The sequence below is a fragment of the Aeromonas dhakensis genome, assembly GCF_000820305.1.
Classification (GTDB): domain Bacteria; phylum Pseudomonadota; class Gammaproteobacteria; order Enterobacterales; family Aeromonadaceae; genus Aeromonas; species Aeromonas dhakensis.
Genome location: NZ_CDBH01000044.1, coordinates 57672 through 115342, shown reverse-complemented (window position 1 = coordinate 115342; position 57671 = coordinate 57672). Strand labels below are relative to the sequence as shown.

Annotated in this window: 49 protein-coding genes and 1 tRNA gene (2 of these 50 cut by a window edge); 27 read left to right on the top strand and 23 right to left on the bottom strand. The window is 60.6% G+C overall.

The genetic code is table 11. The features are described from left to right. A protein-coding gene (locus tag BN1143_RS10825) for an alpha/beta hydrolase family protein (protein ID WP_042050627.1) crosses the window boundary here: on the top strand, nucleotides 1-603 show its 3' portion. 249 nt of this gene lie to the left of the window's left edge; 603 of the gene's 852 nt are visible here — the last part of the coding sequence; the start codon falls outside the window, past its left edge; it ends in the stop codon at nucleotides 601-603. Nucleotides 604-735: 132 nt separating this feature from the next. Here BN1143_RS10825 and alr read toward each other — a convergent pair whose 3' ends face one another. Beyond that, complete coding sequence (alr, locus tag BN1143_RS10820) at nucleotides 736-1848, bottom strand: alanine racemase (RefSeq protein ID WP_197069864.1); 1113 nt, start codon at nucleotides 1846-1848, stop codon at nucleotides 736-738. A gap of 1017 nt (nucleotides 1849-2865) precedes the next feature. On the opposite strand from alr, the gene hybO reads away from it, so the two are divergent. The 11 genes from hybO to BN1143_RS10765 all read left to right on the top strand — a co-directional run bounded on the left by hybO (nucleotide 2866) and on the right by BN1143_RS10765 (nucleotide 13949). After that, nucleotides 2866-3999, top strand: coding sequence for a hydrogenase 2 small subunit (gene hybO / locus BN1143_RS10815; protein ID WP_042050626.1), 1134 nt, complete (start codon nucleotides 2866-2868; stop codon nucleotides 3997-3999). Nucleotides 4000-4001: 2 nt separating this feature from the next. Further along, the gene (hybA, locus tag BN1143_RS10810; RefSeq protein ID WP_042050625.1) at nucleotides 4002-5048 is read left to right on the top strand and encodes a hydrogenase 2 operon protein HybA; all 1047 of its coding nucleotides are present in this window, start codon (nucleotides 4002-4004) and stop codon (nucleotides 5046-5048) included. Continuing rightward, nucleotides 5041-6228, top strand: coding sequence for a Ni/Fe-hydrogenase cytochrome b subunit (hybB, locus tag BN1143_RS10805; protein WP_042050624.1), 1188 nt, complete (start codon nucleotides 5041-5043; stop codon nucleotides 6226-6228). The genes hybA and hybB overlap by 8 nt, the downstream gene beginning before the upstream one ends. Then, on the top strand, nucleotides 6225-7928 hold the full coding sequence (gene hybC / locus BN1143_RS10800) for a hydrogenase 2 large subunit (protein WP_042050623.1): 1704 nt from the start codon (nucleotides 6225-6227) through the stop codon (nucleotides 7926-7928). The genes hybB and hybC overlap by 4 nt, the downstream gene beginning before the upstream one ends. Further along, nucleotides 7928-8458: a HyaD/HybD family hydrogenase maturation endopeptidase gene (locus BN1143_RS10795; RefSeq protein WP_042050622.1), complete on the top strand. Its 531-nt coding sequence runs from the start codon at nucleotides 7928-7930 to the stop codon at nucleotides 8456-8458. The genes hybC and BN1143_RS10795 overlap by 1 nt, the downstream gene beginning before the upstream one ends. Then, nucleotides 8440-8994 (top strand): hydrogenase-2 assembly chaperone, encoded by a 555-nt coding sequence (gene hybE / locus BN1143_RS10790; protein WP_042050621.1) that lies wholly within the window; start codon nucleotides 8440-8442, stop codon nucleotides 8992-8994. Before BN1143_RS10795 ends, hybE begins: the two co-directional genes overlap by 19 nt. Nucleotides 8995-9100: 106 nt before the next feature. Beyond that, the gene (locus tag BN1143_RS10785) at nucleotides 9101-10732 is read left to right on the top strand and encodes an ABC transporter substrate-binding protein (RefSeq protein WP_042050620.1); all 1632 of its coding nucleotides are present in this window, start codon (nucleotides 9101-9103) and stop codon (nucleotides 10730-10732) included. Then, the gene (locus BN1143_RS10780) at nucleotides 10717-11721 is read left to right on the top strand and encodes an ABC transporter permease (protein ID WP_082038517.1); all 1005 of its coding nucleotides are present in this window, start codon (nucleotides 10717-10719) and stop codon (nucleotides 11719-11721) included. Before BN1143_RS10785 ends, BN1143_RS10780 begins: the two co-directional genes overlap by 16 nt. After that, the gene (locus tag BN1143_RS10775; protein WP_042050619.1) at nucleotides 11711-12526 is read left to right on the top strand and encodes an ABC transporter permease; all 816 of its coding nucleotides are present in this window, start codon (nucleotides 11711-11713) and stop codon (nucleotides 12524-12526) included. The genes BN1143_RS10780 and BN1143_RS10775 overlap by 11 nt, the downstream gene beginning before the upstream one ends. Beyond that, the gene (locus BN1143_RS10770) at nucleotides 12520-13308 is read left to right on the top strand and encodes an ATP-binding cassette domain-containing protein (RefSeq protein ID WP_042050618.1); all 789 of its coding nucleotides are present in this window, start codon (nucleotides 12520-12522) and stop codon (nucleotides 13306-13308) included. Before BN1143_RS10775 ends, BN1143_RS10770 begins: the two co-directional genes overlap by 7 nt. Further along, nucleotides 13308-13949 carry an ATP-binding cassette domain-containing protein gene (locus tag BN1143_RS10765; protein ID WP_042050701.1) on the top strand — a complete coding sequence of 214 codons (642 nt, stop codon included), beginning with the start codon at nucleotides 13308-13310 and terminating at the stop codon, nucleotides 13947-13949. Before BN1143_RS10770 ends, BN1143_RS10765 begins: the two co-directional genes overlap by 1 nt. Nucleotides 13950-14289: 340 nt before the next feature. Here BN1143_RS10765 and hypB read toward each other — a convergent pair whose 3' ends face one another. Next, nucleotides 14290-15138, bottom strand: a complete 849-nt coding sequence (gene hypB / locus BN1143_RS10760; RefSeq protein ID WP_197069866.1) for a hydrogenase nickel incorporation protein HypB — start codon at nucleotides 15136-15138, stop codon at nucleotides 14290-14292. On the opposite strand from hypB, the gene BN1143_RS22765 reads away from it, so the two are divergent. After that, complete coding sequence (locus BN1143_RS22765) at nucleotides 15019-15393, top strand: hypothetical protein (protein WP_231570583.1); 375 nt, start codon at nucleotides 15019-15021, stop codon at nucleotides 15391-15393. The two genes, hypB and BN1143_RS22765, sit on opposite strands and share 120 nt — an antisense overlap. Here the strand turns inward: BN1143_RS22765 and hypA are convergent. From hypA to BN1143_RS21970, 19 genes are all read right to left on the bottom strand, one after another. Then, complete coding sequence (gene hypA, locus BN1143_RS10755; protein ID WP_042008198.1) at nucleotides 15371-15712, bottom strand: hydrogenase maturation nickel metallochaperone HypA; 342 nt, start codon at nucleotides 15710-15712, stop codon at nucleotides 15371-15373. The two genes, BN1143_RS22765 and hypA, sit on opposite strands and share 23 nt — an antisense overlap. Before the next feature lie 69 nt (nucleotides 15713-15781). Further along, nucleotides 15782-16786, bottom strand: a complete 1005-nt coding sequence (gene hypE, locus BN1143_RS10750; protein ID WP_042050615.1) for a hydrogenase expression/formation protein HypE — start codon at nucleotides 16784-16786, stop codon at nucleotides 15782-15784. Between the two features lie 85 nt (nucleotides 16787-16871). After that, complete coding sequence (gene hypD, locus BN1143_RS10745) at nucleotides 16872-17984, bottom strand: hydrogenase formation protein HypD (RefSeq protein WP_042050613.1); 1113 nt, start codon at nucleotides 17982-17984, stop codon at nucleotides 16872-16874. Continuing rightward, nucleotides 17978-18229 carry a HypC/HybG/HupF family hydrogenase formation chaperone gene (locus tag BN1143_RS10740; RefSeq protein ID WP_040065728.1) on the bottom strand — a complete coding sequence of 84 codons (252 nt, stop codon included), beginning with the start codon at nucleotides 18227-18229 and terminating at the stop codon, nucleotides 17978-17980. Before BN1143_RS10740 ends, hypD begins: the two co-directional genes overlap by 7 nt. Nucleotides 18230-18234: 5 nt before the next feature. Continuing rightward, the gene (hypF, locus tag BN1143_RS10735) at nucleotides 18235-20673 is read right to left on the bottom strand and encodes a carbamoyltransferase HypF (protein WP_042050612.1); all 2439 of its coding nucleotides are present in this window, start codon (nucleotides 20671-20673) and stop codon (nucleotides 18235-18237) included. Continuing rightward, nucleotides 20670-22553, bottom strand: a complete 1884-nt coding sequence (selB, locus tag BN1143_RS10730) for a selenocysteine-specific translation elongation factor (RefSeq protein ID WP_042050611.1) — start codon at nucleotides 22551-22553, stop codon at nucleotides 20670-20672. The genes hypF and selB overlap by 4 nt, the downstream gene beginning before the upstream one ends. 4 nt (nucleotides 22554-22557) lie before the next feature. Beyond that, nucleotides 22558-23985: an L-seryl-tRNA(Sec) selenium transferase gene (gene selA, locus BN1143_RS10725; protein WP_042050609.1), complete on the bottom strand. Its 1428-nt coding sequence runs from the start codon at nucleotides 23983-23985 to the stop codon at nucleotides 22558-22560. Nucleotides 23986-24254: 269 nt separating this feature from the next. Further along, nucleotides 24255-24346: transfer RNA gene (locus BN1143_RS22390), tRNA-Sec, on the bottom strand. Nucleotides 24347-24539: 193 nt separating this feature from the next. After that, nucleotides 24540-25049 (bottom strand): hydrogenase maturation peptidase HycI, encoded by a 510-nt coding sequence (gene hycI, locus BN1143_RS10720; protein WP_042050607.1) that lies wholly within the window; start codon nucleotides 25047-25049, stop codon nucleotides 24540-24542. Beyond that, a complete protein-coding gene (locus BN1143_RS10715; protein WP_017786833.1) occupies nucleotides 25049-25462 on the bottom strand; it encodes a formate hydrogenlyase maturation HycH family protein in 414 nt (137 codons plus the stop codon). The genes hycI and BN1143_RS10715 overlap by 1 nt, the downstream gene beginning before the upstream one ends. Then, complete coding sequence (locus BN1143_RS10710) at nucleotides 25455-26270, bottom strand: NADH-quinone oxidoreductase subunit B family protein (RefSeq protein WP_005301886.1); 816 nt, start codon at nucleotides 26268-26270, stop codon at nucleotides 25455-25457. Before BN1143_RS10710 ends, BN1143_RS10715 begins: the two co-directional genes overlap by 8 nt. Then, on the bottom strand, nucleotides 26270-26827 hold the full coding sequence (locus tag BN1143_RS10705) for a formate hydrogenlyase complex iron-sulfur subunit (protein WP_042050605.1): 558 nt from the start codon (nucleotides 26825-26827) through the stop codon (nucleotides 26270-26272). The genes BN1143_RS10710 and BN1143_RS10705 overlap by 1 nt, the downstream gene beginning before the upstream one ends. Before the next feature lie 9 nt (nucleotides 26828-26836). Continuing rightward, nucleotides 26837-28555 (bottom strand): hydrogenase large subunit, encoded by a 1719-nt coding sequence (locus tag BN1143_RS10700; RefSeq protein WP_042050603.1) that lies wholly within the window; start codon nucleotides 28553-28555, stop codon nucleotides 26837-26839. Between the two features lie 80 nt (nucleotides 28556-28635). Continuing rightward, complete coding sequence (locus tag BN1143_RS10695) at nucleotides 28636-29589, bottom strand: respiratory chain complex I subunit 1 family protein (protein WP_042050602.1); 954 nt, start codon at nucleotides 29587-29589, stop codon at nucleotides 28636-28638. 1 nt (nucleotide 29590) lies between these two features. Then, entirely contained in the window at nucleotides 29591-31477 is a 1887-nt protein-coding gene (hyfB, locus tag BN1143_RS10690; protein ID WP_042050601.1) for a hydrogenase 4 subunit B, read from the bottom strand. Further along, nucleotides 31477-32142: a 4Fe-4S dicluster domain-containing protein gene (locus tag BN1143_RS10685; protein WP_005351526.1), complete on the bottom strand. Its 666-nt coding sequence runs from the start codon at nucleotides 32140-32142 to the stop codon at nucleotides 31477-31479. The genes hyfB and BN1143_RS10685 overlap by 1 nt, the downstream gene beginning before the upstream one ends. Before the next feature lie 585 nt (nucleotides 32143-32727). Next, complete coding sequence (kup, locus tag BN1143_RS10680; protein ID WP_042050600.1) at nucleotides 32728-34596, bottom strand: low affinity potassium transporter Kup; 1869 nt, start codon at nucleotides 34594-34596, stop codon at nucleotides 32728-32730. Nucleotides 34597-35108: 512 nt separating this feature from the next. Then, a complete protein-coding gene (locus BN1143_RS21975) occupies nucleotides 35109-36020 on the bottom strand; it encodes an HNH endonuclease (protein WP_082038516.1) in 912 nt (303 codons plus the stop codon). After that, the gene (locus BN1143_RS21970; protein ID WP_082038515.1) at nucleotides 36010-37692 is read right to left on the bottom strand and encodes an AAA family ATPase; all 1683 of its coding nucleotides are present in this window, start codon (nucleotides 37690-37692) and stop codon (nucleotides 36010-36012) included. The genes BN1143_RS21975 and BN1143_RS21970 overlap by 11 nt, the downstream gene beginning before the upstream one ends. Nucleotides 37693-38456: 764 nt before the next feature. Between BN1143_RS21970 and BN1143_RS10665 the strand changes: the two genes are divergently transcribed. From BN1143_RS10665 to BN1143_RS10600, 13 genes are all read left to right on the top strand, one after another. Further along, nucleotides 38457-39056 carry a 4Fe-4S binding protein gene (locus tag BN1143_RS10665; RefSeq protein ID WP_042050597.1) on the top strand — a complete coding sequence of 200 codons (600 nt, stop codon included), beginning with the start codon at nucleotides 38457-38459 and terminating at the stop codon, nucleotides 39054-39056. Nucleotides 39057-39102: 46 nt separating this feature from the next. Then, nucleotides 39103-41247, top strand: coding sequence for a formate dehydrogenase subunit alpha (fdhF, locus tag BN1143_RS10655; RefSeq protein ID WP_082038514.1), 2145 nt, complete (start codon nucleotides 39103-39105; stop codon nucleotides 41245-41247). Nucleotides 41248-41328: 81 nt separating this feature from the next. After that, nucleotides 41329-41727, top strand: a complete 399-nt coding sequence (locus tag BN1143_RS10650; RefSeq protein ID WP_042050595.1) for a hypothetical protein — start codon at nucleotides 41329-41331, stop codon at nucleotides 41725-41727. A gap of 354 nt (nucleotides 41728-42081) precedes the next feature. Next, nucleotides 42082-44211 (top strand): sigma 54-interacting transcriptional regulator, encoded by a 2130-nt coding sequence (locus tag BN1143_RS10645; RefSeq protein WP_042050592.1) that lies wholly within the window; start codon nucleotides 42082-42084, stop codon nucleotides 44209-44211. Between the two features lie 11 nt (nucleotides 44212-44222). After that, entirely contained in the window at nucleotides 44223-45080 is an 858-nt protein-coding gene (fdhD, locus tag BN1143_RS10640; protein WP_017784686.1) for a formate dehydrogenase accessory sulfurtransferase FdhD, read from the top strand. A 125-nt stretch (nucleotides 45081-45205) separates the two neighbouring features. Then, nucleotides 45206-45808, top strand: coding sequence for a recombination mediator RecR (recR, locus tag BN1143_RS10635; RefSeq protein ID WP_010633741.1), 603 nt, complete (start codon nucleotides 45206-45208; stop codon nucleotides 45806-45808). A gap of 268 nt (nucleotides 45809-46076) precedes the next feature. Beyond that, a complete protein-coding gene (gene htpG / locus BN1143_RS10630) occupies nucleotides 46077-47990 on the top strand; it encodes a molecular chaperone HtpG (protein WP_017778913.1) in 1914 nt (637 codons plus the stop codon). 254 nt (nucleotides 47991-48244) lie between these two features. Next, entirely contained in the window at nucleotides 48245-48889 is a 645-nt protein-coding gene (gene adk, locus BN1143_RS10625) for an adenylate kinase (protein WP_005301834.1), read from the top strand. A gap of 114 nt (nucleotides 48890-49003) precedes the next feature. Beyond that, nucleotides 49004-49978: a ferrochelatase gene (gene hemH, locus BN1143_RS10620; protein WP_024941937.1), complete on the top strand. Its 975-nt coding sequence runs from the start codon at nucleotides 49004-49006 to the stop codon at nucleotides 49976-49978. A 73-nt stretch (nucleotides 49979-50051) separates the two neighbouring features. Further along, nucleotides 50052-50444, top strand: a complete 393-nt coding sequence (locus BN1143_RS10615; RefSeq protein WP_005301828.1) for an MAPEG family protein — start codon at nucleotides 50052-50054, stop codon at nucleotides 50442-50444. Between the two features lie 179 nt (nucleotides 50445-50623). Continuing rightward, on the top strand, nucleotides 50624-51928 hold the full coding sequence (locus BN1143_RS10610) for an inosine/guanosine kinase (RefSeq protein WP_005301825.1): 1305 nt from the start codon (nucleotides 50624-50626) through the stop codon (nucleotides 51926-51928). 188 nt (nucleotides 51929-52116) lie between these two features. Continuing rightward, complete coding sequence (locus tag BN1143_RS10605; protein ID WP_005301823.1) at nucleotides 52117-52479, top strand: DUF2750 domain-containing protein; 363 nt, start codon at nucleotides 52117-52119, stop codon at nucleotides 52477-52479. A gap of 168 nt (nucleotides 52480-52647) precedes the next feature. Continuing rightward, the gene (locus BN1143_RS10600; RefSeq protein ID WP_042050591.1) at nucleotides 52648-53142 is read left to right on the top strand and encodes a hypothetical protein; all 495 of its coding nucleotides are present in this window, start codon (nucleotides 52648-52650) and stop codon (nucleotides 53140-53142) included. Here the strand turns inward: BN1143_RS10600 and BN1143_RS10595 are convergent. After that, nucleotides 53105-54745, bottom strand: a complete 1641-nt coding sequence (locus tag BN1143_RS10595; protein ID WP_017765834.1) for an EAL domain-containing protein — start codon at nucleotides 54743-54745, stop codon at nucleotides 53105-53107. The genes BN1143_RS10600 and BN1143_RS10595 overlap by 38 nt on opposite strands. A 188-nt stretch (nucleotides 54746-54933) precedes the next feature. Between BN1143_RS10595 and glgC the strand changes: the two genes are divergently transcribed. Continuing rightward, a complete protein-coding gene (glgC, locus tag BN1143_RS10590; protein WP_005301813.1) occupies nucleotides 54934-56208 on the top strand; it encodes a glucose-1-phosphate adenylyltransferase in 1275 nt (424 codons plus the stop codon). A 77-nt stretch (nucleotides 56209-56285) separates the two neighbouring features. Here the strand turns inward: glgC and BN1143_RS10585 are convergent, their stop codons facing one another. After that, nucleotides 56286-57671: the 3' portion of a hypothetical protein gene (locus BN1143_RS10585; RefSeq protein ID WP_042050589.1), read on the bottom strand. It continues 615 nt past the right edge of the window; only the last 1386 of its 2001 coding nucleotides appear in the window; the start codon falls outside the window, past its right edge; its stop codon occupies nucleotides 56286-56288.

Here is a 57671-nt window from a genome sequence, read left to right as displayed (position 1 = left end):
AGGCGCGATCTGGCCGCCGCAGTGGAAACCATGAGCGGGAACGATCTCCCCCTGTTCGTCATCGGCCACTCCTATGGTGGGCACGCCTTCGGCCTGCTCCCCAATCATCGGAAAGTATCCGGGCTCTATGTCTTCGGCACCGGGGCCGGGTGGCACGGCTATATGCCCTTCAGCGAGCAGCTCAAGGTGCTCACCATGTGGAACACAGTGCTGCCGCTGCTGACCTGGTGGAAAGGCTATTGCGCGTGGAGCCTGCTGGGCATGGGAGAAGACTTGCCAAAAGGCGCCTTTGTACAATGGCGATACTGGTGCCGTTTTCGTCACTATTTCTTTGACGACCCGGCGATGCGTGGCATCGAGCGTGCTTATCAAAGCGTCCAGACTCCCATTGTGGCGGCCAATGCGCTGGACGATCGCTGGGCGATGCCCGCATCACGCGACGCCTTCATGAAGCACTACAGTAATGCTCCCGTGACTCGTGTTGATCTCTCTCCTCATACTTTGGATGGAGCAATCGGCCATATGGGCTACTTTCGCAAGTCTGCCACGCCTCTGTGGCAGGCCAGCCTCGCCTGGTTCAAGTCATTGGAGGGGATTCGCTGAGTCCATGCGGATAAGGTCGTGGCACCTTGCTCCTGAATTCCCCATCAGGCAAAGGCCCCGTCGCAAGACGGGGCCTTTTGCTTATCGGGGGCCGGTTTGTCACCTCGCGGTGGCCGCCCTCAGCTTGATTGTTCAGGCCAGCTTCAACATCGGCATCTGTTCGCGGCTGTCGCAATGCGCGAGATGCACCCGGCTGGTCAGGCGGGTGAGCAGCTCGTAGGGGATGGTGCCTATCTTCTCGGCCACCTGCTCCACCGGCAGCCCTTCTCCCCACAGGGTGACCGCATCCCCCACCTTGTCGCTGGCCGCCGGGCCCAGATCGACGGTGATCATGTCCATGGAGACCCGACCCACGATGGGCACCCGACGGCCATTGATCAGCATGGGGGTCCCTTCGGGAGCCATGCGCGGGTAGCCATCGCCATATCCCGCCGCCACCACGCCGAGGGTGGTGTCCCGATTCGCCACCCAGTGACCCCCATAGCCGACTGCCTCGCCCTGCAGGCAGGCGCGGGTGGCGATGAGCTGGCTCTTGAGGGTCATGACCGGACGCAGGCCGTGGTCGGCGGCGAGCTGGCCGGTAAAGGGGGAGGCGCCGTAGAGCATGAGGCCGGGCCGGATCCAGTCACTGCGCGAGGCCGGCCAGGCGAGGATGCCGGCGGAGTTGGCCATGGCCCGCTCGCCCGGCAGATGGGCAGAGAGGCGGTTGAACTCCTCGATCTGCAGCAGAGTGGCCTGGGTATCCTGCTCATCGGACTGGCTGAAGTGGGTCATCAGCTGGAACGGCTGCACTACGTTGTGGCAATGACTCAGCCGCTCGATAAAGGCGGGCAACTCCTCGGCGCGCAGCCCGAGCCGGTTCATCCCGGTATCGAGCTTGAGCCACACCTTGATGGGGGCGGGCAGAGTGGTCTGCTCGAGCAGCGCCAGCTGCTCCCAGGTATGCAGGGTGGTCTGCAGATCGTGTTTGGCCAGCAGCGGCAGCGCCTCGGCACTGAAGAAGCCCCCCAGCACCAGAATGGGCTTGGTGATGGCGTTGGCACGCAGCACCAGCGCCTCCTCGACCCTTGCCACGGCATAGGCATCGGCCTGGGCGAGGGCATGGGCCACCGGCAGCAGCCCGTGACCATAGGCATTGGCCTTGAGTACCGCGATGATCTTGCTGTGGGGGGCGTGGCGGCGTGCCACGGCGAAATTGTGCTGGAGTGCATCCAGATCGATGCTGGCCGTAACTGTGTTCATCATGGGGTCGGGTGTCTGCTCGATGAGAAGTTGGCTGCTGGTCTCAATCCTGATCCTGTGATCCCGGTGGCTGCGACGAGCAAACGGGGGGTCACCGAACCATGTTGTTTTATATGCTTTAAATTGTGAAAAGATGTTATCAGTTGTTTTTTGGTTGGTAAATTATGTGGCGAATGGGAATGTGAAAATGGGCAAAATACGGGATATTACTCTGTATAAATTCGCCTGCCGACGCTTTCTCTGGCTCCCTATCGGGCAATATTTATCACTGGTTTTGCCCCTTCAAACGGGAGGGAGATCGCGCCTTTTTCGCACATTGCTGGCGGTTTTTTGCACCGGCTGCGCGCAGGGGGGGGGTTGCCGACCCTTGGCCAAGGTGCGGGGAGGGGCAGGCGCATGGTAGAGGAGAAAGCAGGCTGCCAGATCCATGGAGGGTGAAGGTGGCACTGCTGGATGCTCGTCGAGCTGGCGGGTGGCGCACGCGGCCGGGGGAGGCAGATCATCCGTGGCCAGGATGGTGAGGCATGGATGTGGGCCGGTTAATTAATCAAGCGGCGAAGATCAGCCTTGAACAGCAGGGCGAGTTATTTTTTAAAGCTGATAATAAATATCGTTAGCGCGTCCATTCCACTTGTTTACATATAAGAATACAAATATAAAGGTATATATTATCAACCACTTTTGGCGAGGTAAAATAGCCTATGGCTGGTAACATAAAGACCCTGTCAAATAGTGTGACAACGCTTTCATTCTGATTATTTAACATCACGAATTAACGGGTAATTTAAATGGTGTTAATTCTTTAAACTGCTAAAATACCCCCTATTGGGTATTTTTATCTCCTCGAGATGGTTTTGTAAGTATATGCTGCATATGAAGTTTTTAAATTAATTGTGATGAGTTTCTATTTGAGTAATGTCCCGTCACTTGATGGAGATCAACACAATGCCGGGGGGGAGTACTTAGCATTTCCGCTATTAAGCATTTATCAAACAAGTGCTCACTACGGGAATAAAAAGAATGGTCGAGGATACTTTTTTATCGGCTCATGGAATTAATCGCCGTGACTTTATGAAATTGTGCGCCGGGATGGCCGCAACCCTTGGATTAAGCCAGCATGCCGTGGCCAAGATGGCCACCGCGCTCACCAGCCCCGAGCGGCCACCGGTGATCTGGATAGGGGCGCAGGAGTGTACCGGTTGCACCGAATCGCTGCTGCGCGCCACCCACCCCACCATCGAGAACCTGATCCTCAACACCATTTCGCTGGAGTACCACGAGGTGCTCTCGGCGGCCTTCGGTCATCAGGCCGAAGAGAACAAGCACAATGCCATCGAACGCTACAAGGGCAAGTATGTGCTGGTGGTGGATGGTTCCATCCCGCTCAAGGATGGCGGCATCTACTGCATGGTGGCCGGTGAACCCATCGTCGACCATATTCGCCGCGCGGCTGCCGATGCGGCAGCCGTCATCGCCATCGGCTCTTGCGCCGCCTGGGGCGGGGTGCCTGCCAGTGGTGGCAACCCGACCGGCGCCGTCAGCCTGGAAGAGGCCCTCGGCAACCTCGGCACGCCGATTATCAATATCCCGGGCTGCCCGCCCAACCCCCACAACTTCCTCACCACTGTCGCCTACTACATCACCTACGGCAAGCTGCCGGCGCTCGATGCCAAGAAGCGGCCGCTGTTTGCCTATGAGCGGCTCATCCATGAAAACTGCGAGCGTCGCCCGCACTTCGACGCCGGCCGCTTTGCCAAGGAGTTTGGCGACGAGGGCCACCGTCAGGGCTGGTGTCTCTATCACCTGGGCTGCAAGGGGCCGGAGACCTACGGCAACTGCTCGACCCTGGAGTTCTGCGACGTGGGCGGCGGCATCTGGCCGGTGGGCATAGGCCATCCCTGCTACGGCTGCAACGAGCAGGGAGTGGGGTTCAGCAAGGGGATCTTCCAGCTCGCCAAAGTAGAGAACCCGACTCCGAGGGTGGATAAACCAGATGTGAAGATCCAGGAGGGGGGCTATACCTCGCCCACCGCGACTGGCCTGATCGGTGGCGCCCTCGGGGTGTTGGTGGGGGTGAGTCTGATGACGGTGCGTGAACTCGGTCGCCAGCAGAAACGCCACGAAGCCGGGCAGTCCCCATCACGGGAGGAGTAACCGTGAACAGACGCAACTTCCTCAAATTCGCCTCCGTCGGTGCGCTGGCGGCTGGCACCACCGTCTCCGGCACTGCCCTGGCGGCGGCACAGAACAAGCCACCCATTCCCGGCGCGCTCGGCATGCTCTACGACTCCACCCTCTGCGTCGGCTGTCAGGCCTGTGTGGCGGAGTGTCAGCGCCTCAACGGCAACCCGGCCAATCCAGCCGGGGCGCAAACCTGGTCCAACAACGACAAGCTGACCCCCTACACCAACAACATCATTCAGGTGTGGAAGAGCGGCACTGGCGAGCACAAGGATCAACTGGTGGATGGCTACGCCTACATCAAGAAGCAGTGCATGCACTGTGTCGATCCCAACTGCGTCTCCGTCTGCCCGGTGCAGGCGCTGACCAAGGATCCCAAGACCGGCATCGTCCATTACGACCCGGACGTCTGCACCGGCTGCCGCTACTGCATGGTGGGCTGCCCGTTCGACGTGCCCAAATATGACTACGACAACCCGTTCGGGGCGATCCACAAGTGCGAGCTCTGCAACCAGAAAGGGCTTGAGCGCATCGATCAGGGCAAGTTGCCCGGCTGCGTCGAGGTGTGTCCCACCGGCGCCGTCATCTTCGGTACCCGCGAGGCGCTGATGGCCGAGGCCAAGCGCCGGCTGCTGGCCACCCCGGGCAGCGAATATGCCTACCCGCGCCAGACTTTCAGCGCCAACGATCCCTACCTGCATGAAGTGCCCAACTACCAGCCTTACGTCTATGGCGAGAAGGAGGGGGGCGGCACCCAGGTGCTGGTGCTGGCCGGGGTGCCCTACAGCAAGCTCGACATGCCTGATTTGCCGGAGCTCTCCTCCGGGGCGCGCTCCGAGCACATCCAGCACACCCTCTACAAGGGGATGGTGCTGCCGCTGGTGGTGCTGACCGGGCTCTCGGTGCTTATCCGTCGCAACACCAAGAATGGTCACAATCACCATCATGATGATGGCCATGATCAGGGGAGTGCGCAGATCAAGGGTCAGGGCACCACAAAGGGAGGCAAGGATCATGAGTAATCACAAGGCGTATCCCCTCGGCGGCAAGCTGGTCAGCTGGCCGGTCATGGTGCTGGCGCCGTTCGTCATCCTGTGCGGCATGCTGATCCTCAAACGCCTCATCTTCGGGCTGGGTTCGGTCACCGATCTCAACGGGGGTTATCCCTGGGGGCTCTGGATCTCGTTCGATCTGCTGATCGGCACCGGTTTCGCCTGTGGCGGCTGGGCGCTGGCCTGGGCGGTCTATGTGTTCAACCGGGGCGAGTATCACCCCCTGGTGCGACCGGCCCTGCTGGCGAGCCTGTTCGGCTATTCCCTGGGCGGCCTCTCCATCACCATCGACGTCGGCCGTTACTGGAACCTGCCCTACTTTTACATTCCGGGTTTCTTCAACACCTCCTCGGTGCTGTTCGAGACGGCGGTCTGCATGACCATCTACATCGGGGTGATGGCGCTGGAGTTTGCCCCCGTGCTCTTGGAGAAGTTCGGCTGGAAGGCCTCCATGGCACGGCTCAACAAGATCATGTTCTTCATCCTGGCGCTGGGGGCCCTGCTGCCCACCATGCACCAATCCTCCATGGGCTCCTTGATGATAGTGGCGGGGCAGAAGATCCATCCGCTCTGGCAAAGCTACGAGCTGCTGCCGGTCTTCTCGCTTCTGACCGCCTTCATCATGGGCTTCTCCATCGTGGTGTTTGAAGGCTCCCTGGTGCAGGCGGGACTGGCGGGGCGCGGCCCCAACGAGAAGTCGCTCTTCTACAAGCTGACCCAGGTGATCGACATCTTCCTGATCCTGTTCGTGGCGCTGCGCTTTGCCGAGATCGTCATCAACGACAAGTCGGCCTATCTCTCCGAATTCAACCGTTACTCCATCATGTTCTGGAGCGAGATCGCGCTGATGATCTTCCCGCTGCTGGTGTTCCACTGGGACAAGAGCCGCCGCGATTCGCGCATGTTGTTCCTGGGGGCCCTCAGCATGCTGCTGGGCGCCGCCCTCTGGCGACTGGACTACTCCCTGCTCGCCTTCAACCCCGGCAATGGCTACCACTACTTCCCCTCCGCGGCGGAAGTGCTGATCTCCCTGGGCTTCGTCGCCATCGAGGTGTGTGCCTATTTGCTGCTGATCCGGCTGCTGCCGGTACTGCCATCACTTGAACGTGTTCACCAAGATTATCAGGCCCGAGGGAAAGCCAACGTATGAGCCAACGTATCACCATAGACCCCATCACCCGCATCGAGGGTCACCTGCGTATCGACTGTGAAATCGAAGGCGGCGTCGTCACCAAGGCCTGGTCGTCCGGCACCATGTGGCGCGGGATGGAGGAGATCGTCAAGGGCAACGACCCGCGCGATGCCTGGATGATAGTGCAGCGCATCTGCGGGGTGTGCACCTCCATTCACGCCATCGCCTCGGTGCGGGCGGTGGAGAACGCCATCGGCGCCAAGGTGCCGGTCAACGCCCAGTACATCCGCAACCTGATCATTGCGGCCCACAACATCCACGATCACATCGTCCACTTCTATCAGCTCTCCGCACTGGACTGGGTGGACATCACCGCGGCCCTCGAGGCCAATCCGCAAAAAGCGGCGGACATGCTCAAGGGGGTATCGACCTGGTCCCTCAACAGCGCCGACGAGCTGACCAAGGTACAGGAGAAGATCCGCGCCCTGGTGGCGAGCGGTCAGCTCGGCATCTTTGCCAACGGCTACTGGGGCCACAAGGCGATGAAACTGAGCCCGGAGGTGAACCTCATCGCCGTGGCCCACTACCTGCAGGCGCTGGAGTGCCAGCGCGATGCCAACCGCATCGTCGCCATCCTCGGCGGCAAGACCCCCCACATCCAGAACCTGGCGGTGGGCGGGGTGGCCAACCCCATCAACCTGGATGCGCCGAGCGTGCTCAACCTCGAGCGACTCATGTATGTGAAGAGCTTTATCGACCGGCTCGGCGAGTTCATCGAGCAGGTCTACAAGGTGGATACCGCCATCATAGCCGCCCACTACCCCGAGTGGCTGAACCTGGGGCAGGGGGCCAAGCACTACCTGAGCGTGCCCGAGCTGCCCACCGACGGTGACGGCGGCAGCTTCCTGATGCCGGGCGGCTACATCGAAAACGGCGATCTGGCCGGCTATCGTCCCATCGAGAGCCATCAGGATGCCTGGCTGATGGATGGCATCGCCGAGAGCAACAAGCACGCCTGGTACAAGGATGACGCCCCCCTCAAACCTTGGGAGGGCAAGACCGAGCCCAACTACACCGGCTGGCAGGATGACGGCAAGTACTCCTGGGTCAAATCCCCCACCTTCTACGGCAAGGTGGTGGAGGTGGGGCCGCTCGCAGACCTCCTGGTGAAGCTGGCGGCCAAGCACCCGGAGACGGTGGCGCATTTCGATCAGCTGAACGGCCTCTACAACACGCTAACCGGTTCAGCCATCAAGACTGAACAGCTGCACTCCACCCTGGGCCGCATCATCGGCCGGGCGGTGCGCTGCTGTGTGCTCAAAGACACCTTGTCCCATCAGTGGAAGGCGCTGGTGGACAACATCGGCAAGGGGGATGTCAGCGCCTATATCAAGACCGAGATCCCGGCGGACAAAGAGTTTCGCGGGGTGGGCTTTGAAGAGGCGCCGCGCGGCATGCTCTCCCACTGGGTAGTCATCAAGGGCGGCAAGATCGCCAACTATCAGGCGGTGGTGCCGTCGACCTGGAACTCGGGGCCGCGCAACTTCAACGATGAACCCGGCCCCTACGAGCAATCCCTGGTAGGCACCCCGGTGGCCGATCCCGCCAAGCCGCTGGAAGTGGTGCGCACCATCCACTCGTTCGACCCCTGCATGTCCTGCGCGGTGCACGTGGTGGATACCCAGAGCGGCGACGTGACTCAGGTGAAGGTGCTGTGATGAACACCCTGATCCTGGGCGTGGGCAACCTGCTGTTGAGCGATGAGGCCGTCGGCGTGCGGATCGTCGAGGCGTTGGAGCGCGACTACCGCTTCGCCCCCGGCATCGAGCTGCTTGACGGCGGCACCGCCGGCATGGAGCTGCTCGAAGCGATGGCCAGTCGCGACCACATCATACTGGCGGACGCGGTGCGCAGCGGCAATCCACCGGGTACCGTGGTGACCCTGAAAGATGAGGAGATCCCAACCCTGTTCGGTCGCAAGATCTCCCCCCATCAGCTGGGGCTGGCGGATGTGCTCTCGGCGCTGCACATGACGGGGGAATCCCCCAGGCGGCTCACCCTGATCGGGGTCGAGCCCGAATCCCTCGAACCCCGCATCGGCCTCACCCCCGTGGTGGCGGCGGCGCTGGGGGAGGCGACGGACCGGATATTGACCCTGCTGGCCAGTCTGGGGGCTCCGGCCATCCCGCTCTCTGAGCAGGAGAAGGCCGAGCGAGCGCGGGAGGGCCTATGGCGCAGTCCCATTTAAGCGAGGCTGAGAGAGTGCTGGAGATAGTACCGGAGACGGCGCAGGAGTTTGCCGGTTTTGCCACCAATCCCGCGTCGCTGCTGGTAGCCCAGTACGAGCGGATCGCTCGCGAAGAGATGCAGGCGTTGCCCTTCTATCACCCGGCCATGCCCATAGTCGCCGAGTGCACCCTGTTTGAAGGGCAGTGGCTTGGCTGCGTGCTCACTCCCTGGATGCTGAGCGTGGTGGTGCTGCCGGGGCCGGATCAGCTCTGGCCGGTGCGTGGTAGCCGCGATCGGCTCGCTCTGCAGCTACCCTGCGGCAACCTGACCTTTATGGTGGGGGCATTGCCCGAGACGGGGCAGTTGCTGGCCTGCTCGCTCATGTCCCCCATCGACCCGCATCTGGGGGCCGACGAGGGGCGGGCGCTGGTGAGCAGTACCCTCAAGATGCTGCTTTCGCTTCCGGTGCGGCAGGGGGAGGGCGGCGTGAACTTGAGCCGGCGCCGCCTGTTCAGCGGCCGGCGCGGCGACGCTCTGGGCGACACCCAGCGCTAGGTCTCATCTGCAATCAGGTTTAGAATAGGGGCCGTTTTGGCCCCTCACTCGCTTCTGTCGTGCCCCTGTTTTTCGATAGTGAGTGGTAAAACGAACAAGGGATCTTATGACCATTCAATGCTTTGGCTGCCACTCAGGCAGCAACGCAGGCCGCCGTAAAGGCCTCTCTGTCACGGCGGCCGCCTTGCTGGCCCTGCTCTCGGGCGGTTTCTCTTCCATGGCGCTGGCTGCCCAGCCCGTCCCCGCCGAACTCAAGCTCGCCATTGGCAGTGAGCCCACCGAAGGGTTCGACCCGCTGCTTGGCTGGAGCCACGGCAGCTACCTGCTGCTGCACAGCCCGCTGCTCAAGCAAAACGCCGATCTCAGCTGGCAGAATGTGCTCACCCAGGCGGTGACCCCGAACCAGGATGGCAAGGGGTGGCTTATCCGCCTCAAGCCGGATCTGACATTCTCCAACGGCGCGCCGCTCACCGCCGAAGACGTGGCCTTTACCTACAACAGCGCAGCCCAGGGCGGCGGCAAGATCGACATGGGCAACTTTGTCTCGGCCAAGGTGCTCTCACCTACCGAAGTGGCCATCAGTTTGAGCGCCCCCCAGAGCACCTTCGTCAACGTGCTGGGATCGCTCGGCATCGTGTCGAAGCGGGATTACGACGCAAAAGCTTACGCCCGCCATCCCGTCGGCGCCGGCCCCTACCGGTTGGTGAGCTTCCTGCCCGGCCAGCAGCTGGTGGTGGAGGCAAACCCCCATTACGCCGGCGGCAGCAATGACTTCAAGCGGCTGGTGTTTGTCTTTATCGATGAAGAGAGCGCCTATGCTGCCGCCCAGAGCCGCCAGCTCGACCTAGTGCGCATTGCCCCGTCACTGGCGCCCACCGTGCCTGCCTCCCTCAAGCTGTGGGTGCGGCCGAGCGTGGAGAACCGCGGCATCGTCTTCCCCATTCCTCCGGCGGGTGGCAAGGATGCCAAGGGTTATCCCATCGGCAACGACGTGACCTCTGACGTGGCTGTGCGCCGCGCCATCAACTACGCCATCGACCGCAAGCTGCTGGCCGACCAGCTGCTGGAAGGGCATGCCATCCCCGCCTACAGCGCGGTAGAAGGCCTGCCCTGGCTGAATAAAGCCACCGCTTTCAAGGATGGGGATGCCGCCCATGCCAACGCCCTGCTCGATGAGGCAGGCTGGAAGATGGGCAGCGACGGCGTTCGCCACAAAGGCAATCTGCGCGCCGCCTTTACCCTCTGGTACACCAGCGGTGACAGCACCCGCCGGGATCTGGCGGAAGCGGTGCGGGCCATGCTCAAACCCATCGGCCTCGAGGTGAGCCTCAAGTCCGGCAGCTGGGAGCAGGTGGAGCGCGAGATGCACGCCAATCCGGTGCTGATGGGGTGGGGGAGTCTGGATCCCATGGAGCTCTATCACCACTACCAGAGCGGCTCCGGTGGCGTGGAGTTCTACAACCCGGGTTATTACAGCAATCCGGTGGTGGATGGCCACCTCAAGCAGGCGCTGGATGCCCCCAACTGGCAGGCTGCCGTGCCGTTCTGGCAGCAGGTGGAGTGGGATGGCAAGCGTGGCGCCGGGGTGCAGGGGGATGCCGCCTGGGCCTGGCTGCTCAATGTGCAGCACACTTATCTCGCCAACCGCTGCATCGACCTTGGCAAGGGGGCGCCGGAAATCCACGGTAGCTGGTCACTCCTCAACAACCTGCAGGATTGGCGGTGGACGTGCCGCTAAGTTCGTCCACCATGATGACTGCCACTCTGAAAGCCCTGCTGCGACTGGCAGGGCTCTTGTGTCTGGTCTCTGTTGCCACCTTTGTGCTGCTGAGCTACTCCCCCATCGATCCCATCAAGGCCTATATCGGGAGCGATCTGCTCCATGTGCCGCCCGAGCAGTACGCCCGCATCGCCGCCCGCTGGGGGCTGGATCAGCCGCTCTGGCTGCGCTACTGGCACTGGTTTACCCAGGTGCTGCGGGGGGATCTCGGTTACTCCATGCTCTACAACGCACCGGTGGGTGAAGTCATAGGCCAGCGCTTTGCCGCCTCCTTCCTGCTGCTGGCGGGCGCCTGGCTGCTATCCGGTTTTTTCGGGATTTTGCTGGGCCTCTGCGCCGGTCGCTATCTCAATCGTTGGCCCGATCGCCTGATTTGCCGTTTTGCCTACCTGCTCGCCTCCCTGCCCACCTTCTGGGTCGGCCTGTTGCTGCTCGCCCTGTTTGCGGTGCACTGGCCGCTGTTGCCGGTCTGCTGCGCCTGGACGCCGGGGCTCTCTGCCGATGAAGCGGACTGGTTGATGCGATTGCGCCATCTGTTGCTGCCGGTGACTACCCTGGCGCTGCTCGGGGTGGGCAATATCGCCCTGCATACCCGGGGGCGGGTGGCCGAGGTGCTGGAGAGCGACTTTATCCGCTACGCTCGTGCTCAGGGGGATGGCGGCTGGCCCATGCTGCGTTTTCATGTGCTGCGCCACGCTCTGACCCCGGCGCTCTGCCTGCAGTTTGCCTCCCTTGGGGAGCTGATTGGCGGATCGCTGTTGGCCGAAAAGGTCTTCTCTTACCCGGGGCTCGGCCAGGCCACCGTGGATGCGGGGCTGAGAGGGGATATCCCCCTGCTGATGGGAATCGTGCTCTTCTGCACCCTGCTGGTCTTTATTGGCAACACGGTGGCCAGTTTGCTGCTGGCCCGCATCAATCGGGGCTGGGAGGGCGAGCATGCTGTTTAATCCGCTTCCCTCCATACTGCGGCTGGTTTTTGCCCTGCTCGGATTGGCGCTGCTGGCCACTTACGGCTGGAGCCTCTCTCATCAGGATGTGCCGATGGATCTGCTGGCGCGCCAGCAACCTCCCTCGCTGACCCACTGGTTCGGCACCGATCAGATGGGGCGGGATCTCTGGTTGCGGGCTTTTCAGGGCACCCTCACCAGTCTGGAGCTTGGCATCAGCACTGCGCTCTGTAGCGGGTTGCTGGCCATGGTGGCGGCCAGCGTGTCGCTCATTCATCCCAGATGTGATGCGGCGGTGCGGCTGGTGATCGACGCCATGCTGGCGCTGCCCCATATGCTGCTCTTGATCCTGATCTGCTTTACCGTGGGGGGCGGCATGCGCGGGGTGATCCTGGCGGTGGCGCTCACCCACTGGCCCAAGATGGCACTCATTCTCTGCGCCGAGGCGCGGCGGATCGCCTGCAGCGACTATGTGGTGCTGGCCCGCTGTCAGGGGATGGGGGCGCTACGTCGCTGGCGCATCCACCTGCTACCGGGGCTGTTGCCCCAGTGGTTTATCGGCACCTTGCTGATGTTTCCCCATGCGGTGCTGCACAGCGCGGCCTTGAGCTTTCTCGGCTTTGGTCTGGCGGCCCACGAGGCCTCGTTGGGCCTGCTGCTGGCCGATGCCCTGCGTTATCTGGCCGGTGGCGGTTGGTGGCTGGCCCTCTTCCCGGGACTGATGTTGCTGCTGCTGGTACTGCTGTTTGATCAGGCCACTCGCGCCTTGCAACAGCTGCTGTGGCACAGGAGTGAACCATGCTGAGCTTTGATCAGGTGACCATAGAGGCGGCCCACTACTCCTGGCTGGGGCGGCGCAGCTGGCAGCCTTTGCTGACCGATATCAGTCTACAACTGGCGCCGGGGGAGATAGTGGCGCTGGTGGGGGGGAGCGGCGAGGGCAAGAGCCTGTTGCTGCAAAGCGCTCTGACATTGCTGCCGGACAATCTGCGGATGCGCGGCAGCATCTCCCTCGATGGCACGCCCCTGTGCGACGCCAGCCGGGCCCGTCTGCGCGGCCACACCCTCTGCTATGTGCCGCAGGGGGTGAGCGCCCTCAATCCGCTGCTGACGGTGGAGCGTCAGCTGGGACGTGCGGCGCGTCTGTGCGGCCAGAGCGGTTCTCGCGAGCGGCTCGGCGAGCAACTGTTGCGCTACCAGCTGCCCGCGACCACCCTGGACAGATTCCCGCGCCAGCTCTCCGGCGGCATGGCCAAGCGTATTCTGGCCTGCACCGCAGCCCTCGGCGGTGCCCGCTACATTCTGGCAGACGAGATCACCGCTTGGCTCGACGAGGGGCTGGCCTGCCAGCTGCTCAGCCAGTTGCGTGAATTGGCCAATCAGGGCAGCGGCATCCTCTGGGTCACCCATGATCTGGCGCTGGCGGCCCGTTTTGCCGATCGCATCGTCGCGCTGCATCAGGGCCAGGTGAGCGACACCCTGAGCTGCCACCATCTGCGCCAGGGACAGGGGAGCGATATGCTCCGCGCCCACTGGCAGGCACTGCCCGAGTTCAATACTCTCTTCTCTGCGCCGGAGGTTTCATGATGCTGGAAATAAGAGATCTCACCATCGCCCAGGGGGAACGTCCCCTCTGGCAGGGGTTATCGCTGACGGTGAAGGCGGGCGAGCGGCTCGGCATCTCTGCGCCGAGCGGCCATGGCAAGACCACCCTGGGGCGGGTATTGGCCGGTTGGCAACCGGTTCGGGCTGGCGGGCAGATCCTGCTGGATGGGCAGCCTGTGCCTGAACGGGTAAAAGGTTATAACCCCATCCAGCTGGTGCCCCAGCACCCGGAGCTCACCTTCAATCCCTATCGCACCACCGGGCAGGCGCTGTGGGATGTATGGCGCCCCGATGACGCCATGCTGGCCCGCTTTATGGTCAAGCCTGAGTGGCTCGGCCGTAAACCCGGTCAGCTCTCAGGTGGCGAGCTGGCCCGCATCGCACTGCTGCGTGCCCTCGATCCTCGCACCCGTCTGCTGATTGCCGACGAGGTGACTGCCCAGCTGGATCCGCAAATTCAGCGCCAGCTCTGGCGGGAGTTGATGGTTGAGTGCGAGCAGCGCGGGCTCGCCATGCTTGTCTTCTGTCACCAACAGGCATTATTGCGCCAGATCTGCCATCGGGTGCTGCGCTTTGGCGAGATGCAGCCCGTGACTGGTGTATTAGCTGAAAATGCGGCCTGAGGATTGGTTCCCCCTCATCCCCAGCCCTTCTCCCGCAAGGGGAGAAGGGAGCAGAAGGTGCCATTTCGCCAGGCTCGGGGTTTAGGGTTTGGAGAACCTCGGGGTTTGAAAATATGGCTGGTTGTTATGCTCGAAGCCCCCTGAGGGGTTTGAGGGCGTCGTATAGTCGCGGCATCCACGAACCGGTTCCCTCTCCCTGGGGTGAGGGGACGCGAGTGTGGGACGCTGGCTACTCCGAACAGTTAGGGCGGCTGAGGAGGTGTGCAGATAAAAGAGAGGGAGGCATCAGCCTCCCTATCTTGTTTTCTACCGTTATCAGCGGCGTTTAACCGGTTCAGGTTCAGGCCGTAGCCAGCCAGTTCAACCAGGCATCCATCCCTTCACCGGTAGTGGCGCTGACCTGGATCACCTGAATATAGGGGTTGACCCGTTTGGCGTTCTCGATGCAGCGGGCCACGTCAAAGCTGACGTAGGGCAGCAGATCGATCTTGTTGATCACCATCAGCTGGGCGGCGGCGAACATGTCCGGGTATTTCAGCGGCTTCTCTTCCCCTTCGGTGACGGAGAGGATCGCAACCTTGTACTTCTCGCCGAGATCGAAGCTGGCGGGGCAGACCAGGTTACCCACGTTCTCGATAAAGAGGATGCCCCCGGGATTGGCGGGCAGCTGGTGGCAGGCGTCGTGCACCATCTTGGCATCCAGATGGCAGCCCTTGCCAGTGTTGATCTGCACGGCAGGGACGCCGGTGGCGCGAATGCGATCCGCATCACTGCTTGTCTGCTGATCCCCCTCGATCACGGCGCAGGGGCGCTGTCTCTCAAGCCGGCGCAGGGTCTCGCACAGCAGGGTGGTCTTGCCTGAACCCGGGCTCGACACCAGGTTAAGCACCAGTTGGTCGGCAGCGGTGAAGTGCTCGCGGTTGTGGGCCGCCAGCGCGTTGTTCTTGGCCAGCACGTCCATCTCGATGGCGATCAGCTGGCGCTGTCCCATGCCGGGCACCGATAATCCGGCTTCCCCTTTGCCGTAGTGCAGATCATCCTGGTCATGGTCATGGTCATGGTCATGGTCATGGTCATGGGGATGCGAGTGGGAATGGCCGTGGTCATGAGAGTGGGCATGTTCATGATGATGGTCGTGGGGGTGATCATGGTGGTGCTCATGAGGCTGATCATGCCCCTCATGGCCCATGGGAGCCCGCACCCCGTGGTAGTGGTGATTGACATCCCCCTGATGGTGGTAGTGGTGGTGAATGATCAGGGTGCGTGGTGCGCTCTGCTCGTGGTCATGATGGTGATGGGCGTCATGAGCATGATGATGGTCGTGCTCATGGTGATGGTGGTGTTCATGAGCGTGTTCATGGTCGTGATCATCTTCATGGCCGGCGATCCGCGCCTGGCCGCATCCGCATACGCTACACATATCAACTTACCTCGATGTCGGTGATGCGCAGGCTGTTCCCTTGCGCGACTCGTAATTTGTATCCGCCACACTCGGGGCAGGCTTGCCCGCGCTCGGTGAGGGTGACCGTCTGGTTGCAGTCGTAACACCAGGCCTCGGCCGCCTGGTGCTGAAAGTGCAGCTGGGCCCCCTCGACGGCGGTGCCCTTGGCGGCGGCCTCGAAACAGAAGGCAATGGTGTTCGGGTCGACGCAGGAGAAGCTGCCGACCTCGAGCCAGAGGGCGGTCACCCTGGTAAAGCCCCGCTGGGTGGCCTGTTCAGCCGCCAGATCGATGGCGGCCATGGCCAGAGACATTTCGTGCATGATGGCTCCTTAACCGATATGGGGAGGATCAGTGACTCCTCCCTGTAATTGACGGAACGGCATGGCTGCTCAACAGATCCGCGGCAGCAGTTCACCCTGCGGCAGCTCCAGATAACGGCGGCTACCCCAGGGGTTATTGAGGATCACCTTGTGGCGATCGCTCGCCTGCACCACGCCGATCTGGCTGGCAGCGGGGTTGAATTGCCGCAAGATACCCAGCGCGTCCTGCGCCTGTTCGGCAGGCAGGGCCAGCACCATGGTTCCTTCATTGGCGAGATCATGGGGCTCGAAACCGTAGAGCTCGCAGAGGCCGCGCACCGGATCGCACACCGGAATGGCGGACTCCTCCAGCTCGATGGCAACGCCGGAGGCGCTGCTCCACTCGTTGAGCACGGCGGCAAGGCCACCGCGGGTGGCATCGCGCAGGGCGTGCGGGGTAATGCCTGCCTGCAGCAGCGCTTCTACCTGTGGCCAGAGGGTGGTGCAGTCGCTTTTCAGATCAGAGCCCAGTTGCAGGGCGTCGCGGGCCATCAGGATGCAGGCGCCGTGGCTGCCGATATCCCGCGACACCAGAATGGCGTCACCGGCCTTGAGGTTGCGTACCGAGATGCCCCGGCTCTGCTCAGGCTGCGGGAAAGTGCCGACCCCGCTGGTGTTGATAAAGATCTTGTCTGCCGCTCCCTTGGGCACCACCTTGGTGTCGCCGCAGACGATATGGGCGCCGCTCTTGGTGAGCTCGGCCGCCATCGACTCGACGATGCGGGCCAGATCGGCGTAGGGGAAGCCCTCCTCGATGATAAAGCTGCAGCTCAGATACTCGGGCTTGGCCCCCATCATGGCGAGATCGTTGACCGTACCGGCGATGGCCAGCTTGCCGATATCGCCCCCCTCGAAGAAGAGCGGCGAGACGGTAAAGCTGTCGGTGGTGAAGGCGATGGGGCCGTTTACCGGCAGCAGGGCGGCATCTTCACCGCGCAGCAGGATCTCGTTACCAAAGTGGCGAAAGAAGAGCTGGTTGATCAGCTGATTCATCTCCACGCCGCCGCCGCCGTGGCTTAACTGGATTTCTCTCATCGGGTTTGGTTCTCCACAAAATTGCAGAAACAGGCTGGTTCATCTCTCCTCATCACCCGACCGCCGTGGCTTAACTGAATTTCTCTCATTGGATCCCCATATATCGGTAGTAGGCATTGCAGGCCCCTTCGGAGCTGACCATGCAGCTGCCCATGGGCTGGGTCGGGGTGCAGCCACGACCGAAGACCTTGCACTGGTTGGGCTTGGCCAGGCCGCGCAGGATATCGGCGCACTGGCACGCCTTGTGGTCATCGATGGGAGTCTGATTGAGCGCAAAGTGACGCTCCGCATCGCGCCTGGCAAACGCATCGCGCAGGCGCAGGGCGGAGGCGTTGATATCCCCCAGACCTCGCCAGCGAAAGTGCTCGCGGGTCTCGAAAAAGCGCTCGACCAGCCGCTGGGCGGCTTTATTGCCGCTGGCGGTGACGGCGCGGCTGTACTGCACCTCCAGCGCGTAGCGACCCTCCACCTTCTGGCGCACCATCATCAAGAGCGCCTCCATCACATCCACCGGCTCGAAGCCGCTCACCACCACCGGCACCTGATAGCGATCGACTATAGGCAGGTAGATATCGGCGCCGGTGATGACGCTGACGTGGGAGGGGCCGATAAAGGCGTTCACCTTGGCCACCCCGTCGGCCATCACCGCATGAATGGCGGGGGGCACCAGCACATGATTGATATGAAACAGCAGGTTCAGGGCCCCTTGCTCTTCCGCAGCAGCTAAGAGTGCCGCTGTCATCGGGGTAGAGGTCTCGAAACCGATGGCGAAGAAGACCACGGTTTTCTCCGGGTTCTCACGGGCGATGCGCAGGGCGTCGAGGGGGTCATAGACGGGGCGGATATCGCTCCCCTTGGCCCGCTGCTGGGCCAGCGTACCCTTGGAGCCCGGCACCCGGATCATATCCCCCAGAGTGACCAGAATGACGCTGGGCTGGCTTGCCAGCTCAATGGCCTGATCGATGCGCTCTTTGGGCATGATGCAGACCGGGCAGCCGGGGCCGTGGACAAACTCGATGCTGGCCGGCAACAGCTGGTGCAGGCCGTACTTCATGATGGTGTGGGTATGGCCACCGCACACCTCCATCACCCGCAGCGGCTCGGGCAGATTGTTGGCGAGTTCAGTGATCTGAGCGGCGAGGGCGCGGATCACCTCGGGCTGTCGAAAGCCCTGAAAGAGATCATTCAAGGTCAGCATGGCAAGATATCCTGTTTGGGCATCAGGGCCACCATCTGGCGGAAGCTCTCGAGGCTGGCCTGCGCCTCCTCTTCGTCAATCTTGCTCATCACAAAGCCGATATGGAGCAGCACATAGTCGCCCACCTGGAGAGGCTCTTCGAGCAGCATGCAGCTGACGCGTCGCTGCACCCCCAGGGTGTCGACGGTGACGCAGTTATCTTCGGGGTGCAGCTGCACCACCTGAGAGGGAATGGATAGACACATGAATTTCAGGACTCCGACAAGGTGGCACAACCGGTGGTGACAGGCTGATGCGTGGCAAGATGGTGGATGGCAAACCAGAGCTGACCGGCGGCGATGCCACCGTCATTGAGCGGCAGGGTTTCGCTGGTCAATACCTGCCGGCCGGCAGCTTCTAGGCCGGGTACCAGCTCGTCCATCAGCACCCGGTTTTGAAAGACGCCGCCCCCGAGCGCCACCGGATAGCCGGGGAAGCGCTCGGCTAAGGCGATGACCAGATTGCTGATGGCACGGATAAAGCCGGCCGCAAGGCGGGCGGTAGAGGTGCCTTTTCGCCGCTCGCTGACAAGGGTATTGAGCAGCTCTGCCCACTCGATATGCAGTGGCCCCTCCGCTGATTGGCTGAGATCAAAGGCGAGGGGGAAGCGCTGTTCATCGGGGGCCAGCTGCAAGGCGGCCGCTTCCAGCAGGAGCCCCGCTTCGCCCTCGTAATCCGGGGTGTCGATCACCCCCAAGAGCGCCGCCACCGCATCGAACAGCCGGCCGATGGAACTGGTGTAAGGGGCGTTGCGACCCAGCTGCCAGAGCTGGTGCAGGTTGCTGATCCGCTCAAGGGGCAGTTGCTTGATCGCCGGAACATCGAGGGCGCTGATCTCCTCAGGACTGTGCGATTCAAACAGCAGCCCCAGCAGCTGGCGTACCGGTTCGCGGATGGCCGCCTCGCCGCCGACAAGCTTGAAGGGAGTGAGGTGGGCAATCCGCTCGAAGCCCTTCACATCGGCCAGCAGCAGCTCGCCACCCCAGAGGGTGCCGTCATCCCCAAGGCCGGTGCCGTCGAAGGCAACCCCCAGAACAGGGCCCCTGATGTTGTGCTCGGCCATCACCCCCAGCAGGTGGGCGTGATGGTGCTGCACCTCGAGGTGGGTTGCATTGTGATCGCGGCAATAGCCCTTGGCCCACTGGTGGCTGAGGTAGCCCGGGTGGCAATCCGAGACCAGAACTTCGGGCTTGAGAGCGTAGAGATCGCGAAAGGTCGCCAGGGTTTGCTCGAAGTGATTCTGCATCGGCAGGCTGTGCAGATCGCCGATATAGGGGCTGTAGATGCGCTGGCGGCCGAAGGCGATCGCCAGCTGGTTCTTCTGCTGCGCCCCGACTGCAAGAAGCGGCGCCTTGACCGCCTCTTGCAGGCTGGGAGTGCAGGGGGCATAGCCCCGGGCCAGCCGCAACGTCTGGCGCCGCCCGCCTGCCCACTGCACCAGACTGTCGTCGCACGGGTGCAGTATGGGGCGGTTGTGATCCAGGATGCCGTCAATCTCGCTACCGAGTTCCCTGACCACCGCCTCGTACTCGATAAGGATCGGGCTGCCGCGACCATTGGCACTGGTGGCCACCAGCGGCATGGCGCAGGCATCCAGCAACAACTGGTGCAGCGGGGTATAGGGGAGCATGACCCCGAGGTAGGGGATGCCGGGGGCGATCCCCTCGGCCAGCGGCGCTGCAGGTTGCTGCGATTCTGAGAGCCGATCATCGTTTTTTCGCTTGCGCAGCAAGGTGATGGGTCTGGTCTGAGAGGCGAGTAGTTGCCATTCTTCTTCGCAGCCGGTGACATGCAATTTGGCCTCGGCAAGGGAGCCCATCATCACCGCCAGCGGCTTGCGCGCGCGCCGCTTGAGCGTTCGCAATCTGGCAACACTCCGTTCATTGCGGGCATCACATATCAGGTGATAACCCCCCATCCCCTTGACCGCAATCAGCGCCCCCGCTTGCAGGGCGCTGGCAGCCATTTGCAGGGCACCCTCGCGCTCGGCCAGGGCATCACCATTGCCGCTGCGCCAGGTCAGATGCGGCCCGCACTCGGGGCAGCTCACCGGCTGGGCGTGGTAGCGTCTGTCCAGCGGGTTTTCATAGGACGCCGCACAGCGCGGGCACATGGCAAAGCCCGCCATGGCGGTATGGGGGCGGTCGTAGGGGAGGCTGCGGATGATGGTGTAGCGCGGGCCGCAGTGGGTGCAGTTGGTAAAGGGGTAGTGGTGGTGGCGATCCGCGGGGTTGGCTACATCGTTGGAGCACGCCTCGCACATCCCCTGATCCGGCGAGATGGCGACCGTGGCGGCGCTCTGCTGCTGGCTCGCTTTAATTCGAAACTGGCCATGAAATTGGCCATCGAAGTCGGGATCATGAGCGAGGGGCAGTTCCCGCTCGCTGAAGTGATCGATTCGGCTAAGTGGCGGCGCCAGTTCCCGCAGTTCGCGGGCAAAGGTGGCGAGCTGCTCAGGCGATCCTTCGGCGCCAATGGTGACGCCGTTGGCATCGTTCAACACATAACCGGCAAGGCCGTGGCGCAGTGCCAGCCCATAGACGAAGGGGCGAAAGCCGACCCCCTGTACGATGCCGTCGATATGAAATTCCCGGCGCAGCCGGTTGGCCACAGGATTGGAAGAGCCAGAGGGGGCGATGGTGGCACTCATGCCAGCTCCAGTTCATCTTGAGTGGCTGGCAGACGCAGCACCCGGCGCTCGTTCTCCTCGCGCCGCACCCAGCCATCCATCTCCATGCGCAGGCAGAACGGAATGGCGTATTTGCGCGACAAACCGGTGATCTCCTTGAGGGATGCCATGTCGATCAGATCTCCCACCTGCTGGCCCGCCAGCACGGCGGCGACCATCTGGTTGTAAAGCTCGGCGTCGTAGTAGATGGGGCCATCGAGCTGCACCAGATACTTGAGTCGCGCCAGATTGCGCAGCTGCTTTTGCAACGCGCCTTTTTGTTGCAAGCCTTGCTGCAGGGCGGTGGGCAGTTTCTGGGTGATAAAGGGATCCAGCGCCACGCCGCCGGGGCCCAGTTTACCGGGCTCGTAACCCTCCTTGCCTTGATCTCGCACCACCTTGAGCACCAGCTGTGCCTCTTCCCCCAGATCATCTTCCGACTCGCCGCTGCCCGGTTGCCACTTGTCATGGTGCAGGCGAACCAGCTGCTCGCTCTTGAGCTGCTGGAGCAGGGCCTGAATGACCGGCAGGGCGATGCCAAAGCGGGTTGCCAGCTCGGCGGCACTCAGCGGTTCGCTGGCCAGGGTAGCGAGCAGCTGGTCGCGGTTTTGGGCCAGCCAGCAGCTATCCAGCAGCCAGTCACCGAGGGGGGTGACCTGCTCTGGCTGCTGGTCAAAGCGGCTGGCCAGCACATAGCCATTGAGCCCCAGCTGCAAGGCTGCGGGGTTGTAGCGCTCCAAGTCATCAGGCAGCTCGCCCAGCAGGGCGTGCAGCGCCTTGCGTCTGGCGGGATGGATGTCGCCGCACCAGACGATGCGGGCGCCGTGCAACAGCTCGCTGCTGCCGTGGCGAATGATGGCAAGCGGCTGACCGAAGAAGCAGGGAATGGGGCTGGCAAAGATCAGCCGTGCCAGCCGGGTATCCTTGATGGGAACAAAACGGGCCCGGCCGTGCCAGCTGCCGAGGGCGATTTCCACCTCGCGGTTGCGCTGTTCCCGGATGCTGCCGCCGACCTCGTTCAGTCGCACGATAAGGTGAGTGGCCGCCTCGCACTGGCCGCCAGTGCTGGTGAGGCAGTGGCCGCGGGCCACCTCCTTGTGGGGCACTTTTTTAAGGCCCACCGCCACCCGGCAGACGGCGCCGATTTCGTCGACGCTCTGGTGATAGGCCTGCAGGGAGCGCACCTGCACTTCCCGATCGGCGGGGTAGAGGCGCAGCTTGTCCCCCACCTTGAGGCTGCCCTGCTGCAATGTGCCGGTGAGGACGGTGCCGGTGCCGTTGGCGGTAAAGACCCTGTCTACATAGAGGCGCGGGGCGGCCTGTTCGCGGGGGGCATGATGCTCGGCCATATCCCCCAGCTGGCGCACGATGGCGGCGTGCAGGGCAGCCATATTGGCGCCGGTCTTGGCGCTGACGCTGACGATGTCGGGCACCATGCCGCTCTCGTCCATCACCCGCTCCAGCAGGCTCTCTTCAAGCAGTAAAAGCTCGTCGGGGGAGATCAGATCGCACTTGTTGATGCAGACCAAGAGGCGCGGCACCCCCATCGCCTTGAGCAGGCGCAGGTGATCGCCGGTCATCGGCATCCACCCCTCGTCGGCGGCGATCACCAGCAGCACCAGATCCAGACTCCAGAGCCCCGCCACCATATTGCGGATATAGCGCTCGTGGCCGGGCACGTCGATGACGCCTATGGTGTTGCCCTGACCGTCGTCGAAGTGGGCAAAGCCAAGATCCTGAGTCATGCCGATGGCCTGCTCATGGGCACGGGCGGTGGTGATGCCGGTGAGGGCCTTGATAAGCTGGGTTTTGCCGTGATCCACGTGGCCGGCAAGGCCGATAACGGCGCGATAGGGGGTCATGGGATCAGGGCTCCTCGGTCGCTGTGGTCGGGGTGGGCAACAGCAGCGCTTTGAGCTGGGTAATCAGCAGCTCCATGTCCTCGTCGAGCAGGGTGGCCATATTGAGCAGCACCTTCTGCTGGCGTACGGTGGCGATGACCGGTACTGGCAGTTCGCGCAGGGTATCCAGCAGTTGCTGGGCCGGACGCGGGTCGGTGCACTCCAGCGCAGGGGCTGGATAAAACTCGTCCGGCAAGGTGCCGCCGCCCACCACCAGCTGGGCGGGAACCGGCACAAAGCAGCCGGGCAGGGCGGTCATCAGCTGGGAGGCTTTCGCCTGCATGGCTGCCGGGTTGCTCAAGGTGCGCTGGGCGATACCTTCGCCGATGGGGGATTTGTTGAGCTTGTGGATGAGCAGGCGTTCCAGCAGGGAGTGGATGATGCGGCTCGAGCGGAAGGTACGCATCATGGGGTGTTTTTCCAACCGCTTGATAAGGTCCGCACGGCCGCTGATGATGCCGCACTGGGGCCCGCCCATCAGCTTGTCGCCGGAGTAGCAGACCAGATCCGCCCCCGCCTTGATGTACTGGCGCACCGAGGTTTCGTCCGGTGCAAACTCCTCCGTGGTCAAGCCCGAGCCCTGATCCACCGCCAGCACTACCTGCTCGGGCAGGGCGCGGGCCAGCTCGCCGATATCGGGGGATTCGGTAAAACCGCGAATGGCAAAATTGGATCTGTGCACCATCAGCACCAGCGCGGTCTGATCGGTGATGGCATCGAGGTAATCCTTGGCGGTCGTGATATTGGTGGTGCCCACCTCCACCAGCTTGGCGCCGGAGAGGGCCAGAATGTCGGGGATGCGAAAGCCGCCGCCAATCTGGATCTGCTCGCCGCGCGAGACGATCACCTCGCGCCCCTTGGCCACCTCCTGCAGCAGCAAAAAGAGCGAAGCGGCGTTGTTGTTGACCACCAGCGAATCCTCGGCCTGGGTGAGGCAGGTGAGCAAAGTGGCGATCAGCCCCTTGCGCCCGCCGCGCTTGCCGGTGGCGAGATCCAGCTCCAGATTGTTGTAGCCGGTGTTGAGGTCACGCACCTCGTCCCACAGCTCGTGACTGAGTGGCGAGCGTCCCAGATTGGTGTGCACCAGGGTGCCGGTGGCGTTGATGACCCGGGTCTGACGCTGGCGCAACTGCTGTCGGCAGCGTTTGGCTATCAGCGCTTCCAGGCGTTCGGGGGCGACGCCGTGCTGGCGAAAATCCTCGCTCTGGCGCAGTTCACTCAGGGTGTCACGCACCGCCTGGGTCACCAGCGGGCGGCTCAGCGCCTCGATAAACCCTGCGAGAAAAGGTTGCTGCAGCAGCTGTTCCACTTGTGGCAAGCGGCGCTGGTTTGCTGGCGTCGCGGCATAAGAGGCGCTGGGGGCGAGGGAGGATACGTCAGACGGAGTTGGCATGGGATGACCCGGGCTGTGCGTGGGAGTGACATGCACGCCGCCTTGCCGGAGGAAAGCCGCTTCAACGCTGCTTGTTTGCTGCTGTCCACCATTCATGAATTAATAAAAAAGGCGAATGGATAAATTAATTGTTGAGCAGAGTAATAAGCGTGTTGGAGCGCATTCAGATTATATTGGCAATGCGACAGGCGCCTTGTTTTAACAATATATGAAACGGTCGCCAATCAGTCTTAGACAGAATTGACGGTTTCTCTCCAATATATGAAATTTGGCGGAAGAGGCAGGAATCGAACCTGCCAAAGCCTTCTCGGCTCTCATCGGTTTTGAAGACCGAGGAGGCCACCAGACCCCATCAGCTTCCGCAATGGCCACCATTTTGTGGCAATTTTTCGTGACTGGCAACGCTTTTTTATGTTTAAAAATAGCAAGTTGTCCGATTTTATGAAAAATGTCTGCGCGTTGATTTATATCAATTTCATGGCAACTAGCCCGATGTTTTTAATTTAGCATCGGGCGTTTTCATATGCCTTTATCTGGATAATTAAACGCTGCTGTTAACAAGCTGGCAAATAATATGACTCCGCGTTGGTGATATTCCAATGGTCCAGTCTCTCTATTAACAAGCTGGTATCCTTGGCAGTATCAAGGTGCTGATAAAGATAATCCATCGCCTCACTCACCATCTCGGTCATCGGGAAGGAGAACGCCACGATGGCCGGTTGCACCCCGACAAAGATCACCTCGGACACAAAGGTCTTGAGCTCGTCGATCAAAAAATTGAGCGGCATGTTGTGGGTCGAGAAGATAAACATCTCGGCGATGGTCTCGGGGGGGATCACCTGCAGGGTGCCCGCCTTCTCGCCGATCTCGGCGGCATCCACCAGCACCACCCGCGCCGGTTGCAGCTCCCGCACCTTGTAGACCACATTTTCCGGCGCGATGCCGCCGTCGATATGGAGCCAGCCGGGCAGGGGGGCGGCCTGCAGCTTGTCGGCGAGATAGGGGCCGGCACCGTCGTCCCCCATCATGGCATTGCCCACGGTCAACACGAGATTGCAGCCCATCAGCGGCTCCTTACCATCAGGTACATATGGGGGTCGTTATAGAGGGCGGTGAGCTGATCCATAAAAATGTTGGCCCAGCCCAGCTCCTGCTCATTGAGCACATTGTCAGCTTTGCGCAGTCGGTCGAAGGCGCAGGCCAGCATATGGCAGTGCTCGCGATAGATGGTGATCTCGCCAAAGGTGAGAAATCCCTCCATCTTGCGGCGCGCCTCGCTCCCCTCTGGCAGCTTGGCCACCCAGTCGCGATAACCGGTCAGCGAGCAGACCAGGTCTGCTCGCAGGCAATCGACGATGCCGAGGTGGTGGCCGATGGCGAGGCTGTAGTACATCACCTCTTTGGCTTCCTCGGGGACGTCGAACTGCTCGTCGACGAACTTGCGCGAGAGGCGGTAGAAAAAAACCTGGTCAGCCATGCACCGCCTCTCCCTTGCCGGCCGCCCGGTTGAGGCAGGCGTTTGCCAGGTTGTTGACGATCTCCGCCAGGCGCGGATCGTCGTGCTGATCGAGGTAGCTCTGGATGCGCAGATCCACATCCTGCTGGGTCGCCCCTTCGAGCAGGGCCATGAACTCGTCGGCGATGATCCGCCCCTGCCGGTAACCGGCCATGCGGCGCGCTTCGCGCTCGATCATCACCCGGATTTCATTGGGGATGCCGGTGTGGCGCAGTTCGACCCGCTCACCCGGTTGCACCTCGTGGCTGGTGGCTTTGAGTTTCTGTTCCAGCAGACCGAGCGCCACGGCAAAGCCGTAGATGGTGGCTGCCGGTGTGGGAGGGCAGCCCGGGATATAGACATCTACCGGCACGATTTTGTCGGTGCCGCCCCAGACGCAGTAGAGGTCGTGGAAGATGCCACCGTCACAGCCGCAGGCGCCGTAGGCGATGCAGATCTTGGGATCGGGCGCCGCCTCGTAGGCGCGCAGGGCCGGCACCCGCATCGCCCGGGTCACCGCGCCGGTAAAGAGCAGGATGTCGGCGTGGCGGGGGGAGGCGACCACCTTGATGCCGAAACGCTCGGCATCGAACAGCGGGGTGATGGTGGCGAAGATCTCGATCTCGCAGGCGTTGCAGCCGCCGCAATCGACCCGGTAGACATAGGCCGAGCGGCGAATGTCCTTGAGCAGGGTCTTCTTGAGTTTGGTGATCTCGGGATCCTGTGCCAGCGGCACGGCGCGGGTATGGGCATGGCCGACAACCGGTTCTATGCCTTTGATCTTGCTCATCACATCCACTCCTTTTGTGCGGCCATCGGTGTGGCTATCGGTGTGATCAGGGCCGAGTCAGGCTGGCTCAGCATGCTCTGTTTTCGTTTGCAGTCGGGGCAGTGGTGCAGTCGCTCCGGGGTGGTCAGCGGCGTGCCCGCCTGCTTGAGGGTATCCTCCACCAGCGCCACCAGCTTGCTCGGGGCAAAGTAGGTGCCGCACAGGGTGCAGGGGGCCAGCGCGAAGCGGGCCTCCTCATAGAGATCCGCCTTGTTGGTCACCGCCAGCTCGAACTCGGGTGAGAGGGCGATGGCGCGGGTCGGGCAGACTTCCTCGCAGCGGCCGCAGAAGATGCAGCGAGCCATGGAGATCTCCCAGCGCCGTTCGCCGGTCTCCATATCGACTTCCATCACCAGCGCATTGGCCGGGCAGGCCTTGGTGCAGGCGGCGCAGGCGATGCACTGATCCGCCTGATATTTCGGTTTGCCGCGAAAATCCCGGTTCACATCAATAGGGGCGAAGGGGTACTTGGCGGTCGGGGTGCCAGCCTTGAGGATGGTCTTGAACAGCTTGATCATGATGACCCCTTATTTCAGCGGAGAGTTTTTGCGATCGATGCCGTAGCGCTCGATCTCCTTGTAGGAGACCACGGTGGATTTGCCCTTCTTGGGGTCGACCAGGGTGACCCGGTCGGTACAGGAGTAGCAGGGATCCAGACTGCCGATGATGAGCGGCGCATCCGCCACGGTATTGCCGCGCAGCATGTAGCGCAGGGCGGGCCAGTTGGCGTAGGTAGCGGCGCGGCAGCGCCAGCGGAACAGCTTCTGGTTATCTCCCGTCATGCTCCAGTGGACGTTCTCGCCGCGGGGCGCTTCGGTAAAGCCCAGCGCAAACTTGCCCGGCTGGTAGGTGAAGCCTTCGGTGAGCAGTGGCCCCTCCGGCAGGTGCTCCAGGCCAAACTCAATCATGTCGAGGGAGTCGTAGAGCTCGTGGATGCGTACCAGTACCCGGGATTGCACGTCGCAACCCGCCTTGGTCTGGATCTCCATCGGCAGCTCGCGGTAGCCGGCAAAGTCGTGGACCCGGCGCACGTCACGTTTGAAGCCGCTCGCCCGCACCATGGGGCCGACGCAGCTGAAATCGCGGGCAATTTGCGGGTCGAGCTTGCCGATACCGATGAGGCGGGAGGAGATGTTGGCGGTATCCAGCAGCATGGCCACCAGGGGTTTGAGCTCATCACGCAGCTCGCGCACCAACTGGGCACCCTTGATGCGATCTTCCTTGAAGATATCGCGGCGTACCCCGCCAATCAGGTTGAGGCCATAGGTCTTGCGGGCGCCGGTCAGCAGCTCGGCCAGGGTCATGGATTTCTCCCGCACCCGGAAGAACTGCATGAAGCCGGTGTCGAAACCGGTGAAGTGGCTCGACAGGCCGATGTTGAGGATATGGCTGTGCAGGCGCTCCACCTCCAGCAGCACGGCGCGGATCATCTTGGCCCGCTCGGGCACCACAATGCCCATGGCGTTCTCCACCGAGGTGGTGTAGGCGACGCTGTGGGTAAAGCCACAGATGCCGCAGACCCGGTCGGTCAGGAAGGCCACTTCGTTGTAGCCCATCCGGGTTTCCGCCAGCTTCTCCATGCCGCGATGGACATAGAAGAGGCGATAGTCGGCATCGATGATGTCTTCGCCATCGACGAACAGGCGAAAGTGGCCCGGTTCATCCGAGGTGATGTGCAGCGGGCCGACCGGCACGATGCGGTTGGCATCACTGCCGAGTTCGTTGACGAAGGGGTAGGTCTCGGTGTCGGTGGTGGGCATCGGGCGCTGGCGGTAATCCATGGCGTCCTTGCGCAGCGGGTGGATATCCTCCGGCCAGTCGTCCGGCAGTACCAGACGGCGTTCGTCCGGCAGGCCGATGGCGCGCAGGCCGTACATGTCGCGGATCTCCCGCTCGCCCCATACCGCCGCCGGAATGGTCGGGGTGATGGAGGGGTACTCCTGGGTATCGGCATCCACCAGCACCCGGACTGTGATCCAGCACTTGGTGTCGCCCTCCATGGAGAAGACGTGGTAGACGGCGAAGTGGCCGTTGAGGCTGCGCTCGTCATTGGCAAAGGAGAGCGGAAGCCAGCCCCTCAGCTGATGGAAGATCAGGCTGGCGGTCTCGACCAGACTGGTGGGTTTGACGGTGATGGTGGCCTGATCGGCGGTTTGCCACTCCTCGTCGACGATGGCGTGGGGCAGTTGTGCTCGCACCTGCTGGATGTAGTCGCAGCCGATGCGATCCGAAATGGCGATGGTCATGCAGTTCTCACTTTAATGTTCGTGAATGAGCATTCACAAATGATGAAATCGGAAAAAGTTGCTGTGCTGGCGGGCATGGCTCAGACCCCGACCAGATAGGCGAGCAGTGCCAGCAGAGCCAGCCCCAAGCCGTAGCGGGTGAGCTTGTGGGTGCGCACGAACTGGGTACGGGCCATGGCGTTTTCGATGATGCCAGCCAGCAAAAAGGCCACCAGCAGCTTGCAGGCGAGGATCAGCGCCGCGCCGATGAGCGCAGGCAGACTCCAGTTGGCCGCCTTGCCGAAGGGGAGGAAAATCACCAGAAAGAGCTGCACCACTACCAGCTGCTTGAGGCCGATGGAGAGCTTGAGCAGGGCCAGGCCCGCACCGGAATATTCGGTGAGCGGTCCCTCTTGCAGCTCCTGCTCGGCTTCGGCGCAGTCAAAGGGCAGCTTGCCCATCTCGACAAACACCGCGAAGGCGCAGGCGGCACCCGCCAAGAGGGGAGCGATGGGAGCGGCCAGCGGCTGGGTCGCCACATAGCTGCTGATATTGCCCAGATCCGAGCTGCCCACCATCATCGCCATGATGAAGCAGGCGAGCACCAGAATGGGCTCCACCAGAATGCCGAGGGTCAGCTCGCGGCGGGCACCGATCCCGGCAAACATGCTGCCGCTGTCGAGCCCCGCCAGCGAAAAGAAGAAACGGAAGATGGCGAACAGGTAGATGTCGGTGATGAGATCCCCGGCGATGGGGAAGGGGGACTCGTGAGTCAGGGTCGGCAGCGCCATCCCTACCAGCAAGAGGGCGGCGATGAGCAGCGCAGGCATCAGGTTGAAGAGGATGCCGGCAGGCTCGGGGGTGACCTCCTGACGGCGCAGGAGCTTGGCGATATCCCGGTAATCCTGCAGCAGGCCCGGCCCTTGACGGGAGTGCATCTTGGCCCGCAGCACCCGGTTGAAACCGGTGGCGAGCGGCGCCAGCGCCAGCATGGCGATGGCCTGGGTCAGGGCGAGGGCAACCATGCCCCAGCTCGGCATTTCAAGAACAGGCATATCAGACTCCTACAGCCATCAGGATAAAGAGCGCCAGCACAATGGCGTGCAGCAGCCAGCCGGTGTTGCCGCTGGTATCGCTCACCCCGTGCAGGGCGCTGGCCAGATCGAGCTGCGGCTGCTTGCGATAGAGCGGCGCGCAGAGTTGGCGCAAGGTGTGGGTGACACCGCCAGAGGTGAGGCTCATGCGCTCCTCATAGGCGTAACCACAGGCCCACGGGGTGCTGGCGTGACGACGACCCAGCTTGGGCCCCTTGAAGATGGCCAGTACCAGCAGCGGGATGAGGAACAGCCCCAGCAAGGTGATGGCGATAACGGGCGGGGAGAGGATCGCTTGGCTGCTATCCAGCGGCAGCAGGGTGGCGCCAGTGGCCACGTTCATTTGGCCGCTTACCAAGGCTTGGCCATAGCTGGCGATATGGGGGGCAATCCAGGGGGCGCCCAGACCCAGTACCAGACAGACCGCAGCCAGCAACAGGGTGCCTGCCACCATGGCGCCCGGCACTTCGCGGGCGTGGCTCGCGTGTTCGCTGCGCGGTGCGCCGCAGAAGCAGATACCGTACACCTTGACAAAGCACATCACCGCCATGGCGCCGGTCACCGCCAGCATTACTACCGCGAGCGGCGCAACGACCGAGGTGCCGAGTTTGGTCATGGAGAGCAGGGACTGGTAGATAAACCACTCGCTGACAAAGCCGTTGAGCGGTGGCAGCGCCGAGATGGCCATGGCGCCGATGAGGAACGCCAGCGCAGTCCAGGGCATCAGCTTGGCCAGCCCCCCCATCTTGTCCATGTCGCGGGTGTGCAGGCGGAACATCACCGAGCCGGTACCCATAAAGAGCAGGCTCTTGAAGATGGCATGGTTGAGCAGGTGATAGAGGGCGCCGAGCAGCCCCAGCACCACCAGTGCTGGTTGCTGGTTGGCGATGCCGATCATGCCGATGCCCATCCCCATCAGGATGATGCCGATGTTCTCTACCGTGTGGTAGGCGAGCAACCGCTTGAGGTCATGCTCGGCCAGCGCAAACAGCACCCCGAGCACTGCCGAGCAGGCACCGAAGATCAGCACCACATAGCCCCACCAGAGCTGGCTGGCACCGAGAAAATCGATGCTGACCCGCAAAATGCCAAAGAGACCCAGCTTCACCATCACGCCGGACATCAGCGCCGAGATATGGGACGGCGCAACGGGCTCGGCCACCGGCAGCCAGCCGTGCAGCGGCACGAAACCGGCGCGCAGGCCAAAGCCGCAGAAGCTGAGCAGGAACACCAGGGAGGCCAAAGCGCCCGCCAGATGGTGCTCGCGCAGCGCGGCGAACTCCAGCGAACCGCTTTCGCGGCAGAGCAGCCAGAAGGCGATCAGCACCAGCGCCATGCCGATATGGTTCATCACCAAGTAAAGCCGGCTCTGTTTGGCGGCCTCCGGGTTGGTCTTGACCAGCCAGTAGGTGGCAAGGGTCACCAGCTCGTAGCAGAGCAAGAAACCGAGTGCGTTGTCGGCCAGTACCATGCCCACCATGGCGAACAGGAAGAGGTTCATCAGCGCGCCGATGGCCACATCCCCCTTGCCCTGATATTCGCGGATATAGGCAAAGGAGTAGAGGGCGACGGCGACGCCGACCGTGCTAATCACCAGCAGCATCAGCGCGGAGAGCGTGTCTAGATAAAAAGAGCCGAGATGCACCGAGCCCAGCAGCCAGAGCTGGCCGTCGACGGGGGCACCCTGGGCAAAGATCTGCATGGCGGCGACCAGACCCGCGAGCGAGCCCAGCAGGGCAAAGCCGCTATTGAGGCGGTTGGCCAGTGCGGGCAGCTTTTGCAGCAGCAAACCGGCGGCAGCGCCCAGCAAAAAGAGCAGGAGTGTGGCCATAACAAGGGGGGACAACATCAGCGAACTCCCTCTGTGGTAGATAAATCGGATGCAGGGAGCGCCGTGGCAGGCGCCGAGAAAGCAGAGGCCCCTTGCGGGTTGGTGTCGGCCGCTTGCTGGCGACGGATACGTGCGGCGCGTTCGGTGTCGCCGTCATTGACCAGCTTCAGCGCCTGGGAGGGGCAGGCACCGACACAGGCCGGGCCATCGGCGCGAAACTCGCACAGGTCGCACTTGACGGCGATGCTGCGCACGCCCGGCTCCCAGCTCAGCAGATCCTCGCCAAAGCAGCGCAGGCCAGCGGAGGTGGAGGGGTTGCTGGATCGGATGGAGCAGGGGATATAGGTGTCGTAACTGGTGGCCACGGCCACCGGACGGCTGCCGCCGCTCTGGATGGCGCCAAAGGGACAGGCCACGGCGCAGAGATTGCAGCCGATGCAGAGCGACTCGTTGAGTTGCACGCAATCGCCAGTCTGGCGAATTGCCTCGACCGGGCACACCTTGATGCAGGGGGCATCGTCACAGTGACGGCACTGAACCGGCATGGTCGCCTGCTCGTGTCGCATAACGGTTAAACGGGGGGCTTGCTGCAAACCTTGCGCCTTGTGTACCTCGCTGCAGGCCGCCATACAGGTGCCACAGCCGATACAAAGCTTGGGGTCAGCGATAACGAAGCGGTTCATAGCCTACCTTGTCGTGTCGCGAACGGAGTGAATAGGGGCAGGTTGGCAAGATACGGGCCAGCTTGGTTTTGCCTGGCTGAATGAGTGTAAGTGTTTGTTCTTAAAGGATGTTAATAATCGCGCAGACGGGTGTCGAGGCCTTGCCTTACTGTCGAAGCGTGACGTTCGTCACTTGTGACGAAGGGGGGAAAGGGGGTTCGTCACCCGGAAAATGCAGCATGAGTAGGGTGCAAAGAACGAAGTGAATTGCACCGCTCTCCAACATATGGTGCGCGGTGCACGGCGCTGCGCTTGTTGCACCCTACGGCGGCGAGTCTGTTCGGATAGAGACCGTCTGTCTTGAAACCGTAGGTTCGATTAGCGAAGCGTAATCGGACGCACGAGAACGGAAACATATCGGCAGCATGCCGGGAGTAGGGTGCAAAGAACGAAGTGAATTGCACCGTTTGCAGCATATGGTCGCCGTGGTGTGCTCCCTTCTCCCCTTGCGGGAGAAGGGCCGGGGATGAGGGGCGGTAATTGTGGTTAACGGAAACAAGAGAGGGAGGCCAATGCCTCCCTCTCTCTTTAGCGCAACTCACGCCATCAGATATCCACCTGGGATCCCAGCTCGATGACCCGGTTGGGCGGGATCTCGAACTGATCCGGTGCGCGCAGGGCGTTGCGCTGCAGCAGCATAAAGAGCTTGCCGCGCAGATAGAGATACCAGGGGCGGTCTTTCATGATGAGCGACTCGTGGGCCATAAAGAACGAGGTCTCCATCATCCGGCAGCTCAGCCCCTCGGCGTTGCAGCGGTGGAAGATCTCCTCCACGTTGGGGGTCTCGCGCCAGCCGTAGCTCGCCACCACCCGCCAGAAGGTGGGGGAGAGCTGCTCGATGCAGACCCGGCGCACGTTGTGGACATAGGGCACATCCTCCACCCGCAGGGTGAGCAGGATGATCCGCTCGTGCAGCACCTTGTTGTGCTTGAGGTTGTGCAGGAGCGCATGGGGGATCACATTGACCACCCGTGACATATAGACCGCAGTGCCAGCCACCCGGGTTGGCGGGGATTTTTCCAGCGAGGCGATCATCGGCTCAAGGGAGTTGCCGTGCTCGTTCAGGCGGCGAATAAGCTGGAAACGCTCGCTCTTCCAGCTGGTCATCACGGTGAACATCACCGCGCCCAGAGTGAGCGGCAGCCAGCCGCCGGAGAAGATCTTGGCGAGGTTGGCGGCAAACAGCGGCACGTCGATGGCCAGCAGCGCGATAAACAGCGCGGCCACCAGGTACTTGTGCCAGTGCCAGCTGTGGCGGGCCACCGAGCAGGAGAGGATGGAGGTCAGCACCATGGTGCCGGTGACGGCGATGCCATAGGCCGCCGCCAGATTGCTGGAGTGCTCGAAGCTCATGATGACGATGACCACCGAGATATAGAGCATCCAGTTGATGACCGGAATATAGATCTGGCCGGACTCCTGCTCGGAGGTGTGCACGATGCGGATGGGTGAGAGATAACCGAGCCGCACCGCCTGCCGGGTCAGCGAAAAGACCCCGGAGATCACGGCCTGCGAGGCGATCACCGTGGCCAGGGTCGCCAGCAGCAGCAGTGGCAGCAGCGCCAATTTCGGTGCGAGCAGGAAGAAGGGGTTGGTGATGGCCTCGGGATGGGCCAGCAGCAGCGCCCCCTGGCCGAAGTAGTTGAGCACAAGCGACGGTAACACCACCATAAACCAGGCGCGCCGGATCGGGCTCTTGCCAAAATGGCCCATGTCGGCGTAGAGCGCCTCCACCCCGGTGATGGCCAGCACCACGGCGCCGAGAGCAAAGAAGGAGGCGGTCTGGTACTTGGCAAAGAAGCGCAGCGCCCAGATTGGGTTGAGCGCTCCCAGCACCTCGGGGTGCTGGAAGATGCTGTTCAGACCCAGCACCGCCAGGGTGATGAACCAGGTGAGCATGATGGGGGCGAACAGCTTGCCCACGGTGGCGGTGCCGTGTTTCTGGATGGCGAACAGCAGGGTCAGCACCAGCACCGAGAGTGGCACTATATAGGGGTCGAGGGAGGGGGCGGCGATGTTCAAGCCCTCGATGGCCGACATCACCGACATGGCCGGGGTGATCACCACCTCGCCATAGAAGAAGCTGCCGCCAATCAGCCCCAGGATGATCAGCAAGGGGGTCCACCTGGCCGGAGTGTTGCGGGTGGCCAGCGACATCAGGGTAAGGATGCCCCCTTCGCCGGCGTTGTCGGCCCGCATCACGAAGGAGAGATACTTGACCGAGACCACCAGGATCAGCAGCCAGAAGATCAGTGAAAGAAAGCCCAGGATGGAGGCGGGCTCCACCCCGAAACCGAACTGGCCGGAGAGGCACTCGCGCAGGGTATAGAGCGGGCTGGTGCCGATGTCGCCATAGACCACGCCGATCGCCGCCAGCGTAACGCCGGACAGGGCTTGTTTGTGATTACCGTTCATGAAGTTGTCTGTCAGTTTGATGATGACGATTGGCCAGCACGGGCCGCCCCCGTCTATCGGGCGTGCGGCAGGTGCCGCAGGAACGCATTAATGGATTGCGATGGGAAAGGGAGCTAACTGGATATAAAGAGGCTCATCATGGGACACAGTCTGTTCATCTGCCGTTAAGGGTATAATGACACACCCGTCGTAGGTTTATGCTCAGGTATAAATAATCAAAAAGGGGTGGTTAACGAAATTATTAATTGGCCAGCGATTGAAATGCCCCGCCCGGACCTTGGCAAGTGATTGTTTTAGCTGGCTATCCATTTTTGCCAGCGTTTTGCATCAAGCTGGCTAAGAAATAAACGATAAAATGCTGACCAATAAAGAGGGGGCTCTGGCAGTAAATAGAGAGGGGGTAAGGCTGCGATGGAGTCTTTATTTATCAAGAGACAGCAAGTAGGGTGCAATGAACGAAGTGAATTGCACCGCTAATTTCAAATTAAAAGAGTTGTAATGTATAGAGATTGTTAATCATTAAATAGCTCCTCTGTTTCCAAGAAGTTTATAAGGTCATTATTTTCTAAAACCCCTCTATAAAAAATAGCTTCCCAATGGTTCGGTGATTTAATTTCAGCCTTCCGTAAAAAACGTCTTACTATTTTTCTGACACTATCTCCTTCAGGTTCATCTCTTTCCTCTGAAATAATTACAAGTAAATCAGAATATTCAGATATACAGTAGTTTTCAAATCTATTTACAAAGTCTATTTCTTTAATGTGTCTTTCACATATTTCTCTAAGTGGGGAGCCTATATTTTCAGGCACTTTTGCTAAAAACCTCTCAGGGTGATTATAAGGTGGAAGAATTTCTAGCATAATGCGAATAGTTTCAATTTGGTCATAATATGGGTGAATAAATAATTTATTTCCCTCAGCATTTAAAATATTATTATCCTTTAATCTTTGGCATTTGTCGCACATCGGTGTTAAATTTTCAAACACGATGGATAATTCTGGATATTTTGACTGTGGTAAGTAATGATCAAGGGTTGTTGGCTTTCCTGGCTCTCCACATGCCGGACAAAATAAAAGACCGTGATTATCTCTCATATTCTTTAGATATGAATGTAATTCAGTTCCTTCTACTGGCTCGTAAAGCCCTTTTAGAGAGACAGTTCTTTTTTCAACCAACGTCTGTAGCGCATTACCTTCTGGGTTTTTGTTTTCCTCTGCGATGATTCGCTCTTGTGTGATGTAGGGAGATATATCAAGTGGAGCAATAACTTCCGGGTTACCTCTGTTCTCTACATATCTATTTATATGCAACAACCAATTTTCTTTAATCAAGTCAAAGAAGTCTCGATACCAAACTCTGTCAGCCACAACTTGGTTTATTGTGTCTGTTGTATCATAAATTGGAGGTGAAAGTTTAGTTACCATTATGTAACCTTCCCAATTTTGAAATTTTCATTATCAACTGCTCATTGATCTCATCGCCGAGTAAAGAAATTAGAGTATCAACGTCCGGTTCATCCTTTACTAGACGACTTAACCAATCATCAAAAGGTTTTGTTAAAGAGCTATCTCCGAACACATATGAAGATATCCTTTGGACACTGGCACCAAAGGTTTCAAAGGGAGGTGGAATAATATCTAAAATCCCGTCTACTTCTTTAAATATATGAACGCATTTTGAAGGGACCTCTCTTACAACGGCCAATGAATGTGTTGCTAAAATTGCCTTTGAACGGAATGGCTTTAAAATCGCTTTAAGAAGAGATATAAATTCGATTTCTAGTGTTGGATGCAGAAATAACTCAGGTTCATCAATTACCACTAGACTGTTTTCTCTTATAGAACCAAGAACATTTATCACAATATATGTGAATAACCGTTGACCAGAGCTTAAAGAAATAATTTCTCCATTTGAGATAAACTTGACCCCTTCCGTTAATTTACATAAATTAACCAGATTTGAGTTGTCAATTAGCAACGGAATATCTTTATCTATTTTTAGATAATTTCTCCCTTTAATTTCAGTTATTTTGTTTTTAAGCGATGTTGTCACTGATTCAGGCAATACTTCCAATGCTAGATAGTCATAACCGAGAGCTGGCTTCAATGCTCTTTCTGCAGCTTCAAGTTTTTTAACTTTATCAATTATAAATGAAGTTTTTTGATCATCATAAATTGATGTTATCAGGGAATTACTTGAGTCGAAAGCCGGTAGATTGCGGTTAATTCCTATTTTTGCACTTCCATCCTCTTCAGTCCCTGTTCGATGCCTAAATCCAAAGTATTTGTAGGCTGCCTTGTCAAGAAGATTGGATTTTTTTAGAGTTAAATCAAACTCTTCAAAAGGGCTATATGAAATTAAAATTAGCCTGCCAATATTTGGTCTCTTATCAAAAAACAATTCAGCTTTTTTATCCTCAGATTGCAACCAACCAGAAACTATAGTTTTTAAACTATGTGATTTTCCTATTCCATTTGGCCCAATCAGCACATTTATATCATAGGGAAGTAGTGATGATTCGAATTGAAATGGAATTTCTTTTTTTTCACCAGTACGACTCTGCATGAACAAAGTAAAATTTTTAACTTCAGATAGCTCTCCTTTAAGGACTTTCCATCCATCTAAGTATGCTTTATGTGCCCCGCTTTCTCTTAATAGAGATAGTTTGAAGCCATCATCGTTAGTTAATGAATAAGATGGATGCTTTTCTGAATGAGATAATATACTTGCATCATGTAAAATTTCTAATGTTTTTTCTGTATTTTGGGGGCCTATTTTTGCAATCAGGCTTTTGTAAAAATCAATATCTGATGGTATGGATATATAATCAAGCTTGGGGATGGGGAAATGCCCATCCCAACCTGATGAACAAAGTTCATTTAGGGTTTCAGCTGTATAGGTTGAATTTCTAATTAATATTTTCAAGTTGAAGTGAAAGTCTAGTACTTTTCCATCAAAAATTAACTTTGCATTTAGAGTTGTTTTATAGTCATAATCATCCCAATTATTACCGCTTAATGATAAAACTGTTTCTCTACCAAAATTAACAGGTGGGCTTTTATTCCATTTTATATTCGGTGTGTATAATATTTTCATTTTTATATGATTTCGGTTGAGTTATCGTGATTTAACTGGTCGATATTTATATCGATGTTCACTTAATTGATGAGTATCGATATAAATACTTCCTACAAGTTGATGTTTACTGGTCTCGTCATTCAACTAGACTCCATATTTTCTGCAATCGCGTTGGCTATTTTACCGCTTTTATTGGGACATCTTTAATATAACTAGTTGCCAAGTGGCACATACTAACAGGAGCAATAAAAAACTAAAGGGGCAGGGGTGTAAAACTGGCTCTGGCTCAACAAATCAGTCAATAAACGGCCTGTTTTGTTCGGTTTTGCTTGATGATGGACTGCTGTCTAGATAGAGAAACCAAGCAATTTGCCGCTGCCACAGGCGGCTTTTGCGTGCTTCACAGCCCCTTTTTTGGCCCTTGGTATGGCTTTTCTCCCGGATATTGTCCCACCGCTTATCAGGTTTATGGCGGCCGATCCTTGCTCCAAACGCCTTTGAACGGCTCCGTTACGCGGCTGGAGCAGGGGTTGGTCAGCCAGTGTCGACCTCGTCACTTTTGTCATGTCGAGCAGGGGGCTGGCCCCTTCGTCACCCTCGTCAGTTGCGGCAAATACCGCCTTCACCATCCAGATTACCCCTTTATTTTCATTGGCTTGTGATTTTATGACGGCCATCTTCCCGTGTTGGTCTGATAAATGCTTTGTGGGGGCAGACCGCGTTGTCGCCTGCCAGGTGGGTGAGGGCGGTCGGGTGTAACGAACCATTTAGGATCCCTCTCTATGAACAGCTTCGTGATTGCAGATCCCAGTCTCTGTATTGGGTGTCGTACCTGTGAGGTGGCCTGCGCCGTGTCACACCAGTCAGGGTCCTGCAGCGGGACCCTTGAGCGGGAGGGCGGTCTGCATCTTGCCATCGAGGATGGACATCTGGTCTCCAAGGACAGCCATTTTCAGCCGCGCCTGAAGGTGATCGTCGGCAGCAAGGTGACCACGCCGGTGCTCTGCCGCCAGTGTGAAGACAAGCCGTGCGCCATGGCCTGCCCGAACAACGCCATCGTCACCGAGGATGGCTGCGTCAAGGTGTTGCAGGCGCGCTGCATCGGCTGCAAGTCCTGCGTGGTGGCCTGTCCTTACGGCGCCATGGCGGTGGTGGTGAAAGAGGTGGCCCCCACGGCCGATTCGCTCTTCAAGCGGCCGCAGACCAAGGCGCAGGCGCTCAAGTGCGATCTCTGCCAGCACCGCGAGGCGGGCCCGGCCTGTGTCGAGGTCTGTCCGACCCAGGCGCTGCGGCTGGTCACGCCGGAGCATCTTGAAACCCTGAACCGGCAGAAGCAGCTGGCCAGTGCCGAGGCCCTGCTGGCGATGCCGGCGCGGGTGTGAGCGGGCTTGCCGAGCCGTTTTTCGTTAACAAACAAGAGTGTGAGTCATGAAAAAAGTCATTACCGTGTGCCCCTATTGCGGCACCGGTTGCAAAATCAACCTGCTGGTTGAAAACGACAAGGTGGTGGGGGCCGAAGGCGCCAACGGCCGGACCAACGAGGGGCAGCTCTGCCTCAAGGGTTATTACGGTTGGGATTTCCTGAACGACACCAACCTGCTGACCCCCCGTCTCAAGAGCCCGATGATCCGCCGCGAGCGCGGTGGCAAGCTCGAAGCCGTCTCCTGGGACGAAGCCATCGAGTTCGCCAGCAGCCGCCTTTCGGCCATCAAGGCGAAATATGGCCCGGACGCCATCATGACCACCGGCTCTGCCCGTGGCCCCGGCAATGAAGCCAACTATGTGATGCAGAAATTTGCCCGTGCGGTGCTGGGGACGAACAACGTCGATCACTGCGCGAGGGTGTGACACGCACCCTCAGTCTCCGGTCTGGAGACAACGGTAGGCAACGGCGCCATGAGCAACGCCATTCCCGAAATTCAAGAGACCAAGTGCCTGCTGGTGTTTGGTTACAACGCTGCTGACTCTCACCCCATCGTCGCCCGCCATATCCTGAAGGCGAAGGCCAACGGGGCCAAGGTGATTGTGTGTGATCCCCGCATGGTGGAGACCGCCCGCATCGCCGATCAGTGGCTGCCGCTCAAAAACGGATCCAACATGGCGCTGGTCAACGCCTTCGCCAACGTCTTGATCAATGAAGGGCTCTACAACAAGGCGTTCGTCGCCAACTACACCGAAGGGTTTGACACCTTCAAGGCCACGGTGGCCAAGTACACCCCGGAATACGTGGAGGGGATCACCGGCCTCAAAGCCGCCGATATCCGCGCCGCCATTCGCACCTATGCCGCATCGCCTGCTTCCATGATCCTGTGGGGCATGGGGGTGACCCAGTACGGTCAGGCGGTGGACGTGGTCAAGGGGCTCGCGGGTATTGCGCTGCTGACCGGCAACTTCGGTCGCCGTGGCACTGGCTGCGGGCCGGTACGCGGTCAGAACAACGTGCAGGGCACCTGCGACATGGGGATGCTGCCGCACCAGTTCCCGGGCTATCAGTCGGTGAGCGACCCCGCTATCAGCGCCAAGTTTGCCAAGGCGTGGGGGGTGGATGCGCTCTCCCAGAAACCGGGTTACCGACTGACCGAGCTTGGCCACAAGGTGGAGGAGGGCAAGTGCAAGGCCTTCTACATCTTTGGGGAAGATCCGGCCCAGACCGAGGCAGATCTCGGTCAGTTCCGCCGCACCCTGGCGGGGATGGAGCTGGTGATCGTGCAGGATATCTTCATGACCCAGACTGCCGAGATGGCCGACGTCATTCTGCCCGCCACCAGTTGGGGCGAGCACGAGGGGGTCTACAGCTCGGCGGATCGCGGCTTCCAGCGCTTCTACAAGGCGGTGACGCCGCCGGACAACGTGAAGCCGGACTGGGCCATCTTCTCGCTGATGGCCACCGCCATGGGGTATCCCATGGAGTATCGCGACACCGAGCAGATCTGGGACGAGCTGCGCGGACTCTGCCCGCTCTACGCCGGGGTCAGCTATGACAAGATGGCCGATCTCAAGAGCGTGCAGTGGCCCTGTCCGACCGAGGATCACCCGGGCACCAGCACCCTGTTCGAGGGGAATGTGTTTACCACCCCGAGCGGCAAGGGTCAGCTGATTGCCTCCGGGTGGCGGCCGCCGCTGGAGCAGCCCTGTGCCGAGTACCCGCTGGTGCTCTCCACCGTGCGCGAAGTCGGTCACTACTCCTGCCGCTCCATGACCGGCAACTGCTCGGCGTTGCAGACCCTGGCCGATGAGCCGGGCTATGTGCAGATCCACCCGAGCGATGCCAAAAAGCTGGGGGTGAAGGATCAGGCGCTGGTCTGGATCTCGTCGCGCCGTGGCAAGGTGATCACCCGGGCCAACTACAACGAGCGGGTCAACGCCGGGGTGGTCTACATGACCTACCAGTGGTGGATCGGGGCCTGCAACGAGCTCACCATCGAGCACGTGGACCCCGTCTCCTACACGCCGGAGTACAAGTACTGCGCAGTGAAAATTGAGCGTATCGAGGATCAGCCGGGGGCGGAAGTGTACGTCCAGACTGAATACAGCGCGCTCAAGGCGAAATTGCGCAGCGCCGCCAAAGGGTAATCGTCGTTAATAAAGTGGATCCAGGCTCTGTATACAGGGCCCGGATCCGCTCATCCTTTTTTCAGCTGGCAGGTGTCCATCATGAAAAATGAATTAAATCTTTCGTTCGGGATCTTTTATGTCTCCGCTTATTTGCTGGTGATGTTGTTAGGGATTGGGTGTTTTCTATGGCACGACGAATTGATATTTCTGCTGGGGTTTGCCTTCTTCGGCTCTTTTATCGCCGCGCGCATCGCCATGAGCGCCGTGCTGGCGGCATTGAGCGTGCAGGCGGCCTGGCTCATCGCCTTTCTCTCCACCACCCTGGTCAACTGCCTGCTGGCGGGCGTGCTGGGGCTCGGGGTCTATCTCACCCATCGGGTGGTGTCGGTGGAAATAGCTGACAATATCAGTGGGTTATTGCTGGGGCTTCAGCTCTTTTCGGCCGCTTTCATCTTCGGCGGATTGAAGCTGCACAACTACCGGCTGCTCTCCTCATGAGCCTGCGACAGCAGCAACAGGGGCAGAGGAGGGGCCAGTTGGCGGCGATATGCGGCGAATGACGGCGATAGTGACGCCATATTTGGGCGTGGCGGGAAATATCCGCTGACGGAGCTGTAATATGTGCCAGGGCCGGCTTGGTTGTAATGGGGATGGGGCTAACTTATTATGCCAGCCATCCTGCGATAATCTGCGCGATGCTATTTCGCTGCATGTTAGTTTTTATAATTAAGCGTTAAGTTTTTAAAAATTAATTATAACATCTGACTGCGATGGCTGATGCATTGTTTACCGTTGTTGCCGTGCTGCAATTGGCCGGCAAGGGTACCCATCTAGATGTAATGCGAGGCCTGAATGCTGAATGTGAGTGCCATTCCGTTGACCGACATCTCACCCATCTGGGATGACGGCTTTCTCTCCCTCTCCAAGAACCTGCTCTCCGCCGTCACCCTGGACGACTTCATCAAGAAGCTGAACCGGATCCAGCCCTGCTTTCACCAGGTGGATCGGGTCAACCTCATCCTCAACCTGGGGACGGGGGAGGAGGCGGTCTTCTACTACCTGGGGGAGCAGGGGCCGGCGCACCTCATCTGCCGCAAGGCCGATCTCCATTTTTCCCGCGAGCAGGCCATCGTGCTGCCGGCGAGCCGCTTTCGCCACCGCTGCGAGCAGCTGGCGAGCACCCCTGTCTATGACGGTTTGCACTCCTATTGTCAGTTGCCCATCACCACCGCCCGTAGCCACCTGGGCGGGGTGGAGTTCATCAGCCGCGAGGCCAACGCCTTCCCGATGGAGACCCTGGCCAAGCTGACCCAGCTGGCGGCCATCGTCGCCATTGCGCTGGAGAACGTGCTGGACAAGGAGCGCACCCTGGAGCAGGCCAACTCCCTGCGCCTTGAGCGCGACAGCTGCAAGATCCTGGTGGACGTGACCAACGCGGTGATCAAACTGGTGCGCATCGCCGAGCTGCCCCAGAGCCTGTTCACCATCCTGCACCACCACTTTGGCATCAGCAGCCTGTGCCTGGCCGAGTACAACGCCACCTCCGACAGCTTCAAGAGCTACCTGGTCAATCAGCAGCAGCGTGAACAGCCCGGCATCATCAACCACTCGTGTTTTGAGAAGAACTGCCTGCAGGGGGCGCTCGGCCACAGCGAGCCCTTCTTCCTCTATCGCGAACAGGGTCACGGCTGCCAGTCGAGCTGCCGCTTCACCTCCCAGATCCTGCCCCCCGACGCCGACAGCTCCTGCATCCTGCCGCTGCGCTATCGGGGCAACCTGCTGGGGGTGTTGATCCTCTCCCACCCCGAGGCGGATTTCTTCGCCGACCTCGATATCTCGCTGCTCGAACAAGTGGCGGCGCGCACGGCGATTGCCATGAACAACGTGCAGGCGCAGCAGGAGATCTCCAACACCACCGGCGCCAGGGAGAAGACCCTCAGGGTCGACGGGCCCGCGCCGCAGGGGGACTTTGCCAACATCATCTACCAGAGCGCCGTGATGGAGAAGGTGCTGGAGAAGGTGAAGCTGGTGGCCCAGAGCGACTGCACCGTGCTCATTCTGGGGGAGACCGGCACCGGCAAGGAGCTGATCGCCCAGGCCATTCACGCCCTGAGTGCCCGCCACGATCACGAGATGGTCAAGGTGAACTGCGCCGCCATTCCCACCGGCCTTATCGAGAGCGATCTGTTCGGCCACGAAAAGGGGGCCTTCACCGGGGCGCTGACCCAGCGCATCGGCCGCTTCGAGCGGGCCCACAAGGGCACCCTGTTCCTCGACGAGGTGGGGGACATGCCACTCGATCTGCAGCCAAAACTGTTGCGGGTCTTGCAGGAGCACGAGCTGGAGCGGGTGGGCAACAGCAACCCCATCGCCATCGACGTGCGGCTGGTGGCGGCCACCAACTGCGATCTGCTCTCCATGGTCAAGAACAAGCGCTTTCGCAGCGACCTCTATTACCGCCTCAACGTCTTTCCCATCGAGCTGCCGCCCCTGCGCGAGCGGCGCGAGGATATTCCGCTCTTGGTCAACTTCTTCATCAAGAAGATCGCCAAGCGGATGCGCCGTACCATCACCTCCATCCCGGCCGATGCCATGAAGATGCTGGTGTCGCTCCCCTGGTACGGCAACATCCGTGAGCTCGAAAACATCATCGAGCGGGCGGTGGTGATGACCCGCGGCCACGTGCTCAACCTCTCGCCGGACGAGCTGCTGCCCCTCAAGGGCTTTCACAAGATAGAGACCCTGGTCTATGACGAGCCGGCCCGGGAGCTGTTCCGTGAGCCGCTGCCCGCCTTGCCGCAGGGTGACGAGGCTCAAGGGGAAGATGAGCGAGCCAGCATCATCCGGGCGCTGAAGGCGTGCAACGGCATCGTTGCCGGCGAGCGGGGCGCGGCTCAGCGCCTCGGCATGAAGCGCACCACCTTGCTGTCGAAAATGAAACGGCTCGGGATCTCGGCCAAAGATCCCCGCACCCTCAACTAAGGGGCCCCCAGATGTTGCTTGAACTCGACCCCGATACCCCGCAGGCGCTCAGCGCCCATCGCGAGGTGGTCCATTACCATCAGCGCGGCGTCACCACCGACAGCGCCATGCAGCTGCCCTGCGAAACCCCGGTGGCGCTGGTCTACAACGGCATCGCCCACAGCGTGATGATGTGCTCGGCCGCCGATCTGGAGGATTTTGCCATCGGCTTCTCGTTGTCGGAGGGGATCATCGACAGCCTGCTCGATATCCACGACATCGAGCAGCAGAGCGCCTGCCGCGGCATCGAGCTGCACATCACCCTGGCCAATCGCTGCGTCCATCGCCTGAAAGAGAAACGGCGCACCCTGGCCGGGCGCACCGGGTGCGGCATCTGCGGCAGCGAGAGCCTGGAGCAGGTGGTGCGTGCCCAGCCAAGGCTGCCCGACAGTCAACGTTTTGCGGTGGGTCATATCGACAAGGTGCTGGCGGCACTGCGCCCGCTCCAGCTGCTGGGGCAGAGCACGGGGGCGACCCATGCCGCCGTGCACGTGGACGGCGAGGGCAACATCCTCGCCATTCGCGAGGACGTGGGGCGCCATATCGCGCTGGACAAGCTGGTGGGGCACCTGCAGCGAAGTCAACGGCGCGACGGCGCCATCCTGGTGACCAGCCGCGCCAGCTTCGAGATGGTGCAAAAGTGCGCCAGCGCCGGGGTGGAGATCCTGCTCGCCATCTCGGCCGCCACCGAGCTCGCGGTGGAGCGGGCCGAGCAGACCGGGCTTACCCTGGTGGGCTTCTGTCGCCCGGGGCGGGCGGAGATCTACAGCGGTCGCCAGCGCATCCTGCTGGCGAGCGCGGCGTCATCCCCCGTTTCGGCAGAGGGCTGAGGGCACAAGGCCATTGGCGCTCGGGGTTGGCTCGGGTATAGTCCTGCGCCAACAAGATAGGTTCGGTCGCGTTCCTTGCCCGTCAGGGCGCCGCGGCCGACACAGCGTCAAAGGATACCAAGCCCATGAAATTCAGCCCGCTGCTGGATGAGATGATGAAAGCCCTGCAGGTGCTGCCGGGTGTCGGCCCCAAGTCGGCCCAGCGCATGGCGTTTACCCTGCTCGAGCGTGAGCGCAGCGGCGGCCTGCGGTTGGCCCAGCTGCTCTCTCGTGCCCTCACCGAGATTGGCCACTGCAGCCACTGCCGCACCTTCACCGAGAACGAGCGCTGCGAGATCTGCGCCAATCCCAAACGCGAAGAGAACGGCCTGCTGTGCGTGGTGGAGAGCCCGGCGGACGTGGCCGCCATCGAGCAGACCGGCCAGTTCTCCGGCCGCTACTTCGTGCTGATGGGCCACCTCTCGCCGCTGGACGGCATTGGCCCCGAGGAGCTGGGGCTGGAGATCCTGGAGCGACGCTTGAAAGACGAGGCGATCAGCGAGCTGATCCTGGCCACCAACCCCACCATCGAAGGGGATGCCACCGCCTGGTACATCGCCGACATGGCCCGCGCCGCCGGCGTCAAGGTGAGCCGGATTGCCCACGGGGTGCCGGTGGGGGGCGAGCTGGAGTTGGTGGATGGCACCACGCTCTCTCACTCCCTGATGGGGCGCCAGCCCCTGAACTGAGTCAGCGTCAGTCCCTCAACTGAGTCAGCGTCAGCCCCTCAACTGAGTCAGCCTCTGTTCTTCAACAGGCCCTGCGTCGCGACTCAGCCTGCGATACCAGAACCCGCCTCGGCGGGTTTTTTGTTTACGCAGGATGGGGCCCCAGCCTCGATTGGCGCAAAAATCGCCATTCGCACCGTTCGTTGCATTTGTCCCCTTGAAATGGCGATCACCGGCCCCATCTTGGATCGGGAATATGTTCAACCCGAATCGCCTGAGGATAGTGTCGATGACCCAAAGCGTTCATGCCGAAACCCACGGGTTTCAGACTGAAGTCAAACAACTGCTGAGCCTGATGGCCCACAGCCTCTATTCCAACAAAGAAGTATTCCTGCGCGAGCTGATCTCCAACGCCTCCGATGCGGCGGACAAGCTGCGCTTCAAGGCGCTTTCCGATGCCTCTTTGTTCGAAAACGACGGCCAGTTGCGCGTTCGCCTGGTGGTTGATAAAGAAAAACGGACCCTGACCATCTCCGATAACGGGATCGGTATGACCCGGGATCAGGTGATCGAGCACCTGGGCACCATCGCCAAATCCGGCACCGCCGAGTTCTTCAAGAACCTCTCCGGTGATCAGGGCCGCGACTCCCAGCTGATCGGTCAGTTCGGGGTGGGCTTCTACTCCGCCTTCATCGTCGCCGACAAGGTGACCGTGGTCTCCCGCGCCGCCGGTACCGAACCGGGCCAGGGCGTGCAGTGGGAATCGGAAGGGGAAGGCTCCTTCACCGTAGCCGACGTGACCAAAGAGGGTCGCGGTACTGACGTCATCCTGCACCTGCGTGCCGAAGAGGACGAGTTCCTCGACGACTGGCGTCTGCGCTCCGTGGTGAGCAAATATTCCGATCACATCAGCGTGCCGGTAGAGATGTTCAAAGAGGGCACCCCGGATCGGGAAGAGGATGGTGAAACCATCGTCGGCACCCCGGGCGAGTGGGAGCAGGTCAACCGTGCCACTGCGCTGTGGACCCGCAACCCGAAGGACATCAAGGACGAGGAGTATCAGGAGTTCTACAAGCACGTTGCCCACGACTTCGAAGATCCGCTCCTGTGGGGTCACAACCGGGTGGAAGGGGCGCAGGAGTACACCAGCCTGCTCTACGTGCCGGCCCGCGCACCGTTTGACCTCTACAACCGCGAGCAGAAGCATGGCCTCAAGCTCTACGTGCAGCGCGTCTTCATCATGGATGACGCCGAGCAGTTCATGCCGACCTACCTGCGCTTCGTCAAAGGGGTGCTGGACTCCAACGATCTGCCGCTCAACGTCAGCCGCGAGATCCTGCAAGACAACAAGGTGACCGTCTCCCTGCGCAAGGCCTGCTCCAAGCGCGTGCTGACCATGCTGGCCAAGCTGGCCAAGGACGACGCCGAGAAGTACGCCAAGTTCTGGAGCGAGTTCGGCAATGTGCTGAAAGAGGGCCCGGCCGAGGATTATGCCAACCGCGAAGAGATCGCCAAGCTGCTGCGCTTTGCCAGCACCGCCGGCGAGGGCGAAGCCCAGACCGTGTCGCTGGAGGATTACGTTGGCCGCATGAAGGAAGGCCAGCAGAAGATTTACTACATCACCGCCGACTCCTACGCTGCCGCCAAGAACAGCCCGCACCTCGAGATCTTCCGCAAGAAGGGCGTCGAAGTGCTGCTGATGTGGGAGCGGGTGGACGAGTGGCTGATGAGCCACCTGACCGAGTTCGACGGCAAGCAGCTGGTCTCCGTCACCCGTGGCGAGCTGGATCTCGGCGATCTGGAAGACGAAGCCTCCAAACAGGCGCAGGAAGAGGCCGAGAAGGCCAACGCCGGTCTGGTGGAGCGGGTCAAGCAGAGCCTCGGGGATGCGGTAAAAGAGGTGCGCGTCACCCACCGTCTGACCGACTCGCCGTCTTGCATCGTCACCGATGCCCACGGCATGAGCACCCAGATGATCAAGCTGATGCGCGCCGCCGGTCAGCCGGTGCCGGAGCAGAAGTACATTCTGGAGCTGAACCCTGACCATGCTCTGGTGAAGAAACTCGACACCATCCAGGACGAGGCACTGTTCGGCGAGTGGGTCACCCTGCTGCATGAACAGGCTCAGCTGGCCGAGCAGGGCGGGCTCAATGATCCGGCGAGCTTCGTCTCCCGTATCAACCGTCTGTTACTCCAGGCATGATGTTTGGGCCCACTGCGTGCAGTGGGCTCTTTCTTTTCTGGCGCCTGCCCCGTTTGGGGCGGGCGCCAGTTGCGTGCAGCGCTGCTGCATTTTCACTCATTTTTCGTAAACGGATCTGCGCCAATGGTCGTATTGCCGTGACGGGAAAATGGTGAAAAATAAGTCACTCACACGGGCCAAGCTTGTGGAAATGAGCGAAACCGTGTAGTTTTTTGCCTTCTCAAGAATTGAATAACCAATCAATAGGAGCGTGTATGCGCATTGTTCTGTTGGGGGCTCCGGGTGCTGGCAAGGGTACTCAGGCTCAGTTCATCATGGAAAAACACGGTATTCCGCAGATCTCCACCGGCGACATGCTGCGTGCCGCGATCAAGGCGGGCACCGAGCTGGGCCTCAAGGCCAAAGCCGTGATGGACGCAGGTCAGCTCGTCTCTGACGACATCATCATCGGCCTGGTCAAAGAGCGTATTGCCCAACCGGATTGCGCCAACGGCTTCCTGCTGGACGGTTTCCCGCGCACCATTCCCCAGGCGCAAGCCATGAAGGACGCCGGTGTTGCCGTGGATTTCGTACTGGAATTCGACGTGCCGGACGAAGAGATCGTCAAGCGCATGAGCGGTCGTCGCGTTCACTCCGGCTCCGGCCGTACCTACCACGTGGTGTTCAACCCGCCGAAAGTGGAAGGCAAGGACGATGTGACCGGTGAAGATCTGGTGATCCGTGCCGACGACGAAGAGACCACAGTGCGCAAGCGTCTGGATGTGTACCATCAGCAGACCGCACCGCTCATCGGTTTCTACGGCAAGGAAGCGGAAGCGGGCAACACCCGTTACGTCAAGATTGATGGCACCCAGCCGGTGGAACTGGTCAGCAAGCAGCTGGCGACCATCCTGGGCTAAGCCCGCCATTGCCATCGTCCCCCAGGGGCCAGCGGCAATGTGCCATTGAGACAAGGGCCCGACAGGGCCCTTTCTTGCATATAAGACATAACAACAGAAAGACAGGAAGCAAACGTGACCACGAAAACCGGGATCTTGCTGGTCAATCTGGGTACCCCAGCCGCGCCCACCACGGCCGCCGTCAAGGCGTTTCTTAGCCAGTTTCTGCACGATCAGCGGGTCGTCGACCTGCCGCGCTACCTCTGGTGCCCGCTGCTCCACTTCATCATCCTGCCGACCCGCTCCCCCAAGGTGGCCAAGCTCTATCAGCAGGTGTGGACCGAGCAGGGCTCGCCGCTGATGGTGATAAGCCAGCAGCAGCGCGCGGCGCTGGAGCAGGAGCTCAGGCGCGAAGGGGTCGAGGTGCCGGTGGAGCTGGCCATGACCTACGGCTCCCCTTCGCTGGAGGAGGGCTGGCAGGCGCTCAAGGCCAAGGGGGTCAACCGGGTGATCCTGTTGCCGCTCTATCCCCAGTATTCGGTCAGCACCACCGCCTCGGTGTTCGATGGCTGGAGCCGGGCGATGAAAAAAGAGCGCAACCTGCCGGTGGTGCGGCTCATTCGTGATTACCATGCTCACCCCGAATATATCCAGGCGCTGGCCATGAGCGTGCGCCGCCACTGGGAACAGCACGGCCAGGGCGAGCACCTGCTGATGTCGTTCCACGGCATTCCCGAGCGCTATGAGCGGGAAGGGGATCCCTATGGTCAGCAGTGCCGGCGCACCGCCGCCCTGCTGGCCGAGGCGCTCGGGCTGGACGCCAGCCAGTGGACCGCCAGCTTCCAGTCCCGTTTTGGTAAGGAGGAGTGGCTCAAGCCCTACACCGACGTGACCATCGGTGGTCTGCCGGCAACCGGGATCAAGCGGCTTGATGTGATCTGCCCCGCCTTTGCCGCCGACTGCCTCGAGACCCTGGAGGAGATCCAGGTGCAGAACCGGGAGATCTTCATGGCCGCCGGGGGCGAGCAGTTTGAATACATTCCGGCCCTCAACAGCGATCAGGCCCACATCCGCATGATGGTGTCGCTGATCTGCCGCGAGCTGGCCTGATCGACACGCCGCCCGTGCCGTACCCCGGAGCGGGCCGTGTTTTGTTCGTTATCCAAGGAGAAGGAGTGTCATCATGATGCATATCACCCTGATTTACGCCGGCCTCTTGGGGCTGCTGTTTCTGCTGCTCTCCTTCTGGGTGGTCAAGCGCCGCGCCCAGTTCAAGGTGATGATTGGGGAAGGGGAGGCGCCGGAGATGCGCGCCGCCATCCGGGCCCACGGCAACTTCGCCGAGTACGTGCCGCTCACCCTGCTGCTGATGGCGCTGTGCGAGCTGGCGGGAGTCGGTGCCTTCTGGCTGCACCTTGGCGGCGTGCTGTTGCTGGTGGGGCGCATCCTGCACGCCATCGGCATCCAGATCCCCAAGGCGCCGAATATGCCGCGCCTCTTCGGCACCCTCTTCTTCTGGCTCTCGCTCGGGCTCTTCTCGGTGCTGGCGCTGGCCAGCGGGCTCGCCGCCGGCTGAGTCTTCTCCGCCCCCAAAACCACCTCCTCGCGAGGTGGTTTTTTTGATGGGTTTTGGTAAACGTTTTCCTCTGCAACCCTTGTCTATACTGACTTCATATTTTAATCAGGCGACTTTTCGGCGCGGTGGATTGTGTTAAAATCCCGCCCCTCTTTCCCCCAGAGCACAAGAACATTGCCATGAAATTTCCCGGTCAGCGCAAGTCCAAACACTACTTTCCAGTGGATCGTCGTGATCCCCTCATCTCCCAGAGTGCGGAGCTCTCGGAGCGGGGCAAGGCCTATGTGGTCGGGATTGACCAGACGCTGGTCGACATCGAAGCGCACGTTGACCTGGCGTTTCTCGAGCGTTACGGCCTGAGCCGCGGCCACTCCATGCTCATCTCCGACGAGGTGGCGGAGCAGATATACGACGAGCTCAAGAGCAACAACATGGTGGTGAGCGAGTTTGCCGGTGGCACCATCGGCAACACCATGCACAACTACTCGGTACTGGCGGACTCCCACTCCATCCTGCTCGGCGTCATGAGCCAGGACATCCGCATCGGCAGCTACGCCTACCGCTATCTGTGCAACACCTCGTCGCGGGTCAACCTGGACTACCTGCAACCGGTAGACGGCCCGGTCGGCCGCTGCTTCACCTTCATCACCGAAGGGGGCGAACGCAGCTTTGGCATCAATGCCGGCAAGATGGACCATCTGGATGTGGCCCACATCCCCGAGGAGATCATCAAGGAGTCCTCCGCCCTGGTCATCACCGCCTACCTGGTGCGCGGTGAAGATGGTACTCCGATGAAGGACGCGGCCATGGCCGCGGTGCGCTATGCCCGCGAGGCCGGCGTGCCTGTGGTGCTGACCCTGGGTACCCGCTTCGTCATCGAGTCCGACCCCCAGTGGTGGCGTGATTTCATCAGCGAGAACGTCACCGTGCTCGCCATGAACGAGGAAGAGGGCGAGGCCCTGACCGGTTTCTCCGATCCGCTGGCCGCCGCCGACAAGGCGCTGGACTGGGCCGACATGGTGCTCTGCACCGCAGGGCCGGTGGGGCTCTACATGGCCGCCTACACCGAAGATGACTTCAAGCGCGAAACCACGCTGCCGCTGCTGCCCGGTGTCATCCCCGAGTTCAACATGTACGAGTTCAGCCGCCCGATGACCCGCAGCGGCTGCCGCGTGCCCAAGCGCATCTACTCCCACATCTCCCCCTACATGGGTGGGCCGGAGAAGATCAAGAACACCAACGGGGCAGGGGACGGGGCACTCTCCGCCGTGCTGCACGACATGGTGGCCAACGCCTATCACCGCAGCGCCGTGCCCAACTCCGCCAAGCACGTGGCCGAGTTCCTCACCTACTCTTCGCTCTCCCAGGTGTGCAAGTACGCCAACCGGGTGAGCTACGAGGTGCTGGCCCAGAGCAGCCCGCGCCTGTCGCGCGGTCTGCCGGAGAAGGAAGACAGCCTGGAAGAGGTGTACTGGGAGCGTTGATCCCGCCCTCTGCGCTGAAAACGCCTCCTTCGGGAGGCGTTTTGTCAGGTAAAGCCCGCCATCGGGCAGTTTTTTGTGTGATAACCCCCAAGATGCTTGAGTCCATGTCGCTTTTGCGACACCATTTGGCCACCGCATTGCCACTCGGCACTGCCGTGGCCGCAGCACCCGATTAAAGAGAGAGCCCCATGAGTAAGTTAACTGACAATCTTGACGCCAATTTCCAACTGTTCATCGAAGAAGTCCGCGAGTCGGGTCAGGTGTGGGGTCTGCGCTACGGTGAAGACTGGGTGGTCTGCCGTTCTGCCGAGTTCGAAGATGCGGACGTGATGCCGCTCTGGTCCGCCGAAGAGGACGCCCGTCTGCACTGCGTGGACGAGTGGGCCGACTACGAGCCGGAAGTGATCGAGCTGGAAGAGTTCCTCGACATCTGGATCAACGATCTGGACGAAGACGACGTGCTGGTCGGCCCGAACTGGAACGCCGATCTGGAAGGGCAGGAGCTCGAACCCATCGAGCTGGCCAAGGCGCTGGTGGAACTGGACGCCTGAACCAGACTGCATTGAACTGGGCCCTGGCCCGCGTGACGAGAACCGATATCCGCGAGGATGTCGGTTTTTTTATGGCCGGCTTGCAGAATACTGAATGAAAAGGCGATTTGCCTTTGCACCCGCCAAAGGGATGGTCCATCATCAACCTTTTGCCGAGCGGGAGGAGCCATGTTTGTATTCGACGTCACCGGCGCTGCGGGAGAGCGGGCCGAGATCCGGGTCCAGGCGCTGGACTGGGGACAGAGCGGCCCCGTCACCTTTCACTGTGATGACGATCGACTGGCGGTACTGCTGCTGACCGACTGCCGCAGCGATGCGGTGGGCTTCTTCAATCTGCTGGCGGGCTGCAAGCCGCTCTATCTGGAGCAGTGGCTCAGCTATCTGCAGGAGACCGGCCGCATCGCCAAGCAGAGCTGCCAGCTGGAGAGCCCGGCCCAGGAGGATTACCTCGCCAAGGCCGGTCTTGAACACGAGGAGCTCAATGCCCTACTGGGGCAGGTCTATCAGGTGGCGGGCTTCAACCGGCTGCAGATCAACCGTTACCTCAAGAACCGCCACAATCCCACCGCCCTGGCGACCCGCTACGATCAGAAGGAGCTGGAGCGCTATCGCCAGCTCAACGACATCATTCTGACTCTGTTGAAGTTGAAGCATCCTCAGTAAAGAGCCCGAGCTGGCTGATGTCCGGCCGAAGCGGCTGGGGCCTGGCGATGAGATAGCCCTGCAACCCGTCTACATACATGCCCTGCAGCAACTGCTTCTGGCCCAGTTGCTCGACCCCTTCCGCAATCACCTGGCAACCCATCCGGTGTGACACGTCGACGATCATCCGCACGAACTGCTGATTGGTGAGATCCTGCTCCAGCCCGGTGATGAGGGCAGGATCCAGCTTGATGTAGTCGGGCTTGAGCTCGCGAAACAGATTGAACGAGCCGATCCCCTTGCCGAAGTTGCAGATGGCGGAGCGGCTGCCGTTGCGTCTGAGCAGCTCGAACACCCGCTTGGCCCCGGTCAGGTTGCGCTCCAGGTGCTCCTCATCCAGCTCGAACACCAGGTTGGCGCTGGTGTTTGGATCGTTGAGCAGCTGTCGGTCCAGCCAGATCAGAAAGGCGCTGTTTTGCAGCAGATTGCTGGAGAGGTTGATGCCCCAGCGACTCTGGTTGGAGCCAAAGGCCCGGTACTGGCGCATGAAGTGGGTCACCAGCATCTGCTCCAGCCGCATCACCATGTCCAGCCGCTGGGCCATGGCAAACAGGGTGTCGGTGGGCAGCACGGTACCGTCGGCGCTGCTGAAGCGGGGGTAGATCTCGTTGTAGGCCAGCATGCTGCGGTGCATCGGCTGGATTGGCTGATAGGTAAAGTCGATCCGCTCCTGCTCCAGCAGCTCGGTCAGCACCAGCTTCCAGTGATGCTGCCCCTGCAGCTCCACCACGTTGTCATCCTGCTGGATGGCCCAACCATTGACCGCCTCGGTCTGGGCGCGGGCCAGCGCCAGATCCGCCCGGGCCAGAATGGCTTCTACCTTCTGGCCGCTGCTGAGCCGGGTCAGCCCCGAGTAGGCGGCGCTCTCCAACTCATGCTCCTGCTGGTAGTGATCGAAGGCGATCTTCAGATCCCGCCCGAGCAGGGGAGGCGGTATGTTGGCCTCCGGCCGAACCAGCACGGCGAAGTCGGCCCCCGAGATGCGGTAGACCTGATGGCCAGGAAAGCGGTTCACCACCCTGGTGATGAGGTTGGCAATATCCTTGATGTAGGCATCCCCCGACTGAAAGCCGCGCTGGGCGTTGAGCTTGCCAAGCTCGGTGGCGCGGACCAGCACCAGGGTGGCGGTCTGGGTATCCTGATCCCGCTGCAACAGCTCGGTCATGTCGCGGCGAAAGGCGTGACGGTTTTGCAACTGGGTCAGTTCGTCCTGGGTCGCCTGGTGGTGCAGTTCATTGATCTGGCGGTGGGCATCGAGCTCGGCTTCGTTGAAATGGGCGAGCAGTTGCTGCAGGGCGGCCTGGGCTGTCGGGGTCTCCAGGCAGGTGGGGTCGCGCAGTTGCAGCGCCCGGCACCACACCTGCTCCTGTCTCTCCCGATCTGCCTGTTGCAGCCTCATCACCAGCCGGATCAGCAGGCCAAAGCCGAGCAGGCTGGTGGCGAGGATGAGCAGCAGGGTGAGCGGCGTGCTCACGAAGGCGAGCCAGAGCCCCTGCAGCATCAGCAGGGGAGCACAGATGAGAGCCATCACCATCAGCTGGTTGCTCCCGAGCTTGTTCAACATGGTGTCATCCTTGATGATGTCGTTGATGCTGAAATTCTAACCAAGCTCGCATCGCAAAGCATGCGATCCCGCTCAACTCCTGGAAAAGGGCCAATTGAAATCAGTTAAATGTGAGTGAAACCACTTTCATGACGCCGGAAACAGGCGAAGATGAATCGAGAATGGATCAAAACAAGGCAGAGGTAATTATGTTGTTAGAACCCGTAAATACTGCCAAAGCACGGCAACTATTGAACCAGAGTATGGCCTTGGTGCTCGCGGGGGGACGGGGCAGTCGCCTGAAGCAGTTGACCGACAACCGCGCCAAGCCTGCCGTCCATTTTGGCGGCAAGTTCCGCATCATCGATTTCGTGCTCTCCAACTGCATCAACTCAGGCATTCGCCGGGTGGGGGTGGTGACCCAGTACAAGTCCCACAGCCTGCTGCGTCACCTGCAATCGGGCTGGTCTTTCCTGCGCTACCAGATGAATGAGTTCATCGATCTGCTGCCCGCCCAGCAGCGGGTGGACGAGGTGCACTGGTATCGCGGCACCGCCGACGCCATCTACCAGAACGTCGACATCATCCGTGACTACGGCCCCAAATACATAGTGGTGCTGGCGGGAGATCACATCTACAAGATGGACTATGCCGCCATGCTGCTCGATCACGTGCGCCTTGGCGCCAAGGTGACGGTGGCCTGCATCGAGGTGCCGCGCGCGGAGGCTTCCGCCTTCGGGGTGATGGACATCGACGAGCAGCGCAAGATCCGCGCCTTCGTGGAGAAGCCGGCCAATCCGCCCGCCATGCCGGGTAACGAGCACGTCTCCCTGGCTTCCATGGGCATCTACATCTTCGAGGCGGAGTACCTCTATCAGCTGCTGGAGGAGGACATCCACAACCAGGAGTCCAAGCATGACTTCGGCATGGACGTGATCCCGCGCATCGTGGGGGAGGGCAAAGCCTTTGCTCACCCGTTCACCATGTCCTGCGTGGGAGCCAAGGAGGGGCTGAAACCCTACTGGCGGGACGTGGGCACCCTGGATTCGTTCTGGGAGGCCAACATGGATCTCGCCTCCGTGGTGCCCGAGCTCGACATCTATGACGAAAACTGGCCCATCTGGACCAGCCAGACCATGACGCCGCCGGCCAAGTTCGTGCAGGACCGCAACGGCCAGCACGGCATGACCATCAACTCCATGTTTGCGGGGGGGTCGATTGTCAGCGGCTCCTTCGTGCTCAACTCGGTGCTGTTCACCCATGTGCGGGTGCACTCCTTCTGCACCCTGGATCAGGCGGTGATCTTCCCCGGGGTCGAGATAGGCTCCGGCTGCCGCTTGCGGCGGGTGGTGGTGGACAAGGGCTGCAAGCTGCCCGATGGCCTGGTGGTGGGGGAGAACGCGGACGAGGATAGCCGCCGCTTCTATCGCTCCGAGCAGGGCATAGTGCTGGTGACCAAGGAGATGCTGGCCAAGCTGGGGTGATGTCACTGCCAACGCCAGACGCCACAACTAAAAAGGGAGCCGATAAGGCTCCCTTTCTCTATTCAACCAGTGGCTGATTATTGCTCGGTGATCAGCGCCTTGGCGGCCATCACCATGGCGGTGCCGTGCTTGCCACCGGTGGCAGTCACTTGCGGGACGCCATCTTCGTCGGTGTCACCACCGGCCCCTTCGATGACGTTCTCGCCGGAGTCGCCAATCCACTCGGCCATCTGCATGCCGCCGTTGACGGTGCCGCGGAACCAGCTCACGTAGCGCTGGGTCAGCTGGGCCAGCTCCAGCGCCGGGGCCTTCTCGCTGCCTTCGTTGCGCAGGTTCAGCATGGCAGAGCGCAGGGCGCCGGAAATGGCGGCCTGGGTCCAGGGAGTGTATTCACCCTGCTTGCCGGCGAGCCAGGTACCGGCCTTGGCATTGAAGTAGGCCTTGTCGGCGGCGATGAACAGCTCGCGCGCAGCGGTGCGGTACTTGGCATCCGAGGTGGCCAGGAAGGCGGCGGTCAGGCCGCGGATGGCGGCAAACTGCGCGTCGATGGACTGGCCGGCATCGAGCTTGCCACCCAAGGTGATCCCATCGTGCACCAGCCCATTTTTGCCCTTGAGATTGGCCAGGATGAAGTCGGCCTGCTGGCGAATGAGCACCAGTGCCTGCTGGCCCTGAGCGGTTTTGAGGTTCAGCTCGCCATTGTCACCGGCGGCGTAGCCCACCGGCAGTGCATCCTGGGCGCGCTGGAAGATCTGCAGGGCGACCAGGCTGTAGGCGGCGTCAAAGGTGGTGACGTGCTTGGCCTGTTTGCCGGCCTGCCAGCTGTCCACCAGGGTGCCGGCCTTGGGCTCGAAGTGCAGGGCATTGAGGTTCTTGAACACCATGCCGGAGAGGTTCAGCGCCAGGGAGAAGGCATCGTCACCCGCTACCAGCTTGGCGGCATCGCTGCCCTTGTTGGCGGCCGGTGCGGCGGCGAACGGGGCACCGTCAAACACGGCGTGGAAGGCCGGGTTCTGGTTGGTGTTGGCGCTGCGCTGATCGCTGAAGGCGTAGAACTCGGAGAGCGGCCACAGCATCATCCAGGCGTCGCGCAGCTGAGCGGAGCCATCCACCACCTCGAGCTTGCCGATGGCGCCGACCTCGTTCTTGGCTGTCTCGGTCACTTTCACCTGATGAGGGAAGTAGACGATGCCCTTGGCCGGATCGTATTGCGGAGTGATTTTGGCGCCCAGCTGCTTGCCGTCAAAGCCGAGCTGACCCTGCAGTATGGCCAGCTTGTCGATGGACTGCTCGGTCAGCATCATGCCGTTGAAGCCGTCGGCGGCGGAGACCCCCAGCTTGTGCTTGCCGTCCTGATCCATGGTGGCGGACGCGGCTTCCACCTCTTCATCGGTCTCGGCCACGTGCATGCCGCCGAGGAAGTCCTGTGACCACATCACTTCCTTGAGCAGGATGCCGCCCAC

Coding starts and splice junctions, on each gene's coding strand:
- BN1143_RS22765 (WP_231570583.1), top strand. CDS start 15,019: ATGGTCATGGGGATGCGAGTGGGAATGGCCGTGGTCATGAGAGTGGGC.
- BN1143_RS10665 (WP_042050597.1), top strand. CDS start 38,457: ATGAACAGCTTCGTGATTGCAGATCCCAGTCTCTGTATTGGGTGTCGT.
- BN1143_RS10775 (WP_042050619.1), top strand. CDS start 11,711: ATGCTGTTTAATCCGCTTCCCTCCATACTGCGGCTGGTTTTTGCCCTG.
- hybE (WP_042050621.1), top strand. CDS start 8,440: ATGGCGCAGTCCCATTTAAGCGAGGCTGAGAGAGTGCTGGAGATAGTA.
- BN1143_RS10695 (WP_042050602.1), bottom strand. CDS start 29,589: ATGCCTGTTCTTGAAATGCCGAGCTGGGGCATGGTTGCCCTCGCCCTG.
- BN1143_RS21975 (WP_082038516.1), bottom strand. CDS start 36,020: ATGGTAACTAAACTTTCACCTCCAATTTATGATACAACAGACACAATA.
- glgC (WP_005301813.1), top strand. CDS start 54,934: ATGTTGTTAGAACCCGTAAATACTGCCAAAGCACGGCAACTATTGAAC.
- kup (WP_042050600.1), bottom strand. CDS start 34,596: ATGAACGGTAATCACAAACAAGCCCTGTCCGGCGTTACGCTGGCGGCG.
- htpG (WP_017778913.1), top strand. CDS start 46,077: ATGACCCAAAGCGTTCATGCCGAAACCCACGGGTTTCAGACTGAAGTC.
- BN1143_RS10615 (WP_005301828.1), top strand. CDS start 50,052: ATGATGCATATCACCCTGATTTACGCCGGCCTCTTGGGGCTGCTGTTT.
- fdhD (WP_017784686.1), top strand. CDS start 44,223: ATGTTGCTTGAACTCGACCCCGATACCCCGCAGGCGCTCAGCGCCCAT.
- recR (WP_010633741.1), top strand. CDS start 45,206: ATGAAATTCAGCCCGCTGCTGGATGAGATGATGAAAGCCCTGCAGGTG.
- BN1143_RS10715 (WP_017786833.1), bottom strand. CDS start 25,462: ATGGCTGACCAGGTTTTTTTCTACCGCCTCTCGCGCAAGTTCGTCGAC.
- selB (WP_042050611.1), bottom strand. CDS start 22,553: ATGACCCCCTATCGCGCCGTTATCGGCCTTGCCGGCCACGTGGATCAC.
- hybO (WP_042050626.1), top strand. CDS start 2,866: ATGGTCGAGGATACTTTTTTATCGGCTCATGGAATTAATCGCCGTGAC.
- hypB (WP_197069866.1), bottom strand. CDS start 15,138: ATGGGCCATGAGGGGCATGATCAGCCTCATGAGCACCACCATGATCAC.
- hybB (WP_042050624.1), top strand. CDS start 5,041: ATGAGTAATCACAAGGCGTATCCCCTCGGCGGCAAGCTGGTCAGCTGG.
- hypE (WP_042050615.1), bottom strand. CDS start 16,786: ATGAGAGAAATCCAGTTAAGCCACGGCGGCGGCGGCGTGGAGATGAAT.
- hybC (WP_042050623.1), top strand. CDS start 6,225: ATGAGCCAACGTATCACCATAGACCCCATCACCCGCATCGAGGGTCAC.
- BN1143_RS10710 (WP_005301886.1), bottom strand. CDS start 26,270: ATGAGCAAGATCAAAGGCATAGAACCGGTTGTCGGCCATGCCCATACC.
- BN1143_RS10770 (WP_042050618.1), top strand. CDS start 12,520: ATGCTGAGCTTTGATCAGGTGACCATAGAGGCGGCCCACTACTCCTGG.
- BN1143_RS10795 (WP_042050622.1), top strand. CDS start 7,928: ATGAACACCCTGATCCTGGGCGTGGGCAACCTGCTGTTGAGCGATGAG.
- hypA (WP_042008198.1), bottom strand. CDS start 15,712: ATGCACGAAATGTCTCTGGCCATGGCCGCCATCGATCTGGCGGCTGAA.
- BN1143_RS21970 (WP_082038515.1), bottom strand. CDS start 37,692: ATGAAAATATTATACACACCGAATATAAAATGGAATAAAAGCCCACCT.
- BN1143_RS10600 (WP_042050591.1), top strand. CDS start 52,648: ATGTTTGTATTCGACGTCACCGGCGCTGCGGGAGAGCGGGCCGAGATC.
- BN1143_RS10700 (WP_042050603.1), bottom strand. CDS start 28,555: ATGACCATCGCCATTTCGGATCGCATCGGCTGCGACTACATCCAGCAG.
- BN1143_RS10705 (WP_042050605.1), bottom strand. CDS start 26,827: ATGATCAAGCTGTTCAAGACCATCCTCAAGGCTGGCACCCCGACCGCC.
- BN1143_RS10740 (WP_040065728.1), bottom strand. CDS start 18,229: ATGTGTCTATCCATTCCCTCTCAGGTGGTGCAGCTGCACCCCGAAGAT.
- hycI (WP_042050607.1), bottom strand. CDS start 25,049: ATGGGCTGCAATCTCGTGTTGACCGTGGGCAATGCCATGATGGGGGAC.
- adk (WP_005301834.1), top strand. CDS start 48,245: ATGCGCATTGTTCTGTTGGGGGCTCCGGGTGCTGGCAAGGGTACTCAG.
- alr (WP_197069864.1), bottom strand. CDS start 1,848: ATGATGAACACAGTTACGGCCAGCATCGATCTGGATGCACTCCAGCAC.
- BN1143_RS10685 (WP_005351526.1), bottom strand. CDS start 32,142: ATGAACCGCTTCGTTATCGCTGACCCCAAGCTTTGTATCGGCTGTGGC.
- BN1143_RS10610 (WP_005301825.1), top strand. CDS start 50,624: ATGAAATTTCCCGGTCAGCGCAAGTCCAAACACTACTTTCCAGTGGAT.
- BN1143_RS10595 (WP_017765834.1), bottom strand. CDS start 54,745: ATGTTGAACAAGCTCGGGAGCAACCAGCTGATGGTGATGGCTCTCATC.
- hyfB (WP_042050601.1), bottom strand. CDS start 31,477: ATGTTGTCCCCCCTTGTTATGGCCACACTCCTGCTCTTTTTGCTGGGC.
- BN1143_RS10650 (WP_042050595.1), top strand. CDS start 41,329: ATGAAAAATGAATTAAATCTTTCGTTCGGGATCTTTTATGTCTCCGCT.
- BN1143_RS10785 (WP_042050620.1), top strand. CDS start 9,101: ATGACCATTCAATGCTTTGGCTGCCACTCAGGCAGCAACGCAGGCCGC.
- hypF (WP_042050612.1), bottom strand. CDS start 20,673: ATGAGTGCCACCATCGCCCCCTCTGGCTCTTCCAATCCTGTGGCCAAC.
- hypD (WP_042050613.1), bottom strand. CDS start 17,984: ATGCTGACCTTGAATGATCTCTTTCAGGGCTTTCGACAGCCCGAGGTG.
- BN1143_RS10765 (WP_042050701.1), top strand. CDS start 13,308: ATGCTGGAAATAAGAGATCTCACCATCGCCCAGGGGGAACGTCCCCTC.
- BN1143_RS10605 (WP_005301823.1), top strand. CDS start 52,117: ATGAGTAAGTTAACTGACAATCTTGACGCCAATTTCCAACTGTTCATC.
- selA (WP_042050609.1), bottom strand. CDS start 23,985: ATGCCAACTCCGTCTGACGTATCCTCCCTCGCCCCCAGCGCCTCTTAT.
- BN1143_RS10645 (WP_042050592.1), top strand. CDS start 42,082: ATGCTGAATGTGAGTGCCATTCCGTTGACCGACATCTCACCCATCTGG.